Genomic DNA, 56,407 nt, shown 5'->3' on the forward strand with positions numbered 1-56,407 from the left:
CTCGGCGTGAAGGCCGATTACGTGAAGACGAGCTGGCCGAATCTCACCCAAGACTTCATCGCGAAGTGCGACATCGCGGTGGGCGGCGTGTCGACCACGCTCGAGCGCCAGAAGCGCGTGTTCTTCACGCAGCCGTACGTGGTTGACGGCAAGACGCCGATCGTGCGCTGCGCGGATGCCGACAAGTACCAGAGCGTCGCGCAGATCGACCGGCCCGACACGCGCGTAATCGTGAATCCGGGCGGCACCAACGAGCGCTTCGCGAAGCAGTTCTTCACGCACGCGAACCTGACCGTCTATCCGGACAACGTGACGATCTTCAAGCAGATCCTCGCGGGCAAGGCCGACGTGATGGTGACGGATGCGTCGGAGACGCTGCTGCAGCAAAAGCTGAATCCGGGCCTCTGCTCGGTGCATCCGGACAAGCCGTTCCAGTTTGGCGAGAAGGCGTACATGGTGCCGCGCGGCGACGTCGTGTTCCAGCAATACGTCGACCAGTGGCTGCATCTCGCGCTGTCCACCGGTGAATATCAGGCGCTGTCGGACAAGTGGCTGAAGTAAGCGCGCGTGCAACCGGCGGCCGATGACGGGCACCGCCCGCTGCGGCCGCCAAGTGCGGAAATCCCGCCTGCGTCGGCCGCCGGCATGCGTCGCCGTTACACCTTCGCGTCGCGCCGCCGCGCCCATGCGCGGCGCGCGACCCGCCAAATTGGCCGAATGGCCGACTTCCCCGCGTCCCGATCACGTTTCAAAATCTTTCTGACGAATGAATCGTCATGCGCGGTATCGATCGCGCCGTGCACGTTCTCGCGTGAAAATCGGCAATTCATCGCGCCCGATACGCGTGAAAAACGCATCGCGCGCATACCTTGAAAACACAGCGGAAAAGATGGGTAAATATGACCTTTTTCAGGACCCCGAAAACAGCAAAAAATCCCGGAAAGCCTTATCTGGCGGGCGTTACAACCTGAAACACTTTGTTACCGCCATGGGTCATTAATTCGCCCACAATGGGCCTCAACGGTTTCAACACGGATGCGGTCTCGTGTGCCAAGTGTGAGCGGACGCGAAGCGCTGCGAGCCAGTCGGTCACGTACCGAAGCCCTTCCGAGGGGCATCCCTGTTGGAGTCGTTTCCGGCCCCCGCCGGATCCGGTTTCATCTTTGGTCTCCTCGCGCTAACCCCGTAGCGTGTGGTTTTTAGCGGGCTAATAAGCCCGCTTTTTTTCGTCCATCGAAAACGTAGCGACCTGCACAGGGCGACCCGCAGGCCGCCCCGTTTTTCCCGCATTTTCCCGCATTTTCCCGCACCGCCCCGTTTCAAGCCGTCTTCTGCACGTCGAGCTTCAGCTCCTCGATCATCCGCTCGCGCATCACGAATTTCTGCACCTTGCCCGTCACCGTCATCGGCAGTTCGTCGACGAAGCGGATATAGCGCGGAATCTTGTAGTGCGCGATCTGGCCTTGGCAGAAGGCACGCACGTCGTCCTCGGTCATCTGCTCGTCCGCGCGCAGCACGATCCACGCGCACAGCTCCTCGCCGTACTTCGCATCGGGCACGCCGAATACCTGCGCGCTCTGGATCTTCGGATGTCGAAACAGGAATTCCTCGATCTCGCGCGGATAGACGTTCTCGCCGCCGCGAATCACCATGTCCTTCAGACGGCCGACGATGTTGCAGTAGCCGTCCGCATCGAGCGTCGCGAGGTCGCCCGTGTGCATCCAGCCGTCGACCAGCACCTCGCGCGTCTTCGCGTCGTCGTCCCAGTAGCCGAGCATCACCGAATAGCCCTTCGTGCACAGCTCGCCCGTCGATCCGATCGGCACGATGTTGCCAGCCGGATCGACGATCTTTACTTCGAGATGCGGCTGGATGCGGCCGACCGTCGTCGTGCGCTTCTCGAGCGGATCGTCGGTCGAGCTCTGGAACGACACCGGGCTCGTCTCCGTCATTCCGTACGCGATCGTGATCTCCGACAAATGCATCTGCGACACGACGCGCTTCATCGTCTCGATCGGGCACGGCGAGCCGGCCATGATCCCGGTGCGCAGCGTCGACAGATCGAATTTGGCGAACTCCGGATGGTCGAGCTCCGCGATGAACATCGTCGGTACGCCGTGCAGCGCGGTGCAGCGTTCCTCGGCCACCGCCGCGAGCGTCGCGACCGGGTCGAACGCCTCGCCGGGGAACACCATCGCGGCGCCCGTCGACACGCAGGCGAGCACGGCGAGCACCATCCCGAAGCAGTGATAGAGCGGCACCGGGATGCAGACCGAATCCTGTTCGGTGAAACGCATCGCCATCGCGATCGAGCGCGCGTTGTTGACGACGTTGCGGTGCGTGAGCGTCGCGCCCTTCGGGCTGCCGGTCGTGCCGCTCGTGAACTGGATGTTGATCGGATCGTTGGCCGACAGCGTTGCGCCGAGCGCGTCGAGCAGCGCGGGATCGACGGCCCGGCGGCCGCGCGCCATCACGTCCGCGAAGCGGAACATGCCGGCCGGCGCCACGTCGCCCATCGACACGATCGTGCGCAGGTTCGGCACGCGCGCCGCGTGCAGGTCGCCCGGCGTCGCGGTCGCGAGCTCCGGCGCGAGGGTCTGCAACATCTCGACGTACGCGGAGCGCTTGAAGCGCTCGGCCGCGATCACGGCCTTGCAGCCGACCTTGTTCAGCGCGTATTCGAGTTCCGACAGCCGGTAGGCCGGGTTGATGTTGACGAGCACCGCGCCGATCCGCGCCGTCGCGAACTGCGTGAGCAGCCATTCGCTGCGGTTCGGCGACCAGATGCCGACGCAGTCGCCCTTCACGATCCCGAGCGCGGCGAGCCCCGCGGCCAGCACGTCGACCTCGTTCGCGAACGCGCGCCAGGTCCAGCGCACCTGCTGCTCGCGGAACACGACGGCCGGACGGTCGGGAAAGCGGCCAGCCGTGTCGAGCAGAAACCGGCCGATCGTCGCGTCGGATAGCGGCACGTCGGTCGCGCCGCGCACGTACGACAAGCCGTTCTCGGGCGCGATCAGCGCCCCCTTGCCAAGGTCTGCTGCCATCGATGTCTCCGTCCGTTCTTGTCTGATCGGCCCGCGCGCGCCTGCTGCGCGCGCCTTCGCCGCAACGATCGCGACGGGGGGCCTCACCGCGGATGATGACGCGCTCCGCTGACGATACTCTGACATCGAATCGCGACGGGCGGTTGAAATAGCACGACCGGACGGAATGATCCGACCCGCAAAACTCCGACGAAATGCGGACGAAGCGCGGACGGAACGCGGGCGAAACCGCGGGCGAAAAAAAAGCAGCCCGAAGGCTGCTTTCTTTCGCGGGATACGCGGCGCGGCTCAGTGCCGGCTGCGAATCTTCGCCAGACGCTGGATCGCCTCGAGCTGCGCCATCGCGGTCGCGAGCTCGGATTGCGCTTTCGCGAGGTCGAGATCCGACTTCGCGTTCTGCAGCGTTTCCTCGGCACGCTTGCGCGCTTCCTCGGCTTTCGCCGCGTCGAGGTCCTTGCCGCGGATCGCGGTATCGGCGAGCACCGTCACGGCGCCCGGCTGCACTTCGAGAATGCCGCCCGCGACGAACACGAATTCGTCGTTGCCGCCCTCGACTTCGATGCGCACCGCACCCGGACGAATCCGGGTGATCAGCGGCGTGTGACCCGGCAGAATACCCAGCTCACCCGTTTCGCCCGGCAGCGCGACGAATTTCGCCTCGCCCGAGAAGATCTGCTCTTCCGCGCTGACGACGTCTACTTTGATGGTTGCCATATCGACTCCTGTCGATCGGAGCGGGCACTTGCGCGCCTGCGCCGATCCCATGCACGGCGGATTGAGCGTATTGCGGTCGGCGCGACCGGCCGGGATTATCAGTCCGACTGTTAATCCCGACTAGCACGCGCCGTGCGACTCACTCGAACCCTTACGAGATCTTCTTGGCCTTTTCGAAGGCTTCGTCGATCGTGCCGACCATGTAGAACGCCTGTTCCGGCAGGTGGTCGCACTCGCCGTCGACGATCATCTTGAAGCCGCGGATCGTTTCCTTCAGCGGCACGTACTTGCCCGGCGAGCCCGTGAACACTTCAGCGACGTGGAACGGCTGCGACAGGAAACGCTGGATCTTACGCGCACGCGCGACCGACAGCTTGTCTTCCGGCGACAGTTCGTCCATGCCCAGAATCGCGATGATGTCGCGCAGTTCCTTGTAGCGCTGCAGCGTCTGCTGAACGCGACGGGTGATCGAGTAGTGCTCTTCACCGATCACGTTCGGGTCGATCTGGCGCGACGTCGAGTCGAGCGGGTCGACCGCCGGGTAGATACCCAGCGAAGCGATGTCACGCGACAGAACGACGGTTGCATCCAGGTGGCCGAAGGTGGTCGCCGGCGACGGGTCGGTCAAGTCGTCCGCAGGGACGTACACGGCCTGAACCGACGTAATCGAGCCCTTCTTGGTCGACGTGATGCGCTCTTGCAGCTTGCCCATTTCTTCAGCCAGCGTCGGCTGATAGCCCACTGCCGACGGCATACGGCCGAGCAGTGCCGACACTTCGGTACCGGCCAGCGTGAAACGATAGATGTTGTCGACGAAGAACAGCACGTCGAGGCCTTCGTCACGGAAGTGCTCGGCCATCGTCAGGCCGGTCAGCGCGACGCGCAGACGGTTGCCCGGCGGCTCGTTCATCTGGCCGTACACCAGCGCGACCTTGTCGAGAACGTTCGAGTCCTTCATTTCGTGGTAGAAGTCGTTCCCTTCACGGGTACGCTCGCCCACGCCCGCGAACACGGAGTAACCGCCGTGTTCCTTCGCGATGTTGTTGATGAGCTCCATCATGTTGACGGTCTTGCCCACGCCAGCACCGCCGAACAGGCCAACCTTGCCGCCCTTCGCGAACGGGCAGATCAGGTCGATGACCTTGATACCCGTTTCGAGCAGTTCGGTCGACGGCGACAGTTCGTCGAACGCCGGTGCCTTCTGGTGGATCGAACGCGTCGTTTCGCTTTCGATCGGGCCGGCTTCGTCGATCGGACGGCCGAGCACGTCCATGATACGACCGAGGGTCGGCTTGCCGACCGGCACCGAGATCGGCTTCGCCGTGTTCTTCACGGTCAGGCCGCGGCGCAGGCCGTCGGATGCACCCAGACAAATGGTACGGACCACGCCGTCACCCAGCTGCTGCTGGACTTCGAGCGTCAGTTCCGAGCCATCGAGAATGAGCGCGTCGTAGATCTTCGGCATGCTGTCGCGCGGGAATTCCACGTCGATAACGGCGCCGATGCACTGTACGATCTTGCCTTCTACCAAAGCAGCAGTACTCATCGCTTTTCCTTTAAATACCTGATTCTTTACTCGCGCAAAGGCGCAGTTGTCGTCCCGGGCGCGCGCTTAAACAGCGGCTGCGCCGCCGACGATCTCCGACAGTTCTTTCGTGATCGCGGCCTGACGGCTCTTGTTGTATACGAGCTGCAGTTCGCTGATCACCGTCTTCGCGTTGTCGGACGCGGCCTTCATCGCGACCATGCGCGCCGATTGCTCGGACGCCATGTTTTCCGCGACCGCCTGGTACACCAGCGCCTCGACGTAACGCACGAGCAGTTCGTCGACGACTGCCTGCGCGTCCGGCTCGTAGATGTAATCCCACGACGTCGCCGGCGTACCGTCATCGGCTTCGAAGTGTTCCGACGACAGCGGCAGCAGCTGCTCGATCACGGCTTCCTGCTTCATCGTGTTGACGAAGCGCGTGTAAGCGATATAAACCGCCGACAGCTTGCCTTCCGAGTACAGATCGAGCTGCGTCTTCACGGCGCCGATCAGCTTGTCCAGGTGCGGGGTGTCGCCGAGGTGCACGACCTGCGACATCACCTTCGCGCCGAAGCGGTTCAGGAACCCGAGGCCCTTGCCGCCGATCGCGGTGGCTTCGACCTTCTGGCCCTTCTCTTCCAGCTCCTTGAACTTCTGCACCGTCGCACGCAGCACGTTGGTGTTCAGACCACCGCACAGACCCTTGTCCGTCGTGACGAGGATGATGCCGGCCGTCTGCGCGCCGTCGTTCGCCACCATGAACGGGTGGCGGTACTCCGGGTTCGCACGGCTCATGTGCGCGGCGATGGCACGGACCTTGTCCGCATACGGACGAGCGGCGCGCATGCGTTCCTGCGCGCGACGCATCTTCGATGCAGCCACCATCTCCATCGCCTTCGTGATCTTGCGCGTGTTCTGCACGCTCTTGATCTTGCCGCGAATTTCCTTCATTCCAGCCATAGCTTGCTCCTTTGCGCCCCGAGTTAGCGCTTTAGCGCTTTACTCGGGGCTCATGCATCGCTCACCGAAGCGGCGCGGGCGCATCAGCACCCGCGCGGCGTCGGTGTGTCACTCGCGGATCAATAGGCACCGGACTTCTTGAAGGCTTCGATCGCCGCGCGCAGCGCGCCTTCGTCGTCCTTCGAGAGATCCTTGGTGTCTTCGATACGCTTGATGAGGTCAGCGTGGCTGGTCTTCAGGTTGTCGCGCAGGCCCTTCTCGAACGGCAGCACTTGCTTGACGTCGAGATCGTCGAGGTAGCCGTTGTTCGCGGCGTACAGCGACACGGCCAGTTCCCAGACCTGCAGCGGCTGGTACTGCGGCTGCTTCAGCAGTTCCGTCACGCGGCGGCCGCGCTCGAGCTGCTTGCGGGTCGCTTCGTCGAGGTCCGATGCGAACTGCGCGAATGCAGCCAGTTCACGGTACTGCGCGAGGTCGGTACGGATACCGCCCGACAGCTTCTTCACGACCTTCGTCTGAGCGGCGCCGCCGACGCGCGACACCGACACGCCGGCGTTGATTGCCGGGCGGATGCCTGCGTTGAACAGGTCGGTTTCCAGGAAGATCTGGCCGTCGGTAATCGAGATCACGTTCGTCGGAACGAACGCGGTCACGTCGCCTGCCTGCGTTTCGATGACCGGCAGTGCCGTCAGCGAGCCGCTCTTGCCCTTCACTTCGCCGTTCGTGAACTTCTCGACGTACTCTTCCGACACGCGAGCCGCACGCTCGAGCAGACGCGAGTGCAGATAGAACACGTCGCCCGGGTACGCTTCACGGCCCGGCGGGCGGCGCAGCAGCAGCGAGATCTGACGGTATGCCCAGGCCTGCTTGGTCAAGTCGTCATAGATGATCAGCGCGTCCTGGCCGCGGTCGCGGAAGTATTCGCCCATCGTGCAGCCGGCGTACGGTGCCAGGTACTGCATCGCAGCCGAATCCGACGCCGAAGCGGCGACGACGATCGTGTATTCCAGCGCGCCCGTTTCCTCGAGCTTGCGCACCACGTTCATGATCGACGAAGCCTTCTGGCCGATCGCGACGTAGATACAGATCAGGTCCTTGCCCTTCTGGTTGATGATCGCGTCGAGCGCCACCGCGGTCTTGCCGCACTGACGGTCGCCGATGATCAGCTCACGCTGGCCACGGCCGATCGGCACCATCGCGTCGATCGACTTGATGCCCGTCTGCACCGGCTGCGACACCGACTTGCGCCAGATCACGCCCGGGGCGATCTTTTCGATCGCGTCGGTCAGCTTCGCGTTGACCGGGCCCTTGCCGTCGATCGGGTTGCCGAGCGCGTCGACCACGCGGCCGACGAGTTCCGGGCCGACCGGGACTTCGAGAATGCGGCCCGTCGTCTTGACGATGTCGCCTTCCGAGATGTGTTCGTATTCGCCGAGAATCACCGCGCCGACCGAGTCGCGCTCGAGGTTCAGCGCGAGACCGAACGTGTTGCCCGGAAACTCGAGCATTTCGCCCTGCATCACGTCCGACAGGCCGTGGATACGCACGATACCGTCGGTCACGGAGATCACGGTGCCCTGGTTGCGAACGTCTGCGCTCGCTTCAAGGCCCTGGATCCGGCTCTTGATCAGCTCGCTGATCTCAGAGGGATTGAGTTGCATTATTCGCTCCTGATAGTCAATTCTGTTGCGTGCCGGCGTGGCGCTCAGGCGGTCAAGGCAGCCTGCATCGATGCGAGGCGCGCGCGAACCGAGGTGTCGAGCACTTCGTCGCCGACCGTCACGCGCACGCCGCCGATCAGCGACGAATCGACTTCGACCGTCGGTTTCAGCTTGCGCTTGAACTTGCGTTCGAGGCCCGAGACGAGACTGTCGAGATCCGCGCCGTTCAGCGGGAACGCGCTCACGATCTCGGCGTCGGCTGCACCTTCACGTTCGTTCTTGAGCGCCTCGAACTGCTCGGCAATTTCCGGCAGCAGCGCGATGCGATGATTGTCGACCAGCATCTGCACGAAGTTCTTCGCTTCGGCGCCGGCCGCGAGCGGCGACTTCACCGCAGCAAGCAGCAGCTCGGCTACTTGCGTGCGCGTCACCTTCGGGCTCGACGCGACCGACAGCACTTCCGGCAGACGCGCAACCTGGGCCAGCTCTTGCACGAGCGTGGACCAGGCGGCGATGTCACCGCCCTCGGCCACGCGGAACAGCGCTTCTGCGTAAGGGCGGGCGATGGTTGCAAGTTCGGCCATGATCAGAGCTCGGCTTTCAGTTGATTCAGCAGTTGGGCGTGGGCCGTTTGATCGACTTCGCGCTTCAGGATCTGCTCGGCGCCCTTCACGGCCAGCGCGGCGACTTCGCCACGCAGCGCTTCGCGCGCCTTCACGATTTGCTGTTCTGCTTCCGCCTTCGCCTGGGCGACGATGCGGGCGGCTTCAGCCTGGGCGTTGGCCTTGATTTCCTCGGCGACCGCCTGCGCACGCTTCTCAGCGTCGGCGATGCGCTGCTGGCCGTCGTTGCGGGCCTGCGCGAGTTCCTGGTCCACGCGCTTGTGCGCTGCGTCGAGTTCCGCCTTGCCCTTCTCCGCGGCGGCGAGGCCGTCGGCGATCTTCTTCGAACGTTCGTCGAGGGCGTTGATCAACGGCGGCCACACGAATTTCATCGTGAACCACGCGAGGACCAGGAACACGACCATTTGCGCAAACAGAGTTGCGTTGAGATTCACGGTGTTTCCTTATCTGCTATTCCGGAAAAATGAAACGGTAAGGCGCTCATCGAGTTGCATTCGATCAGCGCCCCAAGTCTCCGTTCCGCCCTGCGCCGGCTCACGCCGGACGCATATTTCCGAGGAACCTTAGCCTGCGAGCTTCGACAGGAGCGGGTTCGCGAACGCGAACAGCATTGCGACACCCACGCCGATCAGGAATGCAGCGTCGATCAGACCGGCCAGCAGGAACATCTTCGTTTGCAGCGGGTTGATAAGTTCCGGCTGACGTGCGCAGGCTTCGATGTACTTGCCACCCATCAGCGCGATACCGATACAGGCGCCGATTGCACCCAGGCCGATGATGATGCCGATACCGATGGCGGTCAGACCCTGGATGTTGGCGATGTAAGCTTGCATGATCACTCCTTTGTGAAAAGACTTGGAACTGAGAATTAAAAAACTAAAACGAAGACTCTTTGTTGCACGCCGCGCTTAGTGCTTGTCGTGCGCCTGGCCGAGATACACCAGCGTCAGCATCATGAAAATGAATGCCTGCAACAGAACAATCAGGATGTGGAAGATTGCCCAGACGCTACCCGCGATCACGTGACCAACGAAGCCGAGGAACGTTGCGTCGCCACCGAAGCTCCACATGCTGCCGAGCAGGGCGATCAACAGGAACAACAGCTCACCCGCGTACATGTTGCCGAACAACCGCATACCGAGGGAGACGGTCTTTGCGAGATATTCGACGATGTTGAGCGCGAGGTTAGGGATCCACAGCAGCGGGTGGGCGCCGAACGGGGCCGACAGCAGCTCATGCACAAAGCCGCCCGCGCCCTTGATCTTGATGCTGTAGTAGATCATCAGGACGAACACGCCGAGCGCGATGCCGAGCGTGCCGTTCAGGTCGGCCGTCGGAACGATGCGATGGTGGGAAATCACGTCCGACAGACCGAGCAGGCCGATCACGCGGCCCGGCAGGTCGACCGGGAGGAAGTCGAGGGAGTTCATCAGCGCGACCCACACGAACACCGTGAGGGCGAGCGGCGCGATGAAGGTGCGATTGCCGTGGACGATGGCCTTCGATTGATCCTCGACCATTTCGACGAGCATCTCGATCGCGCACTGGAAGCGACCGGGCACGCCCGAGGTCGCCTTGCGGGCGGCCAGACGCAGCAGGACGATCGTCACGATGCCGCATACGATCGACCAGAACAGCGTGTCGAGATTCCAGACGTGGATATCGAAAATCGACGTCTGATGCGAGGTGGAGAAATTCTGCAAGTGGTGCGCAATGTACTCGGACGGATCCGGACCGCGCGTGCCTTCGCTAGCTGCCATATCGTTAATGCCACCCAAATTGTCGAAAATCGTTTTGCCCCGTTCCGCAACACGCTATTGCGGGAACGGGCCGGTGCGGTTCGTTGTCGAAACCGCACGCTGCTTGTTCCTTACCGCCAGGCCAGCGCGATCCAGTACGTCTTCAGCACGACGAGGTACGTGACGAGGAACGGCACCCAGTGCACGCCGGCCCAGCCGAACGCCACCGCGGTGAACATCCCGATCGTCAGAGCGAGTTTCAGGGCTTCGCCCATCACCCAGCTCATCACGGTGGCCGAGCCACCTGCCTTCAGTCGTGCCACGAATACCGCACTGGGTACCCAGCCGATCGCTCCGCCCAGAAACGCGGATTGCGCAGCGGCGCCCGGCGACTTCGAAAACAGCCACCACGCCAGCGTTGCAACCAGGGACAGGACCACTTGCGCGAATACCACCTTGTAGGGGGTCACGCGCGAGGGCTTGCTCACGTTCGGGCCGAACAGCCTTTCGGCCTCTGCCCGCGTCAGCGGAACGATGTTGTTGTCTTGCTGCTCGACATCCCAGTCATCGTCGGGTTCACGCCGCTCGCCGGCCGCCGAAGCGGTGCGTTGCGTGCGCTGATCATCGTGCCTGTCGTCCGGCGCCTGACCCGCCATCGCAATCTTCCGCTGAAATCCCTGAACCCGACCCCAAGCTTTCTGAAAGCTTTCAGGGGTGCCTAGCTAACAAATCCGGGCGATTGTAAGCGATAGTTGCAAGTGATTCAAGGCTTTAGACGCGACAAAAACCTGCATAAAACGACGCCTCATGATGTGAAAAAACATGCGATTCGGCGACGTACGATGACAGTTGTAAGGTCGGTTTTCAGCACCGGTAGTTCTTGCGCGAAAAAGTCAGGTGACGGGGGAAACGGCGGGAAACGATACCCGATACGGGCCAGGACGAAGCGGCGCGATTGCCGTCGGGAATTCGCTGCAACGCAGCCGGCGGAAACGATTCGCCCCGATGCTCGGGAACAAGCGAGACGCCGCGGCCCAACCATCGCGCCGCGCGCGAAATTCGACAGGATGTTCACGCAGCGATTCATCCGGTCAGTTGTCGCGCCGCCACAGATGTTCGACTGTGGATGGCGGCACTTATCAACAACCATCGATCAGCGTGAATGCCGTGCGCCCAACCCGTCGCTCGAACGGCTTCCCTGCGCCGCCGCGTTCAACCGTGCACGAGCAGCCACGCGCCGAGCGCCGCGCTCACCAGCGCGAACGGAATCGACACGAGGTGGAACGGCAGCCACATGCGCGGCTCCTTCGCGAGACGCACCGCGATCAGGTTCGCGAGCGAACCGATCGCGAACCCGAAGCCGCCGACCGATACGCCGAATGCAAGCGCGCGCCAGTCGTGCGTGAACTCCGACAGCAGGATCGCGGCCGGTACGTTGCTGATCACCTGTGACAGCACGGCGCCGGCCGCATAGACGCGCAGCGGCGAATCGAGCTGCGCGTGCGCGATCGCGTCGTGCACGACGGGCAGCGCGGCCGCGCTGCGCAACACGACGAACATCAGCACGAAGATCAGCAGCAGAAGCCAGTCGATCTTCAGGACTGCGTCGCGTTTGACGGCAAGCAGCACGACGGCGACGCCGACGAGGCCCGGCAGCGGATGATGCGCATCGGCGAGCAGCACGAACGCGGCGAACAGCACGGCCGCGATCAGCGCCTGCATGCGCTGGACGGGAAGCGCAACGGCGTCGCCGGACAGGTCGAGCGGCTTCGCGCGGAACATCAATGCGGTCAGCGCGAGCAGCAGCGCCATCAGCGCGAGGGCGAGCGGGCCGAGCGTGACCACGAAACGGCCGAACGACACGCCGCTCAATTGCCACAGGAAAAGATTCTGCGGATTGCCGAGCGGTGTCGCGACGGACCCCGCGTTGACGGCTAGCGCGACGACGATCACGAGCCGCCGGAACGGCAGCGGCGTCAGCGCGCGCAGCGATACCATCAACGGCACGACGACGAACAGCGCGACGTCGTTGGTGAGCCACATCGACAGCACCGCGGCGAAGCCGACGAGCAGCATCGCGAGCCCGCGTTCCGAATGCACGTGATGCACGATGCGATGCGCGAGCCACATCAGGCAGCCGGACAGCTCGAGCGCCTTGGTCAGCATCAGCAGGCCCGCGAGTGTCGCGACCGTCTGCCAGTCGACCCGATCCGCGAGCACCGAAAATGGTTGCGGACGCACCCATTGCAGCACGATCAGGCCAAGCGCAAGCACCGACAGTACCGGTTCCTGCGCAAGCCAGCCGAGCCACCGGCGCGGCGCCGGTGCACCCTTTTGCGTCATGGGTTGCCCGTTACTCTTCGGTCGCGACGTTGCCGCGCAGACGCGCGAGAATGCCCTCGAGCGCGTCGAGGTTGCCGAAGTCGATCAGCACCTGCCCTCGCCCGCGGCGGCCGAGCTTGATCTTCACCGTCGACGCGAGCAGGTCGGACAACTCCTCTTCGAGGCGACGCGTATCGCGGCCGCCATCGTCCTTCGCACGCGCCTTCACGGCCGGGGCTTCCTTCGTCGTGTGCGCGACGAGCTTCTCGGTCTCGCGCACCGACATGCGCTTGTTGACCACCTGATGCGCGAGCGTGATCTGCGTGGCCGCGTCGACGGCAAGCAGCGCGCGTGCGTGCCCCATGTCGAGATCGCCGGCCAGCAGCATCGTCTGCACCGGCGACGCGAGGTTCAGCAGGCGCAGCAGGTTCGATACCGCGCTGCGCGAACGGCCGACCGATTCGGCCGCCTGTTCGTGCGTGAAGCCGAACTCGTCGAGCAGACGCTGGATGCCGTGCGCTTCTTCAAGCGGATTCAGGTCCTCGCGCTGGATGTTCTCGATCAGCGCCATCGCCGCGGCAGCCTGATCGGATACGTCCTTCACGAGCACCGGCACTTCGTCGAGGCCGGCCAGGCGCGCCGCGCGGAAACGCCGCTCGCCCGCGATGATCTCGTATTTGTCTGATGAAATAGGCCGTACCAGGATCGGCTGCATGACGCCCTGGGCGCGAATGCTTGCCGCCAGCTCCTGCAGGCTGCCCTCGTCCATCCGCGTGCGCGGCTGGTACTTGCCGGCTTGCAGCTTGCCGAGCGCGAGCGTGTTCGGTGCCCCTTCGATCTTCACCGCTTCGGTGATATCGGCACTGCCGCCGAGCAGCGCTTCGAGGCCACGTCCCAAGCCCTTCTTCTTTGGTACCGCGTTCATGTCTTTCTTCCTCGCTTCGCTCATGTCCGGATCACGACACCTCGAACGCGCGCACGCGCTCGATCATCTCGGCACCGAATTGGAGATACGCCTGCGCACCGCGCGAGCTGCGGTCGAACACGACGCCCGGCAACCCGTAACTCGGCGCTTCCGCCAGGCGCACGTTGCGCGGAATCACCACGTCGAACACCTTGTCGCCGAAGTGCGCTTTCAGTTGATCGGAGACTTGCTGCTGCAGCGTGATGCGCGGATCGAACATCACGCGCAGCAAGCCGATGATCTTCAGGTCGCGGTTCATGTTCGCGTGAACCTGCTTGATCGTGTTGACGAGGTCCGACAACCCTTCCAGTGCGAAGTACTCACACTGCATCGGGATCACGACGCCATGCGCCGCGCACAGGCCGTTCAGCGTCAACAGCGACAGCGTCGGCGGGCAATCGATCAGGACGAAATCGTAGTCGTCGGCGACGCGCTCGAGCGCGGCCTTCAGGCGGCGCTCGCGGTTGTCGATGCTGATCAGTTCGATCTCGGCGCCGGACAGCTCGCGGTTCGCGGGGAGCACGTCATAGGTGACGCCTTCCGGACGCACGCGCGCGTCGGTCACCGACACGCCGTCGACCAGCACTTCGTACACGGTCGCTTCGCAGGCGGCCTTGTCGATCCCGCTGCCCATCGTCGCGTTGCCCTGCGGGTCGAGATCGATCAACAGGACGCGTTGCTCCTGCGCTGCAAGGCTTGCGGCGAGATTGACCGATGTCGTCGTCTTGCCGACGCCCCCCTTCTGGTTCGCAACGCAGAAGATCTTTGCCATCGTTGGTGTGTTCCCTTTACCTTCAAACAAACGGCGCGCTACCGCGCGCCTTCAATTCGCGTCGTCGACGGCCACTTCGAACAAATGCCGCTCCGCATCGAGCATCGGTACCGCCAGCCGGATCGTCTGCTTGACGCGGCTGCCTTCCGGCAACCGCGCAATCTCGTCGTCCGGGTGAACGCCCTTCATCGCCCAGATCGATCCGCCCGGCGCGACCAGATGACGAGCAAGTTTAACGAAGTCGGACAGATCCGCGAAAGCGCGGGATACGATGATGTCGAATTTTTCCGGCACTTCGCCCCCCGGCCGCAGCGATTCGACACGGCCGGTCACGACCGACAGGTTCGCGAGCTTCAGCTCCGCGCGCATCTGCGTCTGGAAGGCCGACTTCTTCTGCACGATATCGTTCAGCGTGACCTGCCAGCCCGGCTCGACGATCGCCAGCACGATACCGGGCAGCCCGCCACCCGAGCCGACGTCGAGCACACGCGCCGACGCACGGCCACGCAGATGCGGGACGATGGAAAGCGAGTCGAGGATATGCTGGATCAGCATCTGCTTCGGGTCGCGGATCGCGGTCAGGTTGTAGACCGCATTCCACTTGCCGAGCAGCGCGACATAGTCGAGTAGCTGGGTGCGCTGCGTATCCGTCAGCGCGAGGTCCAGTGCCGCCGTGCCTTCGACGAGCATCTGTTCCAGTACGTCCCGATTAACCGCCGGCGCGCGACGCGCCGTCATTGTTGCGTCGGGACGGTGCCGTCCCCCTGCTCCGCGGCCTCTGCGGCCATGCCGTTACGGCGGCCCAGGCCGCGACGCTTCAGGTGCACCATCAGCAGCGAGATTGCCGCCGGCGTGACGCCCGAGATACGCGACGCCTGCCCGATCGTTTCCGGCCGGAACTCGTTGAGCTTCTGGCTGACCTCGAACGACAAACCACGGACCTCGCGATAATCGATACCGTCCGGCAGGCGTGTGTTCTCGTTCGCGTCGTTGCGTTCGATCTCGGATGCCTGGCGCTCGATATAGCCCTGATACTTGATGCCGATCTCGACCTGTTCCTTGATCTGCTCGAGCAGCACCGAGTCGTCCGTCAGCGGCTCCGCGGGGCCACACTCTCCGCCCTTCAGCCCGCACACACCGTCGTAGCTGACACCCGGGCGACGCAGCAGCTCCGCGAGGCTGTATTCGTGGTCGATTGCCTTGCCGAGCAACGCCGTCGCCTCCTCCGCCGGCAGCGTCTTCGGCGTGACCCACGTCGACTTCAGGCGTTCGGTTTCACGTGAAACAGCGTCGCGTTTCCGGCTGAAAGCGTCCCAGCGGACGTCGTCGACCAGCCCCAGCTCGCGGCCAATCTCGGTCAGGCGCATGTCGGCATTGTCTTCACGCAGGCTCAGGCGGTATTCGGCCCGGCTCGTGAACATCCGGTACGGCTCGGCCACGCCGCGCGTGACGAGATCGTCGACCAGCACGCCCAGATAGGCCTGGTCGCGACGCGGGCACCACGCATCCTTCTCCTGCACGTAGCGGCCCGCATTGAGGCCGGCCAGCAAGCCCTGCGCAGCCGCTTCTTCGTAGCCGGTCGTACCGTTGATCTGGCCCGCAAAGAACAGCCCGTTGATCGCCTTCGTCTCGAGCGACGCCTTCAGCGCACGCGGGTCGAAGTAGTCGTATTCGATCGCGTAACCGGGGCGCAGGATATGCGCGTTTTCCAGGCCGCGCATCGAATGCACGAGCTCGAGCTGGACGTCGAACGGCAGGCTCGTCGAGATTCCGTTCGGATAGAACTCGTTGGTCGTCAGCCCCTCCGGCTCCAGGAAGATCTGGTGAGATTCCTTCGACGCGAAACGGTGGATCTTGTCTTCGATCGACGGGCAATAGCGCGGGCCCACGCCTTCGATCACGCCTGTGTACATGGGCGACCGGTCGAGACCGCCGCGAATGATGTCGTGCGTGCGCTCGTTCGTATGCGTGACCCAGCACGGCAGTTGCCGCGGATGCTGCTCCGCGCGGCCCAGGAACGAGAACACGGGGATCGGATCGAGGTCGCCCGGCTGCTCATCGAGCTTCGAGAAGTCGATCGTGCGGCCGTCGATACGCGGCGGCGTACCGGTCTTCAAGCGGCCCTGCGGCAGCTTCAGTTCCTTCAGGCGCGACGACAGCGACACGGCCGCCGGATCGCCCGCGCGACCGCCCGTGTAGTTGTTCAGCCCGACGTGGATCTTGCCGTCGAGGAACGTACCGGCCGTCAGCACGACCGCGCGCGCGCGGAAACGGATGCCGATCTGCGTGACGGCGCCGACCACGCGGTCGCCTTCGACCATCAGGTCGTCGACGGCCTGCTGGAACAGCCACAGGTTCGGCTGATTTTCGAGACGATGGCGGATCGCGGCCTTGTACAGGATGCGGTCGGCCTGCGCACGCGTCGCGCGCACGGCCGGGCCCTTCGACGAATTGAGGATCCGGAACTGAATACCGCTTTCGTCCGTCGCGGCGGCCATCGCGCCGCCCAGCGCGTCGACTTCCTTGACCAGATGGCCCTTGCCAATGCCGCCGATCGACGGATTGCAGCTCATCTGCCCGAGCGTTTCGATGTTGTGGGTCAGCAGCAGGGTCTTTGCGCCCATGCGGGCGGACGCCAGCGCGGCTTCCGTGCCGGCATGACCGCCACCGACGACGATGACGTCAAATTCTGTGGGAAAAAGCATGGTGGATTCCGTACGCAGAATTGCGCACGAACCTATCAGAGAAATGTATGGGCCGAATTATAGCGGGTTCGCTTTTCGCCCGAAGGCCGTCCGAATGGTAGGGCCTGTGCATTTCCGCGATTTTTTCGCTGTGGGCGGGCCAACTTGTCGTGGCGGACCTGCTTGGGCGGTGTGATGCGTGGTTCGACGCACATTGTCGTGCATGTGCACAACCCCGCTGGTTCGTCTGATCCGCGTCCGTGGCAAGGACACAGTATTTCTCTCGACTACGTCGGGCTTATCCCCCAATCCCGAGCGACCGATCCCGCCAACGTCACAAACAAAAACGGCGTGTTTCACGTGAAACACGCCGCCCGTTTCCCCCACCGCATCAGCGATCAAGCCGTCTTCTTCGTCAACCCGAGATACGTCTCGATCACCCGCGGATTCTGCGCAAGCTCGGCAGCCGCCCCTTCCAACGCGAACTCGCCCGTCTCCAGCACATAGCCGTAGTCGGAGATCTGCAACGCCGCCCGTGCGTTCTGCTCGATCAGTAGCGTCGCCACGCCGGTGCCGCGCAACGCGCTGATGATATGAAAGATCTCCTTCACGATCAGCGGCGCCAGCCCGAGGCTCGGTTCGTCGAGCATCAGCAGGTCGGGCTTGCCCATCAGCGCACGACCGACCGCCAACATCTGCCGCTCGCCGCCGGACAGCGTGCCGGCCGCCTGCCTGCGGCGCTCCTTCAGCCGCGGGAATAGCGCGAACACGTGGTCGAGCTGATCGAGGAAGTTCGCTTCCCCCGCCTGCTTGCGCCGGTACGCGCCGAGCACGAGGTTGTCCTCGACCGTCATCGTGCTGAACAGCTCACGCTTTTCCGGTACGAGGCACATCCCGCGCGCGACGCGCTGCTCGACCGGCAAGGCGCCAACATCGTTGCCGCGATATACGACCGCCCCCGACGCGTGCCCCGTTACCGGGAGTGCCCCCATGATCGCGTTCAGCAGCGTCGATTTGCCGGCACCGTTCGGGCCGATCACGCTGACGATCTGCCCCGCCCCGACCTTGATCGCCGCACCGTGCAGCGCTTCCACCTTCCCGTACCGCACCGCCAGCCCGCGCACCTCGAGAATCGGCATCGTCGTGTCCGTCATCACTCCACCCCGCCCAGATACGCTTCGAGCACGGCCGGGTCCTGCTGCACATCCTGCGGCAGCCCTTCCGCGATCCGCGTGCCGAACTCCATCACCACCAGCCGGTCGGTGAGGTTCATCACGAAATCCATGTCATGTTCCACGAGCAACACGCTCATGCCTTCTGCCTTCAGCCGCCGCAGCAGGTCGGCGAGTTGCTGCTTCTCCTGGTAACGCAGGCCCGCGGCCGGCTCGTCGAGCAGCAGCAGCGTCGGATCGCAGCACAGCGCCCGCGCGATTTCGAGAATCCGCTGCTGGCCGAGCGCGAGGCTGCCCGCTTCGTCGTACATGTGCTTCTCAAGCCCGACGCGGCGGATCTGGCGCGCCGCTTCGGCCAGCAACTGCGCTTCCTCATGCGCATTGAGCCGAGCAATGCTGCGCCACACGCCCGTATGACCCCGCAGATGGGCACCGATCGCGACATTCTCGAGCACCGTCATCGCCGGCAGCAGCTTCACATGCTGGAACGTGCGACCGATGCCGCGGCGGACGATCTGACGCGACGTCAGCCCGTCGATACGCTCGCCGCGGAACGTGATCGCGCCGCCGGTCGGCTTCAGCACGCCGGTCACGAGGTTGAACGTGGTCGACTTGCCCGCGCCGTTCGGGCCGATCAGCCCGATGATCTGCCCCGCTTTCACGTCGAAGCTGACGTCGTTGACGGCCACGAGCCCGCCGAACTGCTTGCGTGCGTTGTCGACCACGAGCAGCGGCTCGCCGGCCACCGGCTTGGCGCGCTGCGGCAGCGGGTCGGCCTGCGCCGGCACGTGCGCGCGCGGCCCGCGTGGGAACAGTCTCGCGACGAACGGCCATACGCCCTGGCGCGCGTACTGCAGCAGCAGCACCATCAGCACGCCGAACACGATGATCTCGAAGTTGCCTTCCGAGCCGAGCAGCTTCGGCAGCAGCGTCTGTAGATAATCCTGCAGCACGGTCAGGATCGCCGCGCCGAGCACCGCGCCCCACACGTGCGACACACCGCCGACCACGGCCATGAACAGGAATTCGATCCCGTGGTTCAGGCCGAACGGCGTCGGGTTCACCGCGCGCTGCAGGTGCGCATACAGGAAGCCGGACACGGCCGCGAGCACGGCCGCGTAGACGAAGATCACGACGCGCATCCACGCGGTATTCACGCCCATCGCCTCGGCCATCACGCCGCCGCCGCGCAGCGCGCGGATCGCGCGGCCGGGCCGGCTGTTGAGCAGGTTCTGCACCGACACGATCGCGGCCAGCACCACGGCCCAGATCAGGAAATACAGGCTGCGCCCGCTTTCGAGCACGATGCCGAACAGGTTCAGCGCTGGAATCCCGTTGATCCCGTCGTATTTGCCGAGCAGTTCGAGGTTGCCGAACAGGTAGAACAGCGCGAGCCCCCACGCGATCGTGCCGAGCGGCAGGAAGTGCCCGGACAGCCGCATCGTCACGGCACCGAGCACGAGCGCCACGAGCGCCGTCAGCACCACGCCGACGATCAGCGCGAGCCACGGCGACACGCCGTACCGCGTCGTCAGGAACGCGGTCGCATACGCGCCGATGCCCACGAACGCGGCCTGCCCGAAGCTCGTCATCCCGCCGACGCCCGTCAGCAGCACGAGCCCGATCGCGACGATCGCATACAGGCCGATGTAGTTCAGCAGCGTGATCCAGTACTCGGGCACCTGCAGCGCGCCGGGCAGTACCGGCAGCGCGAACAGCACCACGAGAAACAGCCAGAAGGCCTTGTTGCGTACCATCGTCTTCATCGCGTCACTCCTCTTCCTCTTCCGCATGCGGCGTCACGAAGCTGCGCCACAGCAGCACCGGAATGATCAGCGTGAACACGATCACCTCCTTGTACGCGCTCGCCCAGAACGACGAATACGATTCGAGCACGCCGACGAGCAGCGAGCCGGCGGCCGCGAGCGGATAGCTGACGAGCCCGCCGATGATCGCGCCGACGAAGCCCTTCAGGCCGATCAGGAAGCCCGAGTCGTAGTAGATCGTCGTCAGTGGGCCGACGAGGATCCCGGACAGCACGCCGAGCCCCGCCGCGAACGTGAATGCGAGCCGCCCGGCTTCGGTGGTGCCGATGCCGACGAGCCGCGCACCGAGCCGGTTCACCGACGTCGCGCGCAGCGCCTTGCCGGCGATCGTGCGGCCGAAGTACACGTAGAGCGCGCCGATCAGCACGAGCGCCGTGACGACGACCAGGATGCTCTGCACCGACACCGTCAGGCTGCCGATCGCGAGCGACGCGTCCGAGAACCCGTTGGTGCGCGAGCCTTCCGCGCCGAACATCACGAGGCCGAGGCCGACCATCGCGAAATGGACGGCCACCGACACGATCAGCAGCAGCAGCGTCGTGCCTTCGGCGATCGGCTGGTACACGAGCCGGTAGACGAACGGCCCCATCGGCACGACGATCGCGAGCGTCAGCGCGATCTGCGCGAGCATCGGCATCGGCTGCGCGGCAAAGCTGCGCGTGATCGCGAACACCGCAAGCGGCAGCAGCACGTAGCGGCTGCCGAGCGTCGCGAGCGTGCGGCCGAGCTGATGGCGGCGTTCGCGATGCCGGATCAGGCCGCCTGCCTCGAGCAGGAAGCATGCGATGCCCATCACGAACAGCAGCCAGCAGGTGGCGGGGAATTTCTGCGCCTGCAACGCGGCCAGCGTCAGCGCACCGTAGGCGACGAATTCGCCCTGGGGAATGAAGATCACCCGCGTGACGGAAAATACCAGCACGAGCGCCAGCGACAACAATGCATAAATGGCGCCGGTCGTGATGCCGTCTTGCGCGAGGATCGCCGCAATCGAGAGATCCATACGTTTCGTGTATCGAGAGAATGCTGCGGAGAAACGAAAGGCGGAAACGGCCGGAGCGCGCGCGACACGATCGGCACGTCGCGCGCCACGCGGCGGGCCCCGGGGTTCCACGCGGCACGGGTGCGGCCGTCATGCGCGCCACCCTGCCGACGGCATGCGCGGCGCCGTTCGTGCCGCGCATGCCGGTTTCACGTGATGCTCACTCGGCCTGCAGCTTCCACTTGCCGTCGACGATCTGCACCATCACGCGCGCACGCGTGTCGAAGCCATTGTGGTCGGTCGCCGTCATGTTGATCACGCCGTGCGAGACGGGCAGATCCTTCACGCTTTCGATCGATGCGCGCAGCGCTTCGCGGAACGCCTCGGTGCCCGGCTGGCCCTTCTTCAGCGCTTCCGGAATCGCCCGCTGGAGCAGCAGGCCCGCGTCCCATGCATGGCCGCCGAACGTCGACAGCGAACCCGCGCCGTACGCCTTCTCGTACGCGGCCTTGTAGCCGAGCGCCGGCTTCTTCACCGGATTCGAATCGGGCAGCTGGTCGGTCACGAGCACGGGGCCGGCCGGCAGGATCTCGCCTTCGCAATCCTTGCCGCACACGCGCAGGAAATCGTTGTTCGCGACGCCGTGCGTCTGGTACACCTTGCCCTTGTAGCCGCGCTCCTTCAGCGTCTTGGCCGGCAGCGCCGCCGGCGTGCCGGAGCCGGCGATCAGCACCGCATCCGGGTTCGCGCCCAGCAGCTTCAGCACCTGCCCCATCACCGACGCGTCGGTGCGGTTGTAGCGCTCGTTCGACACGAGCTTCAGCCCGTTCTTCGCGGCCGCCGCGTCGAACGTCTTGTACCAGCTGTCGCCGTACGCATCGGCGAAGCCGATGAAGCCGACCGTCTTCACGCCGTGCTTCGCCATGTAGCCGGCGATCGCGTCGGCCATCAGCTGGTCGTTCTGCGGCACCTTGAACATCCACGCGCGCTTCGCGTCCATCGGCGCGATGATCTGCGCGCTCGCCGCGAGCGAGATCGTCGGCGTCTTGCCCTGCGACACGGGGTCGAGCATCGCGAGCGAGTTCGGCGTGACCGACGAACCGATGATCGCGTCGACGTGATCCTCGTCGATCAGCTTGCGCACGTTCTGCACCGCGCGGCTCGTGTCGGACGCGTCGTCGAGCACGATGTACTGCACGCTCTTGCCCGCGATTTCCTTCGGCAGCAGCGCGATCGTGTTCTTTTCCGGAATCCCGAGCGACGCGGCCGGGCCGGTGGCCGACAGCGTCACGCCGATCTTGACCTGCGCCGACGCCGTGGCCGCCGCACACACGAGGCCCGCGGCAAGCAGGGCCTCCATCCATCGATTCATCTTCATTTACGTTGTCTCCAAACGCTGCTCGAAAAAACCACGGTTGCTCGGGCGGCTCCCGGTCCCCAAACAAGTTAATATCTTAATTATCTCGTCCATCCGCGCCCATGCTCGTTTTCCCGTGAAACGCCGCACCATGTGCCGCATGCCGATCGAAACGGCCGTTCGACCGTCACGATGCGCAGCAGCGGTGTCGTCAGGATGAAGAAGGCGAAGAAATGAGAAAGCGTGCGGAAGCTGGTTGCGCGCGCATCGATGGTCGGCACGCGCGGCGAGCGATGCAACATCGGGCAGCCGGCCGCTCATGCGAATGCGAATACGGATGCAGAGACGGATGCGAGTGCAACGACCCGCACGGGCGCCGGGACGCGCATACAGGCCGCGGAGCGGCTCGGAAATGCCGCGATGCCCCGTCGCGCACCCCGTGACGCACGAACGGCGCCCGCCGCCTCTGCTGCCCCGATCCACCGTGCTGCGCTGCTCATCCAACCGTACTCCCTCTTCTGCATTGTGCTTGTAGGAGAACTGCCGACCGATTTTCCCGACCGCACGGTCGGTGAAAGGCGAGTGTAACGGACGCCTTTCGCGCACGCCAACCGGGTAAGCCCGAAGCGCCTGTGCAGGATTACGCATCGTCGGCGAACGAATCGCGGGAAAGAAAAAACGGAGAGGCGCGAAGCGCGGAAAAGACGCGGTGCGAACGCAAACGCGGGAAGCGGCCGTCACGCCGGCCAATGCACCATCGATGGAATCCGTGCACGCAAATGAAAAAGCGCTGTTGGATTCCGTCCAACAGCGCTTTAGGGTCCGGGCACTTTGTGCCTCGATTGTCTCCTCGTTCTCCACCTGCAAATTCGTTTCGCGGTGCATCAGAACTAGGTTGAATCTTAAAGAGGCTTAAGCACCACGACAACTTAGCATTTACCCCTATGGTGCATCGCCGCACGAAAATGGGGCACCAGCGTGCCGCGCGGTGCAGGCCCCAGCCGCCGCGCCGCCCTTTCCGGGCGGGCCGGATGGTGCTGCGCATCAACGCGCGGCGACGCGCACGGCACGCTCACGACGTCGCCCTGAGCGGCTTGATCCGCGCGACCATCTCGCCGACGATGCCGCGCCGGAACGCGAGCACGCATGCGATGAAGATCAGTCCGGTGACGATCGTCGCCGATTCGCCGAGCGAATGGAACCACGCGACGCCCGTCGTCGACGCGAGCCATTCGCCGATGTCGCCGAGCCGGTCTTCCAGCGCGACGATCAGCGCGGCGCCCAGGAGCGGCCCGAACAGCGTGCCCATCCCGCCGACGAGCGTCATCAGCACGACGAGGCCCGACATCGTCCAGTACGCGTCCGACAGCGTCTCGAAGCCGAGCACCAGCACCTTCAGCGAACCGGCCAGCCCCGCGAGCGCGGCCGACAGGATGAACGCAAGCAGCTTGAAGCGGTCGGTGTCGTAGCCGAGCGAGATCGCACGCGCTTCGTTCTCCTTGATGGCGACGAGCACCTGGCCGAACGGCGAATGGACGACCCGCACGATAAACGCGCATGCGGCCACGACCACCGCCAGCACGACGTAGTACAGCGCGACGTCGTTCGACAGGTCGAGCAGCCCGAACAGACGGCCGCGCGGCACGCCCTGCAGGCCATCCTCGCCGTGCGTGAACGGCGCCTGCAGATAGATGAAGTAGACCATCTGCGCGAACGCGAGCGTGATCATCGCGAAGTAGATGCCCTGCCGGCGGATCGCGAACAGCCCGACGACGAGCCCGAGCAGCGTCGCGGCGACCGTGCCGACCAGCACGCCGAGTTCCGGCGTGAAACCGAGCGTCTGCATCGAATAGCCGGTCGCATAGCCGGCCGTCGCGAGAAACATCGCATGGCCGAACGACAGCAGCCCCGTATAGCCGATCAGCAGGTTGAACGCGGCCGCGAACAGCGCGAACGCGAGCACCTTCATCACGAACACCGGATACGCGCCGATGAACGGCGCGGCGAGCAGTGCGGCGAGCAGCACGCCGTAGAGCACTTTTCTCTGCATCATTTTTCCTTGCCGAAGAGGCCCGCCGGGCGGAACAGCAGCACGATCGCCATGATCACGAACACGACGGTGGCCGATGCTTCGGGATAGAACACGCGCGTGAAGCCCTCGATCACGCCGAGCAGCAGGCCCGTGACGATCGAGCCGAGGATCGAGCCCATCCCGCCGATCACGACCACCGCGAACACGGTGATGATCATCGGCTGGCCCATCAGCGGCGACACCTGGATCACCGGCGCGGCCAGCACGCCCGCGAACGCCGCGAGCGCGACGCCGAAGCCGTAGGTGAGCGTGATCATCATCGGCACGTTCACGCCGAACGCCTCGACGAGCTTCGGGTTCTCGGTGCCCGCGCGCAAGTACGCGCCGAGCCGCGTCTTCTCGATCACGAACCACGTCGCGAGGCACACCGCGAGCGACGCGACGACCACCCAGGCGCGATAGTTCGGCAGGAACATGAAGCCGAGATTGGTCGCGCCGGACAGCTGCGACGGCACGTCGTACGGCTGACCCGACGATCCGTAGATCGACCGGAACACGCCTTCGACGACCAGCGTGAGCCCGAACGTGAGCAGCAGCCCGTACAGGTGATCGAGCTTGTACAGCCAGCGCAGCATCGAGCGCTCGATCGCGATCCCGAACACGCCGACGATCAGCGGCGCCAGCACGAGCATCGCCCAGTACGGCAGCGCGAGATACGACAGGCCCATCCACGCGAGCATCGCGCCCAGCATGAACAGCGCGCCGTGCGCGAAGTTGATCACGTTGAGCAGCCCGAAGATCACCGCGAGCCCGAGGCTCAGGATCGCGTAGAACGAGCCGTTGACGAGCCCGAGCAGCAACTGGCTCAGCATCGCCGGCAACGGAATGCCAAAGATTTCCATCGACTTAGCCGTCAGAATGAGTTTCGTTGCGCACGCAACTTTCATGCAGCGCGCATGCCGGCGGCGCAGCGGGCACGTCGCTGCAGCCGCCACCGTGCGACGCGCCCGTGCGCGCCGCTACGCGATGCCTACTTCCACAACGCGCAGCGCGTCTCCTGCTTGGTGCCGAACGCCTGTTCGCCCGGAATCGTCGCGAGCACCTTGTAGTAGTCCCACGGCTCCTTCGATTCCGACGGCTTCTTCACTTCCATCAGGTACATGTCGTGGATCATGCTGCCGTCCTGGCGGATGTAGCCCTTCGCGTAGAAGTCGCTGATCTTGATCTTCTTCAGCTCGGCCATCACCTTGTCGGAATCGGTCGTGCCGGCGGCCTGCACGGCCTTCAGGTACGTCGTCACCGACGAGTAGTCGGCCGCCTGCAGGCTCGACGGCATCTTCTTCATCTTGCCGAAGTAGCGCTGCGCCCACTGGCGCGATGCCGCATCGCGGTTCCAGTACCAGCTGTCGGTCAGCACGAGGCCCTGCGTCGTTTCGAGGCCGAGGCTGTGCACGTCGTCGATGAACATCAGCAGCGCGGCGAGCCTCATCGTCTTCATGATGCCGAATTCCTTCGCGGCCTTGATCGAGTTGATCGTGTCGCCGCCCGCGTTCGCGAGGCCGAGGATCTGCGCCTTCGACGATTGCGCCTGCAGCAGGAACGACGAGAAATCCGACGCGGACAGCGGGTGGCGCACCGCGCCGAGCACCTGGCCGCCGTTCGCCTTCACGACGTCCGACGTGTTCTTCTCGAGCGCCTTGCCGAACGCGTAGTCGGCCGTCAGGAAGAACCACGTCTTGCCGCCCTGCTTCACCACCGCCGAGCCGGTGCCTTTCGCGAGCGCCATCGTGTCGTACGCGTAGTGGACCGTGTACGGCGTGCACTGCTCGTTGGTCAGCGTGTCGGCGCCCGCGCCGATGTTGATGTAGACCTTCTTCTTCTCGGCCGCGACCTGGTTCATCGACAGCGCGGTGGCCGAGTTCGTGCCGCCGACCAGCAGGTCGAGCCCGCCGCGGTCCATCCATTCGCGCGCCTTCGACGCGGCGATGTCGGCCTTGTTCTGGTGATCGGCATAGACGACCTCGATCGGCTTGCCGAGCACCTTGCCGCCGAAGTCCGCGACCGCCATGCGGATCGCCTCGAGACCGCCCTGCCCGTCGATATCCGCGTAAAGCCCCGACATGTCGGTGATGAAGCCGATCTTCACGGTATCCGCCGCGTGGGCGGCGCCGGCGGTGAACGCGGCGCTCGCGAGCGCGAGACAGGCCTGTGCGAGGGTCTTCATTTTCATTGACGTCTCCTGTTGTTCTGATGCGTTGTGGTTGTTCGAGGGCCGCCACGGCCAGCGGCAAGGGAAACGGGGGGCGTCACACACCGAGCAGGTCGTGCAGGGTCGGCATCTTGCTTTCCAGTTCGGCTGCGCGGAAATGCTCGACGATGCTGCCGTGCTCCATCACGTAGAAGCGGTCGGCGAGCGGCGCGGCGAAGCGGAAATTCTGTTCGACCATCACGATCGTGTAGCCGCGCGCCTTCAGCGCGACGATCATTCGCGCGAGCGCCTGCACGATCACCGGCGCGAGGCCTTCGGAAATCTCGTCGAGCAGCAGCAGGTTCGCGCCGGTGCGCAGGATCCGCGCGACCGCGAGCATCTGCTGCTCGCCGCCCGACAGCCGCGTGCCCTGGCTCTGCCGGCGCGACGCGAGGTTCGGGAACATCGCGTAGATCTCGTCGAGCGACATCGCATGCTCGCGCGGCCCGATCAGCGGCGGCAGCATCAGGTTCTCCTCGCACGACAGGCTCGAGAAGATCCCGCGCTCCTCCGGGCAGTAGCCGATGCCGTAATGCGCGATGCGATGCGTCGCGAGGCCGATCGTCTCGTGGCCGGCGACCTTGATCGACCCGCTGCGGCGGCCCGTGAGGCCCATGATCGCGCGCAGCGTCGTCGTACGGCCCGCGCCGTTGCGACCGAGCAGCGTGACGACCTCGCCGCGATGCACGGTCAGGTCGACGCCATGCAGGATGTGGGATTCCCCGTACCAGGCCTCCAGGCCCGTGATCTCCAGCGCAGGCGTACCGCTCTCGACGCCGCTCAATTCGCGTTCCTCCCGTTCGCTGTGCTTCATGCGTGCGCCCCCGCGAGCGCCGCGTCGGCGCTGCCCATGTACGCCTCGATGACGAGCGGATTCTTCGACACTTCCGCATACGAGCCTTCGGCCAGCACCTCGCCGCGTTGCAGGACGGTGATCGTGTCGGAGATCCCCGCGATCACGTTCATGTTGTGCTCGACCATCAGGATCGTGCGGCCGCTCGCGACCTTCTTGATCAGCGCGGTCACGCGGTCGACGTCCTCGTGGCCCATGCCCTGCGTGGGCTCGTCGAGCAGCATCAGCTCGGGCTCCATCGCGAGCGTCGTCGCGATCTCGAGCGCGCGCTTGCGGCCGTACGCGAGTTCGACGGTCGGCACGTGCGCGAAATCGGTGAGGCCGACCTGCGTGAGCAGATCCATCGCGCGATCGTCGAGCCGCTTCAGCGTGCGTTCGCTGCGCCAGAAATGGAATTCGGTGCCGAGCGCGCGCTGCAGGCCGATGCGCACGTTCTGCAACGCGGTCAGGTGCGGGAACACGGCCGAGATCTGGAACGAGCGGATGATGCCGCGCCGCGCGACCTGCGCGGGCCGCTCGTCGGTGATGTCGATGCCGTTGAAGACGATCTGGCCGGCCGTCGGCGTCAGGAATTTGGTGAGGAGGTTGAAACAGGTGGTCTTGCCCGCGCCGTTCGGCCCGATCAGTGCATGGATCGCACCGCGCCGCACACGCAGGTTGACGCCGTTCACGGCGGTGAAGCCCCTGAATTCCTTCGTCAGTCCGCGTGTTTCCAGAATCGTGTCGCCGAGAATCATGTTCCCTTCCGTACGAAGTCAGGCGAAGCACCGGGAAGCCTGGCGCAAGCGGCCGCGAACAGGTCAGCGGATCAGCCGGCTGCCCCCGGGCGCCGTGGTACGCCTCGAGGGTGGTCTCCCGCGCCGACGCGTATGCACATTGCGCAACATTGTCGCGCCGTTGGTGCAGTGCAATCATCGGGATTTGCACTTATAGGGATGGCCACCCTGTCGGATGCGACCGCGCGCGAATTTCACCGTGCTTTTTTGACACGTGCATCATCACCGGTTGAACTGCTGCAGGACATGCTACGCACGCGCCGAAAAAAGCCGCGCGACGACGCGCGGCTCGCACGGATCTTGCGCACCGGCAGCTTGTTTCGCATCGCGAATCAGCGGCGTTCGCGCAACCGCCCGCTCGTGCGCATGTCAGCGGGCCTTCATGCCGCCGTCACCGCGGCGTCGGTTCGCACCGACGTCGTTTCGCGCGCCGCACGGCGGTCGGCGCGAATCATGTCGCTCGCGCGCTCGGCGATCATCAGCGTCGGCGAATTGGTGTTGCCCGACGTGATGAACGGCATCACCGACGCATCGACGATCCGCAGCCCGGCGATGCCGCGCACGCGCAGCCGGCTGTCGACCACCGCCCGCTCGTCGTCGGCGCGCCCCATCCGGCACGTGCCGACCGGGTGGAAGATCGTCGTGCCGACGACGCCGGCCGCATCGACCAGTTCGGCCTCGGTCCGGTACTGCGTGCCCGGCAGGATTTCCTCGGGGCGATAGCGCGCGAGCGCCGGCGCGGACGCGATGCGGCGCGTGAGGCGCAACGCGTTCGCGGCGACGTGCCGATCGTGATCGGTCGACAGATAGTTCGGCGCGATCGCCGGCGCGCTGCGCGGATCGGCGCTCGTCACGTGCACGCTGCCGCGCGAGCTCGGCCGCAAGTGGCACACCGACGCCGTGAAGGCGTTGAATCCGTGCAGCGGCTCGCCGAAGCGTTCGAGCGACAGCGGCTGCACGTGGTACTGGAGATCGGGGCGTGTGAGCGCGGGATCGTCCGGATCCGATTTCGCGAACGCGCCCAGTTGCGACGGCGCCATCGACATCGGCCCGCGCTGCAGCAGCGCATATTCGGCGCCGATCATCAGCTTGCCCCACCAGCGCGCGGAGAGTGTATTGAGCGTACGCACGCCGTCGACGCGAAACGCCATCCGCAATTGCAGGTGATCCTGCAGGTTTTCGCCGACGCCCGGCAGATCGTGCACGACGTCGATGCCGAGCGCCTGCAGCCGCCGGCCGTCGCCGATACCCGACAGTTCGAGCAGTTGCGGCGAATTCACCGCGCCCGACGTCAGCAGCACTTCCGCGCTCGCCCGTGCGACGTAATCGGTGCCGCCGCCGTGGTATTCGACGCCGACCGCGCGCCGCCCGTCGAAAATCACGCGCTGCGCGTGCGCGCCGGTGATCACGGTCAGGTTCGGGCGCGCCATCGCGGGCCGCAGGAACGCCTTCGACGTATTCCAGCGCACGCCGCGCTTCTGGTTCACCTCGAAGTAGCCGACCCCGGCATTGTCGCCGCGGTTGAAATCGTCGGTGGCGGGAATGCCCGTCTGCTGCGCGGCCTGCGCGAACGATTCGAGGATTTCCCAGCGCAGCCGCTGCTTCTCGACGCGCCAGTAGCCGCCCGCGCCGTGCGCGTCGCTCGCGCCCGCATGGTGATCCTCGCTGCGCTTGAAGATCGGCAGCACGCTGTCCCACGACCAGCCGGCGTCGCCCGTTTCCTGCGCCCAGTTGTCGTAGTCCTCGCGCTGGCCGCGCATGTAGATCATCCCGTTGATCGACGAGCAGCCGCCGAGCACGCGGCCGCGCGGATACGACAGCGCACGGCCGTTGAGCGCCGCTTCGGGCTGGGTCTTGTACAGCCAGTCGGTGCGCGGGTTGCCGATGCAATACAGATAGCCGACCGGGATATGAATCCAGTGATAGTCGTCCTTGCCGCCCGCTTCGAGCAGCAGCACGCGGATGTCGGGATCCTCGGTCAGGCGGTTCGCGAGCACGCAGCCCGCGGTGCCCGCGCCGACGATCACGTAGTCGAATTCGCCCTTGAGCGTGCGTGGTGTACTCACGGTGTTGTCTCCTTCGTTCTTGTGTGCCGCGCGTGTGTTCCCGCGCGTCATTTTCAGCATAGCGCGTCGGGGCCGACGCGACCGATGAAGCGTACTCCCGCCGCCGTCCGCCGATCCAATGAGTTATGCTGAACTGCGTTATAAGCCGCGCTCATATCACGACGATGGATCTCACCCTGCTCCGCGCGTTCGCGACGGTCGCGCGCGAAGGCAACCTGACGCGCGCCGCCGCACAGCTGCATCTGACACAGCCGGCCGTCAGCCTGCAAATCAAGCATCTGCAGGAAACGCTGGGCGTCGTGCTGTTCACGCGTACGTCGCGCGGGCTCGCGCTCACCCGCGACGGCCAGACGCTGCTGCCGCATGCGGAACGCGCGCTCGCCGCGGCCGCCGACGTGCAGCGCGCCGCTGCCGCGCTGCGTCACGAGGTGCGCGGCCGGCTGCGGATCGGCACGATCCTCGATCCGGCGTTCCTGCGGCTCGGCGGCTTCCTGCGCGCGCTGGTCGAGACCCATCCGCAGATCGAGACCGCGCTGCGGCACGGGATGTCGGGCTGGGTGCTCGAACAGGTGCGCGCGCAGGCGCTCGACGTCGGCTACTACATCGGCCGGCCCGACGAGGACGCGCCGCGCGACAACGCGCTGTTCCACACCGTCACGCTCACGCATTTCCAGTACCGCGTGCTCGCGCCGGCTGGCTGGAAGGAGCGCGTGCAGCGCGCGCACGACTGGCGCGCGCTCGCCGCGCTGCCGTGGATCTGGACGCCGCCCGCGTCCGCGCACCACCGGCTGCTGTCGCGGCTGTTCGCGGCGGCCGGCGCGCAGCCGGTCAAGGTGGCCGAGGTCGACCAGGAGCAGTCGATGCTCGACCTCGTGAAATCGGGGATCGGGTTGACGCTCGCACGCGATTCGACCGCGCTGGCCGAGGCGCACGCGCATGCGCTGACGATCGTCGAACGCGTGACGGTGCCGACCGAACTGACGTTCGTGACGCTCGCCGAGCGGCGCGACGAACCGGCGATCGCGGCCGCGCTGCGGTTGATCGAAGCGCAGTGGGCGATATGAGCGACGCTCATCGTGCGTGACCAGGCTGGCGGGTGGAAAGATTGGCCGCCCTGCCCGATCGAACGAGCCTGTCAACTTTCGTTCCGGTCCAATTGATGCAGCTGAAAGACGTTTGTAATCTCGTTGATTCGCGTATCGAAAACGGGATATCCGAACATGACCGGTCCGCTCGCCGACCACGCCCGCTCGCAAGGCTTCGCGGTGTGCGATGCATTGCGACGCCATCGCCGCACGCTCGCTGAAAACCTGCCGCCCCATACCAGCGCTCGCACGCATCGACGCAACGGCTGGTTGATCGGCGACGATTCCTTCAGTGGCGATTTCGATCTCGATCCGCATCTTGCGGGCGAGCTTCTGCATGCGCTCGTTGCATCGGGCCAGTGTTCCGCGTCCGACTGGATGCACGACTTCGCAGGCCGCGGGCATACCGGCGATTCAGGAACGCTCGCCCGTCTTTACGAAGAAGGCCGCAACAACCTGGTGGGCCCGGGAAGCATCGTCGGCAATCTCAACACAGGGCTCGGCGCGGCCCATGCGGCGCATGCGCTGTCCCTGAAACGCAACATCGACGCGGGCACGCAGACGTTGATCCGCCGCGCGGCGCCAAGCGTGAAGATCAACCATTACGTCACGCTCTATGACGGCAACCCCACCGGCAACGGAAACCCGCGCCCGAAACTGCGGATACGCAACCTGCCGATCCAGAGCGTCCAGCCGGCGCTCGGCCCGCATGCGAAGCACAATCCGCGCACCCGGACCACCACTGCAGCGCTCAAGGCAGCGGATCTCGACAAGCTGACGCCCAGGATCTCGCCGCTCAGGCACCTGTACGCGGGCGGCCTGATCGGAAGCGGCGTACTGACGTTTGCGCCGAGTCTGGCACTCGACATCGCGGCCAATGTCAGTCGGGATACGCAGGGCGCGTTGAGATTCGACAGCCGAGGATTCATGCTCGCGTCTGCGCGGAGTCAAAGCGGGAATGCGGTCGGGTTTGGCGTTTCGACGGTTATGTCCATCGCCCTGGTCTCGGTGAACTTCAGCACCCTTCCGGTCATCCTGTTCTCCTTCGGAGCCGGATATTTCGTGCAAGTGGTTTGGAACGCATCCATCGGTCCTGACTTTGGAGAATCGCAGGCGCAACGCCTGCTGGACCACTGACATGATGTTCCCAGATATCGATCGCGCCCGCCCGTTGGTCTGCCACGCCCCGCTTTGCCTCGGCCCAGGCAGCTCCATGATCTTCGGCTTCTGCCTGTACTCCATCGCGAAAGCAAACGGCATCGCGTTCCAGATCATGAACTGGCCCATGCTTGCGATTCTTGTCGCAGGGATGGCTGCCGGATACCAGATCAAGTATCGCTCCACGCTGTCCGTACGTTTTCTGGCGGCGTTCACAGTCTATATCGTTGCCGTATTCGGTCTTCTGATGGGTACCGCTATGTTGAGCGTGTGGTCATTCATCGAAAAACCAGCATCCACCAAGCCGTACCTACTTTTCGTCTTCCTCTATCACGCGGCCGTGCTGGCCTCGCTCGCGTTTCCGTTTGCCCTCAAGCTCCGCGAACTCAAGCGTCATCCCGGTCGCCGTTTCAGAAATAACGAATACCTCGCTGATATCCGTTCGTTCACGATCGATCCCAATTGCGGCAAGACCGTTCCCACCAATAAGCTCGCACCGGCGACCATCGCCTTGACCGTCAACCTGCCGATTGCGCTGAATACCTACATCGGCGAAAGCAGCGGCGCGATTCTGATCGTGGCATCGCTGTACACGCTGACATTTTCTTACGTCACTGCCGTCTCCATCGGGCCGAGAGTGGCCTACCTGTACGAGTTATACCAGTACGAACGCCAAACCGGCCGACGCTTCATCAATCAGGAATACGAGAAAGTTCAAGCGCTCCGCCGCACCTTCCTGCTGTTCCGCCTGTCGGCGAAACTGGCATCGCTTCGGCGCGCGCGCTGATCCCTGCGAGCCCCGCATTGCGCCCCTACCCTCCGCAGCAGTCGGCTCGCCGCCCGCTCGTCACGCCACCTTCCCAGGCTTTTTGCTAGATTGTGCGTTCGCACACCGCGAGACCCCGATTGAAGGAGACCCGCATGGCCCGCAACATCGAGATCAAAGCCCACGCCCGCGAATTCGACCGGCTGCGCGAACAGGCGGCGAAGCTCGCGACCGAAGCGCCGCTCTTCTACCGTCAGCAGGATTTCTTCTACGACGTGCCGCGCGGCCGGCTGAAGCTGCGCCGCTTCGAGGACGGCACGCCGGCCGAGCTGATCTTCTACCAGCGCGACGACCGCGACGGCCCGAAAGCGTCGTACTACACGCGCAGCCCGGTGACGAACCCCGACGCGATGCATGCGCTGCTCGCCACCGCGCTGACCACGCGCGGGATCGTGACGAAGGAGCGGCACGTGTACCTCGCGGGCCGTACGCGCATTCACCTCGACCGCGTCGACGGCCTCGGCGATTTCATCGAGCTGGAGGTCGTGCTCGGCCCGGACGACGACGAAGCCGGCGGCGAGGCCGAGGCGCATGACGTGTTCGCGAAGCTCGGCGTCGCGCAGGAGGACCTCGTCGCGGTCGCTTACGTCGACCTGCTGAACGCCGACGCGCAATCCGAAGCGGCCTGATCCGGCCCCACGAGCGGCGGGGCCGCGCGCCCTGCCGTCAGCGTCGGCGCGCCGTCACGCGGCCCCCGGCGCCAGGTGCGCCAGCGGCAGCGCACCGTTGCGCTTGAAGGTCGTCAGCACGATGTTCGAGCGCACGCTGTCGACGCCCGGCACCCGCATCAGCTTCTTCATCACGAACTGCGACAGCGCGTTGAGATCGGGCGCGACGATCCGCAGCAGGTAGTCGGCATCGCCCACCACTGCGTGGCATTCGAGCACTTCGGGCAGCACGTCGATCTGCTGCTGGAACTGCTCGATGATCGAATCGCCGTGATGCTTGAGCTTCAGGCTCGTGAACGCGGTCACACCGAGCCCGAGCTTTTCGGGGCGCAGCATCACGCGGTAGCCTTCGATCACGCCGGCCGCCTCGAGCCGCTGCAGCCGTCGCCCGATCTGCGACGGCGACAGCGGCACCTCCTCGCCCAGCTGCTGATGCGTCGCGCGACCGAAGCGCTGCAGCACGTCCAGCAGCGCGAGATCGAAGTGATCGAGTTCCACCATGAGTGTTCTCCGCATTGATTCGTGATTTGATGCGCGATTATCGCATCATCATGCCAATCTTCGCAAACTATGCGCCCAATCCGCGCGCATCCCGCTCTACACTTGCATGGTTCCCAACCACAGCGTGCAGAGCCTGATCATGTCCACCGTCGTCACCGCGAAACTGCAAGAGCAGTTCGACGCGGGCCTCGAAACCCGTGCCGATTTCACCATCGACCAGCCACTGCAGCGCTACGGCCAGGTCGACCACGCGGTGTGGAAGCAGCTCTATGCGCGCCAGTCGGCGCTGCTGCGCGGCCGTGCGTGCGACGCGTTCGTCGGCGGGCTCGGCAAGATCGCGCTGCCGGCCGATCGTGTGCCGTCGTTTGCCGACGTGAACCGCCAGCTGAAGCCCGCGACCGGCTGGGAAATCGTCGCGGTGCCGGGCCTCGTGCCCGACCGCGTGTTCTTCGCGCACCTCGCGAACCGGCGCTTCCCGGTCACCTGGTGGATGCGCCGTCCCGACCAGCTCGACTACCTGCAGGAACCCGACTGCTTCCACGACCTGTTCGGCCACGTGCCGCTGCTGATCGAGCCGGTGTTCGCCGACTACATGCAGGCGTATGGCCGCGTCGCGCTCGCGGTCGCCGACGACGAAGCAGCGCTCGCGCGGCTCGCGCGGCTCTACTGGTATACGGTGGAATTCGGGCTGATTCGCGACCCGCGCGGGACGAACGGCCTGTCGATCTACGGCGCCGGCATCGTGTCGAGCAAGGGCGAAAGCCTGTACAGCCTCGAAAGCGCGGCGCCGAACCGGCTCGGGTTCGACCTCGAGCGCGTGATGCGCACGAAGTACCGGATCGACACGTTCCAGAAGACCTACTTCGTGATCGACGATTTCGCGCAGTTGTTCGCGCTCGCCGACGTCGACGGCCGCGCGCTGGCCGACCGGCTCGCGGCGCTGCCCGAATTCGCGGCCGGCGCGGTGCTTGAAACCGACCGCGTGCTGCATCGCGGCACGGGCGAAGGCTGGCCCGACGACGCCGACGCGTGACGCGCCGGGCGCCCGCGCGAACCGCCGCCCGCCCGTCGTCTTTCGCGCAACTATGAAACAATGAACGATGCCGGCTGCGCCGCGCGGCGCAGCCGCGCGCGGGCGCCGTTACCGAACGAGAGGTGCAAGATGATCCACAAGCTCACATCCGAAGAACGCAAGACGCGGCTCGAAGGCCTGCCGCTCTGGACGGCCGTGGCGGGCCGCGACGCAATCCAGCGCCGCCTGCGCTTCGCCGATTTCAACGAGGCATTCGGCTTCATGACGCGTGTCGCGATCAAGGCGCAGGAGATGAACCACCATCCGGAATGGTTCAACGTGTACAACCGCGTCGACGTCACGCTGTCAACCCACGACGCCGACGGCCTGACCGAACGCGACATCGAACTCGCGCGGTTCATCGACGGCGCCGCCGCGCACGCGCAACCGGGCGCCTGAGTCCCGCCTGCACCGCCGCGCATCGTTCGTTGCGCGGCGCGTCAACTTTTCATTTCGCTGAACGTTTTCTAGGATGTACTCAGCGAAAGCCTTCAGCTTTCCAAGCCATCCTTAAGGCGCACGTAAGTCTCGTACGCTTTCCGCGCCTTGGGGTCCAAACCTTCCAGTTGCAGCGCGCTTTCGCGCTGTACAATCAGCAGCGCATACGGCTTGGAAAGCGCGCTAGCCTCTTCGCAGAGTTTGAGTTCGTCGCCGCTCGACGGCGAGCGGGCGCGCCAGAAATTGATCGCGGCTTCGAGGTCGTGGATCGAAATATCGGACATGATTGGATTTAATCGTTCGCTGGCCGCCATGCTTGATGTCAGGCGATGCGGCGCCCCTGTGGAAACGGCTTCGTGCTGTCCGCGTGCCTGAACCGCCAACCCATTGTACTTGAGCGAACTTCATGCGACTCCTTCTGATCGAAGACGACCGCCCCATCGCACGCGGTATCCAGAGCAGCCTCGAGCAGGCTGGCTTCACCGTCGACATGGTGCATGACGGCATTTTTGCCGAACAGGCGCTGGCACAGAATCGCCACGAACTCGTGATCCTCGACCTCGGCCTGCCGGGCATCGACGGGATGACGCTGCTCACGCGCTTTCGCCAGACCAACCGCCACACGCCCGTGATCGTGCTGACCGCGCGCGACGAGCTGAACGACCGGATCCAGGGCCTGAACTCGGGCGCCGACGACTACATGCTCAAGCCGTTCGAGCCGGCCGAGCTCGAAGCGCGCATCCGCGCGGTGATGCGCCGCAGCGGCCCGCACAGCGACATGCCGCGCCCGGAAGTGTCGCTCGGCGGCGTCCGCCTGTCGGGTGTCGACCGCCGCATCTTCAACGACGACAAGCCGCTCGAACTGTCGCCGCGCGAATTCGCGGTGCTGGAAATGCTGCTGCTGCGTCACGGCCGCGTCGTCAGCAAGGCCCAGTTGCAGGATCACCTCACGCACTTCGGCGGCGATCTCGGCGACACCGCGATCGAAGTCTACGTGCATCGCGTACGCAAGAAACTCGAGCAGTGCCGGGTCGAAATCGTCACGGTGCGCGGCTTCGGCTACCTGCTGCAGGAAATCCGCCAGACCGCGAGCGTCTGAGCGACGCCGCGCGCCGGCCGGCCGCGTGCGGACGGCTCCGCATCGCCGCCCGGCGCACGACCGCGCCGCTCTCCGTGAGCGGCGCTTATCCATTTGCCCGTCGAAATGTCTTCTGATCCGGCTGTGACCACCAGCCTGCGCCGCTCGCTGCTCCGGCGCCTCGCCGCCCCGCTGTCGATGCTCGCGCTGATGAGCGGCCTGATCGCCTACTGGCTCGCGTGGCAATACACGCAGCACGTGATCGACCGCTCGCTCGCCGATCTCGCGACCGCCATCTCCAAACAGATCCAGATCGCCGGCCCGGACGCGCCGTTCACGGTGCCGCCGCTCGCGCAGGCGATGTTCTCCGATCCCGCCGAAGCGCTGATCTACCGGATCAGCGACGGCGAGCAGGAACTCGCCGGCGACCCGAAGCTGCCGCTGCAGGGCATCAACGTGCGCCGCATGCATCACGCGTACGTGTTCGAGGCCGAGTACGACAACCGCGCGGTGCGGGTCGCACAGGTGCGCGTCGACGACGTCGAGGGCGGCAAGCCGATGGTCGTCGAAGTCGCTCAGCCGGTACGGCACCGCTACCGGATCGCGGCCGAATTCCTCGTCGCGATCATGATGCCGTTGCTGCTGCTGCTGCTCGCGGGCTGGGGCATCGTATGGCGCGTCGTGAACCAGCAGCTGGGCCCGCTCACGCACCTCGCCGATTCGCTGAACCGGCAGACCCACACGTCGCTGGAGCCCGTGGACGAAACCGACGTGCCGCTGGAGATCCGGCCGCTGACGAGCGCGATGAACGCGCTGCTCGGCCGGCTGAAGACCGCGCTCGACGCGCAGCGCAAGTTCATCGCCGATGCCGCGCACCAGCTGCGCACGCCGCTCACCGCCGTGAAGCTGCATGCCGAGCAGGCGGCCGTCGCGCGCGACCCGCAGCAGACCTTCGCCGCGGTGCGCGAGCTGCGCGCGGCCGCCGACCGCGCGGTGCGGCTGTCCAACCAGCTGCTGTCGCTCGCGCGTGCCGAGCCGGGCGAACAGGCCGCCCGCTTCGTCGATGTCGATCTCGCGGCGATGGCGTTCGAGACAGGTGCCGAATGGGTGCCGCGCGCGCTCGCATCGCATGTCGACCTCGGTTTCCAGCGCAGCGACGACCCGGGCGACGACGAGAAGCTGAACGTGCGCGGCAACCCCGTTCTGTTGCGCGAGGTGATCGCGAACCTGCTCGACAACGCGCTGAAGTACGTGCCGCTCGCGCGGCCGGACGGCGCGCGGATCACCGTCAACGTCGCGCGCGGTACGCTCGACGACGGCCAGCCGGCCGCGGAGATCGTGGTCGAGGACAACGGCCCGGGCGTGCCCGCGAATCAGCAGGCCGACCTGTTCAAGCGCTTTTTCCGCGGCGACGCGCAAAGCGGCAACGGCGTTGAAACGGGCGCCGGGCTCGGGCTCGCGATCGTGCACGACATCATCGCGATGCACGGCGGCACCGTGTCGTACGAGGATGCATCGGAAGGCGGCTCGCGCTTCGTGGTGAGGGTGCCGCTCGCCGCGCGCACGGAAAAACCGGCCAGCGAAACGCCGGCCGCGGCGCCGACGCACTGAACGATCGATCACCGGTCGATTCGCGGCGGGCAACCACCGGCCCGTTGCTCGGGCCGCGCGCCGGTAGGGAACGGAAAGACGGACAGCGGACGACGGGCCGCCATGACGCGGCAACCGACGGCTGAAACGACGGCGGCAGCGCGCGATGCGCTGCCGCCTGCATCACTTTCTGTTCTTCTTGTCCTTCGACCCGGAGGCGGACTTGCCGTCCTTCTTGTCCTTCTTCTTTTTCTTCTTCCCGCCTTCGTCGGACGTCGCGAGCAACGTGCCGCGGCACGACTCGGCGCCGCAGTGGCACGCGTATTCGCGCTTGAGCTTCTTCGTCAGCTTCGCGTCGATCACGAGGCCATAGTCGTAGAACAGCTCCTCTTCCGGCCCGATGTCGCGCAGCGCGTGGATGTATACGCGGCCCTTGACTTCCTCGGCCTCGCAGTTCGGCGCGCACGAATGATTGATCCAGCGCGCGCTGTTGCCGTCGACCTTGCCATCGATCACGCCGCCTTCATCGAGTGCGAAGTAGAACGTATGATTCGGCTCGCTCGGGTCGTGCGGATGACGGCGCAGCGCTTCCTTCCACGAGATTCGCTCGCCCTTGTATTCCACTACGCGCTCGCCGGCCTTGATCGGCGCCACGGCAAACACGCCCTTGCCGTGTACTCCCGAGCGGCGCACCGCGATCCTGCGTGAACTCATCGAACCAATCCTTGTGAAGACGACTTGAATGGAAGCGACCGCGATCGCGGCCGGGCGCCGCGCCAAACGAAAACGCGGCACCGGTCGGTGCCGCGTCGGGGGAGGCGGCGAATCACCCGCATCCTACACGTTCACGATTGCTTCGTTCAACATCGCGCGCAATATTGCGCGATGTACTCAGCGCTGGCCGAACGAGACGTCGCCGAACAGCGCCTTGTGCTCGCGCGGCTGCGAGCGCCAGTACTGCGGCGGCGCCGTCACCTGCGCGCCGAGCTCGGCCGCCGCGTGCCACGGCCAGCGCGGGTCGTACAGCATCGCGCGCGCCATCGCGACGAAATCGGCATCGCCGGCCTCGATCAGCCGGTTCGCATGCGCGGGTTCGTTGATCAGGCCGACCGCGATCGTCGGCATGCCAACCGCCCGCTTCACCGCCTGCGCGAACGGCACCTGGTAGCCGGGCGACAGCGGAATCTTCTGCAGCGGCGACACGCCGCCGGACGACACGTCGATCCAGTCGCACCCGCGGCGCTTCAGTTCGTGCGCGAAGGCAATCGTATCGTCTAGCTCCCAGCCGCCTTCGACCCAGTCGGTCGCGGACACGCGCACGCCGACCGGCCGGTCTTCCGGAAACGCGGCGCGCACGATCTCGAAGATCTCCAGCGGAAACCGCATCCGGTTTTCGCGCGAGCCGCCGTATTCGTCGGTGCGCCGGTTCGCGAGCGGCGACAGGAACTGATGCAGCAGGTAGCCGTGCGCCGCGTGCACTTCGATCGCGTCGATGCCGAGCCGCGCGGCCCGTCTGGCCGACGCCGCGAACGCTTCGCGGATGCGGTTCAGGCCCGCCGCATCGAGCGCGAGCGGCGGCGTCTCGCCGTCCTTGTGCGGCACGGCCGACGGGCCATGCGGCAGCCAGCCGCCGTCGGCGACCGGCACGAGCTGACCACCCTCCCACGGCGCCGCGCTCGATGCCTTGCGCCCCGCGTGCGACAACTGCATCGCGACGCGGATCGGCGAATGCTTGCGGATCGCGGCCAGCACCGGCTTCAGCGCGGCTTCGGTCACGTCGTCCCACAGGCCGAGGTCGCCATGCGTGATGCGTCCGTCGGGTTCCACCGCGGTCGCTTCGATGCACAGCAGCCCCGCACCCGACAGCGCGAGATGGCCGAGATGAATCATGTGCCAGTCGGTCGCTTCGCCGCGTTCGGCCGAGTACTGGCACATCGGCGAAATCACGATCCGGTTCGGAAGGGTCACGCCGCGCAGCGTGAACGGAGAAAACAGCGCAGTCATGGAAGCCGCTCGCCAGGAAAGGGAAGAGCGGACGAGCGTAGCACGCAGGCTCGAAGCGTGCAGACGGCGTGCTCGGCAGTAAGCGGATGGTCAGGTACGGCCGGCCGGATGCCGACGGTGCGGAGAATGCGCGGTGTACGGCGATGCGCCGGCCCGCACCGGATGCAGGCCGGGCCAGCGCTTTGCCGCGAGCGGCGCCGCCCGCGGCGTCAGAGCCCGACGCTGTCGAGCCACTCGGCGAACATGCGGCGCGCGGCCGTCTCGAGCGCGGGGCCGTGCTGCGCGGTATCGGCGCGCAACCGGCGCGCGTCGACGCCGGGCGTCGCGGCGATTTCGCCGGCGTTCGCGATCAGCCACGGTTCGAAGCGATCGGTACGGATCTCGGGATGACATTGCAGCGCCAGCACGTGCTGCCCCCAGGCGAACGCCTGGTGGCGACAGGCCGGCGTGGACGCGAGATGGATCGCCCCGCCCGGCAGGTCGAACGTATCGCCATGCCAGTGCAGCATCGACGTCGTCGCGCCGTCGAGATGGCGCAGCGGCGATGCACGGCCGGCGTCGGTGAGCGTCAGCGGCGCCCAGCCGAGCTCGTGCTGCGCGGCCGGATAGACGCGCGCGCCGAGCGCCCGTGCGATGAACTGCGCGCCGAGGCAGATGCCGAGGATCGGCAGCCCCGCGTCGATGCGCTGGCGCACGAGCGCCAGGAGCGGCGCGATCGACGGGTACTGCGCATCGTCGTACACGCTGAGCGGCCCGCCGAGCACGACGAGCAGCGACGGCTCGAGCACGTCGAGCACCTCGACCCGCGACGATCCGACATCGACATAGCGCACCCGTCGACCGCGTTCGCCGAGCACCTGCTCGAAGCTCCCGAGATCCTCGAAATGCACGTGGCGGATCGCCACGACTTCAGCGTTCATCATCGGCCTCCCGGTCGATCGACGGACGTCAGCCGGCGAAAATCTTCCAGTTCTTCTTTTGCGTCGCCGCGTCGGCCTCTTCCTGCACCGAGCAGTCGAGACGCAGATCGCTGTCGGACATCGCGATGTCGAGCACCGCGCAGTGATGCACCGTCTTCTTCGACGGCTTGCCCGGCTGGAAGTGGCTGCACGTCAGGCACATGCGCTGCGGCGGCGTCGCGCCGGCCACCTGCAGTTCGCGCAGCGTCTTCAGCAGCGCGCGATACAGCGTGCCCTGCTCGTCCGCGCCGAGCTTGCCGACCGCCTTCGTCAGGAATTCAGGCCATTGCAACGCCTTCTTCGCGGCCGTACGGCCACGCGCCGACAGGCGCACGGCCAGTGCCCGGCCGTCGTCCAGCGCACGGCGCTTTTCGACGAGCCCCTTCGTCTCGAGCGTGCTGACCGCATCGCTCGTGGTGGCCGCGGTGAGCTGCGTCTCGCGCGCGATCTCGCCGAGCCGCATCGGGCCCTTGCGCTGCAGCAGCAGCACGAGAATCTCGCCCTGCGTCGGCGTGAGGCCGGCGCCTTCCGCCCAATCCCATGCCTCGCTCCGCATGGCCGTGCTCAACCGCAGCAGGCTATGGGTCACACGTCCCGCAGCCTGGTTCCCGTAAACGCCTTCGCTCATAGTCTTTTCGCTTTGCCGCCGCCCGGTTGGCCGAGCGGCCGTAGTGTGGAGATCGAATCTATCTCAAAACAGACGCGCTCTGTCGAGTGCGTCGACACGGCCGTCGCGAGGCACACGCGGCGGTCGCGTTCGCGGCGACCGGAGAGACACGCATCGTTCCGGCGTCCGCAAAGCCGACATTCTAAGCGAGAGCGGAAAATCGCACAGCTAAGTTATCCCCTGCGCGCTGTGGAAAATCGCTGAATAACCGTAATTTTTCGTTGTGCGCGCAATGCCGCGCGCCCGCGAGACGGGGCGCGCCGACATTGTCCTGTCCGGATCGGCCATCGGCCGCACGGTGATGATCCACCGGGTTATCCCGCGCGCAGAGCGTTGACTTTGCAGCGGAATATCCGGTTATCCACAGATTTTCAGGAGGCCTGCCGACGATTGCGAGCGGACCCGGCGCGGACTGCCGTTCAGCGAATCGCGGCGCGGTCGATCCTGCAATCTGCAAAACATATTTTCATTCGCGCCAACGTAAGCACTGCTGCCGGACCGTCTCGTTCAGCGATTTTTCCTGTTTGAAAACGGTTCTCAACCACGACGCGTCGTTCACGCGCGCCTTCGCGAGCGCGCCGATCTCGTCGAGCGCCGCGCGCGAACCGAGGGCCGCCGCATGCGGCGCGATCCGGTCGAGCGTGTCGAGGATGTCTTCCGCGATCGTGCGGCGCTCGCCCGTCTGAGGATTCACGCAGGTGCCCTCGAGCCCGAAGCGGCACGCTTCGAAACGGTTGAACGTGTAGACGAGGTAATCGTCCTCCGACAGCTTCAGCGGCCGGTCGGTCAGCAGGTAGCGTGCGAGCGTCTGGATGTAGCAGGCGATCGCCGCCGCGCGATCGACCGACAGCGGCGTGTCCATCACGCGCACCTCGATCGTGCCGTAGCCGGGCTTCGGCCGGATGTCCCAGTAGAAGTCCTTCATCGAGTTGACGACGCCCGTGTTCACCATCTTCGTGAAGTACTCCTCGAAGCTGTCCCAGGTCAGCACGAACGGCGCGCGGCCCGACAGCGGGAACGCGAACACCGAATTCAGGCGCGCCGAATGGAAGCCCGTGTCGACGTTCTGCACGAACGGCGACGACGCGGACAGCGCGATGAAGTGCGGAATGAAGCGCGACATCGAGTGCAGCAGGAACAGCGCGCTGTCGGGATCGGGGCAGCCGATGTGCACGTGCTGGCCGAACACGGTGAACTGCTTCGCGAGATAGCCGTACAGCTCGGAGATGTACTGAAAGCGCGGCGCATCGTAGATCTGCCGGTCGCTCCATTGCTGGAACGCATGCGTGCCGCCGCCGGCCAGCCCGACGTTGAGCTGGTCGGCCGCCTTCACGAGCACGTCGCGGATCGCATGCAGCTCGCTGACGGCCTGCTCGTGCGAATGGCAGATGCCGGTCGACAGCTCGATCATGCTTTCGGTGATTTCCGGCGTGATGTTGCCCGGGAAAGTTTCGGCCTGGATCAGGCGCATCAGGTCGGAGGCCGCTTTGGTCAGGTCGTAGTTGTGCGTGTTGACGACCTGGATCTCCAGTTCGACGCCGAACGTGAACGGCTCGGAATTGACGAAGGTTTCGAGTGCCATGGCAGGTTCCGGAATCAGTTGCTGTCGCTGCGTTCGCCGACGGCCGACAGGCAGCGGTAGACGACGAACGGGCTGACGAGCTGCAGGATCACGATCGAACACATCACGATCGCGCGTAGGTGCGGGTCGAAATTCGGATAGAGCTGGTAGGTATCGTCGACGAGCAGGTACGACAGCGCGGACATCGGCGTGAGCGCGATGCCGAGCGCGACGCCCTGCTTCATCCCGAGGCCGCTCGGCTTCGCGAACGCGACGACGCCGGCCAGCTTCGCGGCGAGCCGCGTGACGATCAGCACGATCGCGAGCAGCCCGCCGAGCGCGATGTCGCCCCACGTAAACGACGTGAGCGTCAGCACGAACAGCACCACCGTCAGCAGCCAGCCGGCCGTGCCGAAGTGCTCGGGCCACAGCTGCGGGCGCGCCTCGAGGTTCTTCACGATGATGCCGGCGAGCAGCAGCGTGAGCAGCGTCGACAGCTTCAGCGCCTGCGCGACGGCGATCGCGAGCATCACGAGCCCGAACAGCGCGACGAACGAATGCTCGTCGCGCATCGTCGCGGTCATGTGGCGGAACAGGTAATTGCACGAACGCGCGACCAGATACGCGACGATGAACGAACCGGCGATCAGGTAGACGGGCTGCAGGATCGTCGCGAAAACGTTGCCGTACGCTTCCTGGTGCAGCCAGCTCGTCACGAGCTTGGTCAGCACGATCGCGTACACGCTGTTGAGCGCGGTGAGCGTGATCAGGCGTTGCGACACCTGCCCTTCCGCGCGCAGTTCCGTCTTGAGCTGGATCACCATCGACGGCGATGTGGCAATCGCGATCGCCGACAGCACGAGCGCGACCATCCCCGATACGCCGAGCGCGAGCATCACGAACAGCACGAGCACGAACGTGAGCGTGGCTTCCGCGAGGCTCGACGCGACGAGCCACGGATTGCGCCGGATCCAGCGCAGGTCGAGGCGGCTGCCGAGCTCGAACAGCAGCAGGCCGAGCGCGACGTCCATCAGCAGCCGCGACGTTTCGTCGGTGCTGGTGTCGATCACGCCGAATCCGAACGAACCGGCGATCAGGCCGATCACGGCATAGCCGGTGATGCGCGGCAGGCGCCACGCGCGATAGCACAGCTCGCCGCACAGGCCGGCTGCGAACAGCGCGAGCCCGGCCCAGAACACGGCATCCGGCGCGAGCGGCCAGTTGGGCAGGAATGAGAACGCCGACTTCATCGTGGTGACTTCTCCTTTGGAAGCAACCGCCAGCGACGCGGGTCAAGCGACAGGAATGGATGCGCGCCGGCTGGGTATCGCCCCGAATGTGATTGTTGTGCTCGACGACGGCGGTACATGGGATCCGCCTGTTCCACCACAGGGCGGAACGTCGTTCAGGTTGCCGATCTGGATTGTCGGCCTGGTGTGTGAACGGACCGCGCAGTCCCGAAGATTCAGATTCGAAACCGTGCTGACCGTTCCATTGAAGCATGTCCGGCGCCTGGCCGAACGAACGCGAAGGAAACCGATTGTGCCACAGCTTTTTCGCTCCGGAACCGATTGAATCGACTCGCGGCGCTGTGCGGCACCGCAGGTCTTTGGTTTCAAAGGTTTACCTGTATATATACGTAGTAGAAGTTAACAAAGGACGCACAGTTCTGTGGATAACTCCGATTTACATCGGCGGATCAATGGGTTGGCGAAACCATAACCGGTTGCACAGGCTGTTCGCGCACAGGCATTTGAGTTGAGCAACTTTCGGGCCGCCGCACAGCTGTGCCGAGTTTCCCAGTTTACGTCCACTGTGATTGCACACGAAGTGCGTACGGATTTCGCGCGGTTATCCACAGCGTCGCGTGGATAACCTTGCGCGGAAAAATCGGGAAACTGTGAAGAAGGTGCGCGATCGGTCAGCCGGCCGAGCCCACGCGGCGGGCGCGCAGTGCGCGGATCAGGAAGCGGGCGGGATCGACCGCGTCGGCGAGTTCGCGCTCGAGCGGCCAGGGCTCGCCCTCGAGTTGCGAGGCGATCAGCTCGGCGCCGAGCGCCGCCCACACGAGGCCGCGCGAGCCGAAGCCGAATGCGCCGTAGAGCCCGGGCAGGCGCGGCAGGTCGCGCGCCTGCGCACCGGCCAGCGCGCGTGCGTTGGCGGTGGCCTGCGCTTCGTCGGCGAGCGGGCCGACGAGCGGCAGGCGGTCGCCGACGACCCAGCGGAACGCCACGCGGCCGCGCAGCGTGGCGGGATCCGGCACCTCGCCGATCAGGCCCGGCAGCAGGCGCCGCACGCGCTCGAGGTTTTCGGCATGGCCGGCCGCGCGCATCGCGGGATCGGTATCGTCGGGTTCGAACGTCGCGCCGATCAGCAGCGCGCCGTCGTCGAGCGGGACCGCGTAGCCGTCGCCGATCGCCGGGCACGGCAGCGGCGCCGTCGTGCCCGGCGGCAGCAGCGTGAGCTGGCCGCGCACCGGTTGCAGCGCGACATGCTGGAGCCCGGCAAGGCGTGCGGCGTCGCCCGCGTTCGCGAGCACGACGACGGGCGCGTCGGCCAGCGTGGCGCCCGTCTCGTCGAGCGCATGCCAGGTGTCGCCCCGCCGTTCGAGCCGCGCGACGCGGGTGGACGCGAGCAGGCGCACGCGCTCGCCGGCCGCCGCATATTGCGCGGCGCACAGCCCAGCCGGCCAGACGGCGCCGCCGTGTGGAAACAGCAGGCCGCCGTGCGCGACCGGCAGGTTCAGGTGTGCGCGCGCGGCGTCGGCGTCGAGCAGCGTCACGTAGTCGGACGGCGCGCCGAACGCCTCGAACGCGTCGCGCATCCGCGCGAAGTCGTCGGCCGATTCGGCGAGATGGATCATCCCGTGCGTGCTGCGTGCGAACGCATGGCCCGCGTGTTCGAGCGCGCGCCAGCGTGCGATCGCGTGCAGGAAGCCGCTGCGCGTGAGCCGGCTCGCGACGTTGTCGTCGCGCGTCATCAGCGGATGGAATACGCCGGCCGGATTACCCGATGCTTCGCTGGCGATTCGTTCGTGCCGTTCGATCAGCGTCACGTCCCAGCCGCGCGCGGCCAGGCGTTCGACCACCGCGCAGCCGGCGAGGCCCGCGCCGATCACGATCGCGCGGCGCGTCGCGACGGGCAGCGCGCGTGGCGGCTCGTGCCGGCGCGAGCGCCAGCGCGGCGCATAGTCGCCGACGAGCATCGCGTACTTGCCGGCGAGCCCGGGCATCTTGCGATACGTGAATCCCGTTTCGACGAGCGCTTTTTTCACCATGCCCGCGCTCGAGTAGGTCGCGAAGGTGGCCTCTTCCGCGGCGACGCGCGCGAGTGCGCGGAACACGTCGACCGACCAGAGATCCGCATTTTTCGCCGGCGCGAAGCCGTCCAGATAGAACGCATCGGCGCGCGCGACGAGTTTTGGCAGCAACGCGCACGCGTCGCCGAAACCGAGCGTCAATACGACCCGTCCCGCGTCGAACTCGAGCCGGTGCAGACCCGGCACGAGCATCGGCCACGCGTCGGCCAGCAGCGCGGCTTCCGCCGAGATGGTTGTGTTCGCAACGATATGGGAAAGCGCGCGGCGCAGGTCGTCGCGCGAAAACGGGTGCTTCTCGAACGAGACGAAGTGCAGCCGCTCGCAGCGCGCGGGATCGTCGCGCCACGCGGCCCAGGTCGCGAGGAAGTTGGCGCCCGCGCCGAACCCTGTCTCGACGATCGTGAAGGTGCGGCGGCCTTGCCAGCGCGCCGGCAGCCCGTTGCCGGCGATGAACACGTAGCGCGCCTGCGCGAGCGCGCCCGCGACGTTGTGATAGATGTCGCCGAACTCGGGCGAGACGAGCGTGCCGTCGTCGCGAACGGCGAACGTGGCGGGAACAAGTCGGTCGGGCATGCGAAACAAAAAACGTGGCAGCCAAGCCTGGCAAGGGATTGCGGGCGGCCGTCCGAGCGGCCGTTGGAAAGGGGCAACGGCGCGACGCTCGGGCGGACCGCGCTGCGCATCCCGTCCGGTTGGCGCAGGTCAAAAAACGGTCAATCGACGATTCATTCGGCGAAATACCGATGAAAATCTTTGAAACCCTTGTCGTTATTGGGTTTGCGCTGCGCTATCATAGCAACGCCGTACCGCGGGGTGGCCGCCGGCTAGCCGGAGGGCGCGTCGCGCGGGCCAGGATTCGGCGCTGTGTCGTCGGAGTCTGACTCTCGACGGCACGGTTCGCGCACGTATAATCGGCGCGTTCGCGCTGTTCGTGTCAACCTAACCTGATAAAGGAACCTTAATGAACAAACAGGAACTGATCGACGCCGTCGCCGCCCAAACGGGCGCCAGCAAGGCTCAAACCGGCGAAACGCTGGACACGCTGCTCGAAGTCATCAAGAAGGCCGTGTCGAAGGGTGATGCGGTTCAGCTGATCGGCTTCGGCAGCTTCGGTTCGGGCAAGCGCGCAGCACGTACGGGCCGCAACCCGAAGACGGGCGAAACCATCAAGATCCCGGCAGCCAAGACGGTCAAGTTCACGGCCGGCAAGGCGTTCAAGGACGCCGTCAACAAGCGTTAAACCCGCGCCTGTTCCAGAAAAACCCGCCTCTCGGCGGGTTTTTTGTTGGGCGCGCGCGGCATTTTCGCCACAGTTCGCGCCGCTCTTGCAAAAGTTAACGGTTACTTTTACAAGCCGTTACCAACGCGATCATGCGTGGACGATCTGCGTGTCGCCGTGATCGTCGTCGTGCGAATCGACGTCCCACGCCGGGAACGGATCGTCGAACGCGGCCCATCCCGCCGCGCCGAGCGCGAACTCCGCATCGGTGAGCAGGCACGCATCGAGTTTCGCACGCCATGCATCGGCGTCGAGCGCGATGCCGATCAGCACGAGTTCCTGCCGGCGATCGCCGACCGTGCGATCGTCGAGATCGCCGAGCCATTCGGTGCGGATTTCGGCGAGTAGCTCGTCGTCGTCCGGCCATTCCGCGCGCTCCTGCGCCGCCCACCACAAACCCGCCGGGCCATGCCGGCATACGCCGCCCGCCTGCGACAGCGAACCGGCGATGTCGTTGCGCGTCGCGAGCCAGAAGAAACCCTTGCTGCGCAGCACGCCCGGCCACTCCTGGTGCAGCAGCGCCCACAGCCGTGCCGGGTGAAACGGACGGCGCGCGCGGTAAACAAAATTGCCGATCCCGAATTCGTCGGCTTCGCCGTGCACGTGCGCATGATGGTCGTCATGGCAGTCGGGATCGTCGCAATGCGTGTGGTCGTGATCGAGCGACGCGAGCCAGCCCGGCGCATTCGCGGCTTCGTCGAAATCGAAGCGGCCGGTGTTCAGCACTTCGTCGAGCGGCACGTTGCCGAACGTCGATACGACCTGATGCGCGCGCGGATTCAGGCGCGCGAGGATGTGCTGCAGGCGCGCGAGATCTTCCGCGCCGACGAGGTCGGCCTTGTTGATCACCAGCACGTCGCAGAATTCGATCTGCTCGATCAGCAGTTCGACGAGCGTGCGGTCGTCGTCTTCCGACGCGGCGATGCCGCGCGTCGCGAGCGCGTCGTCGGAGCCGTAGTCGCGCAGGAAGTTGTACGCGTCGACCACGGTGACGAGCGTGTCGAGCCGCGCGATGGCCGATAGCGACGCGCCGTCGTCGTCGACGAACGTGAACGTTTCGGCGATCGGCATCGGCTCCGCGATGCCGGTCGATTCGATCATGATCGCGTCGAAGCGGCCTTCGGATGCGAGGTTGCGGATCTCGACGAGCAGATCGTCGCGCAGCGTGCAGCAGATGCAGCCGTTCGACATTTCGACGAGGCGCTCCTCGACGTGCGACAGCGCCTGCGCATCGCGTACGAGCGACGCGTCGATGTTGACCGCCGCGAGATCGTTGACGATCACCGCGACTTTCAGGCCCGCGCGGTTCGCGAGCACGTGGTTGAGCAGCGTGGTCTTGCCGGCGCCGAGGAAGCCGGACAGCACGGTGACGGGCAACGGCTGTTTCATTGCCGGATTCATGATGATTTGCACCAACGGAAAAGATGAAAAAGCGGCCGCGGCGCCCCGGCGGGGCGCGATCGGCCCGCGCACGGGCGAAACGGCGGCGTCAGCCCGCATTGTGCATCAAACGCGCGCGGCCGGCCCGGCGCCGGCCGGCCGGCCGGCATCAGCCGGCGACGCGGCGCGGAATCACTGAGCGGACTGAGTGGTCTGCGCGGCCTGAGTGGTCTGAGTCGTCTGCACGGGCGGCAGCAGCTTCCATTGCGCCAGGATGCCGGCGATCTGCCGCGCGTACTTGTCACGCAGCGACGGCGTTTCCGAATGATAGGCGCCGACCGCCTGCCACGTGTTGCCGTAGCGGTTCATCTTCTGTTTGAGATGCCACGCGGCGATGTACACGTTCTTGCACGGCTCCATCAGCGTGTCGCGGCCGATCCCGTAGCGCGACAGCGTCGGCAGGTGGATCGAATTGATCTGCATCAGGCCATAGTCGACCGAGCCGTTCGTGTTCTTGTTCAGCGCATCGGGCCGGTTGCGCGACTCCTGCCAGGCGATCGCGCGCAGGATCAGCGGATTGACCTGCTGATACCTGGCCGCTTCGTCGAAACAATCCGCGCGCGCGTTGCCGCTGGCGAACCATGTGCCAGCGGCGATCAACGCGATCGAAGCGAACCGTCTGTTCATCGTGCGAAAAACGAAAAGGAATGGCGCGAAGCTCGGGAAAACCCGTGCGTGTTATTAGTGCGACGAGAAACGTGCCGCCCGTATCATACCGGCAGACCGTCGAATTGCGACAGGCAGGAATACGGCAGCCCGGTTATACCGCATTTTCGTGTCGGCTCATCGCAAAAAAGCGTGAGGGCCGCCGCGCGAAGGGTTGCGCCGATCCTTACATATTGCATACGATTTACCGCACGCATGTCGTATGTGAGACAGTCTTCGGATCAATGTGATATTTCGGACATGAAAAACTGCTAATGTCGCCCTTTTCGGACTTGGATCTCAGCACTACCGCCGGAAGTGGCCTGAGCCGGCATCGACCCATTCATCCATGACAAGAAATCGCTTCGTTATGCGGCGTGTTGCCACGACCCTGCTCGTGGCCGGCATCATCGTCTCGCAGGCCGCCTACGCTCAGGTCACGCTCAACTTCGTGAATGCGGATATCGACCAGGTCGCGAAAGCGATCGGCGCCGCGACCGGCAAGACCATCATCGTCGACCCGCGTGTGAAGGGTCAGCTCAACCTCGTGGCCGAACGGCCGGTGCCGGAAGACCAGGCGCTGAAGACGCTGCAGTCCGCGCTGCGCATGCAGGGCTTCGCGCTCGTGCAGGATCACGGCGTGCTGAAGGTCGTGCCGGAAGCCGACGCGAAGCTGCAAGGCGTGCCGACCTACATCGGCAACGCGCCGCAGGCGCGCGGCGACCAGGTGATCACGCAGGTGTTCGAGCTTCGCAACGAATCGGCGAACAACCTGCTGCCCGTGCTGCGGCCGCTGATCTCGCCGAACAACACGGTGACGGCCTACCCGGCCAACAACACGATCGTCGTGACCGACTATGCGGACAACGTGCGCCGCATCGCGCAGATCATTGCGGGCGTCGACAGCGCCGCGGGCGCGCAGGTGCAGGTCGTGCCGCTGCGCAATGCAAACGCGATCGACCTCGCCGCGCAGCTGCAGAAAATGCTCGACCCGGGCGCGATCGGCAACAGCGACGCGACGCTGAAGGTGTCGGTCACGGCCGACCCGCGCACCAACGCGCTGCTGCTGCGCGCGTCGAGCGCGTCGCGCCTCGCGGCCGCGAAGCGCCTCGTGCAGCAGCTCGACGCACCGAGCGCGGTGCCCGGCAACATGCACGTCGTGCCGCTGCGCAACGCCGATGCGGTGAAGCTCGCGAAGACGCTGCGCGGGATGCTCGGCAAGGGCGGCAACGACAGCGGCTCGTCGGCGTCGTCCAACGATGCGAACAGCTTCAACCAGAACGGCGGCTCGTCGTCGAGCGGCAACTTCTCGACCGGCACGTCGGGCACGCCGCCGCTGCCGTCCGGCGGCCTCGGCGGTTCGTCGTCCTCGTCCGCGTATGGCGGCGGCTCGTCCGGCGGCGGCCTTGGCACCGGAGGCCTGCTCGGCGGCGACAAGGACAAGAGCGGCGACGACAACCAGCCGGGCGGGATGATCCAGGCCGACTCGGCCACCAATTCGCTGATCATCACCGCGTCCGATCCGGTTTACCGGAACCTGCGCTCGGTGATCGACCAGCTCGACGCGCGGCGCGCGCAGGTCTATATCGAAGCGCTGATCGTCGAGCTGAACTCGACGACGCAGGGCAACCTCGGCATCCAGTGGCAGGTCGCGAGCGGCCAGTTTCTCGGCGGCACGAACCTGAACCCCGGGCTGGGGCTGGGCAACAGCATCATCAACCTGACGGCGGGCGGCGTGACCAACGCCGCCGGCGGGATCACCGGCGGCGGGCTGGCCTCCAACCTCGGCTCGCTGAACCAGGGCCTCAACATCGGCTGGCTGCACAACATGTTCGGCGTGCAGGGGCTCGGCGCGCTGCTGCAGTATTTCGCGGGCGTCAGCGACGCGAACGTGCTGTCGACGCCTAACCTGATCACGCTCGACAACGAGGAAGCGAAGATCGTCGTCGGCCAGAACGTGCCGATCGCGACCGGCTCGTATTCGAACCTGACGAGCGGCACGACGAGCAACGCATTCAATACCTACGACCGTCGCGACGTCGGCCTGACGCTGCACGTGAAGCCGCAGATCACCGACGGCGGGATTCTCAAGCTGCAGCTCTACACGGAGGATTCGGCGGTCGTCAGCGGCACCACCAACGCACAGACCGGCCCGACCTTCACGAAACGCTCGATCCAGTCGACGATCCTGGCCGACAACGGCGAGATCATCGTGCTCGGCGGCCTGATGCAGGACAACTACCAGGTGTCGAACAGCAAGGTGCCGCTGCTCGGCGACATCCCGTGGATCGGCCAGTTGTTCCGCTCGGAATCGAAGCAGCGCGCGAAAACCAACCTGATGGTGTTCCTGCGCCCGGTGATCATTTCCGATCGCAGCACCGCGCAGGAAGTCACCGCGAACCGCTATGACTACATCCAGGGCGTGACGGGCGCGTACAAGTCGGACAACAACGTGATCCGCGACAAGGACGACCCGGTCGTCCCGCCAATGCCGCTGGGCCCGAGCCAGGGCGGCACGCCGGCCGGCAATCTGTTCGATCTCGACAAGATGCGCCGCCAGCAGTTGCAGCGCCAGGTCGCGCCCGTGCCGGCGCAGCCGTTGCCCGAAGCGACGCCCGCGCAGCCGCAGGGCGTGCCGCAGCAGGCGGTGCCGCAACAGCCGCTGACCACCGCGCCGGGAGCCTCGCAGTGAGCGACGTGCTCGCGTCCTCCGCCCACGACGGCGCGCCGGGCGAGCGCCAGCCGCCGTCGCCGCTGGCCGCGCGCCTGCTGCCGTACGGCTTCGCGAAGAGCGGCCAGGTGCTGATCGCGCATCAGCTCGACGACACGCTCGAGGTGTGGATCAGCGAACGCACGAGCGACGCCGCGCTCGCGGAGATCGCGCGCAACTTCGGCTCGATCGCCGTGCACCGCGTGCCGGCCGACGAGCTCGCGCAGGCGATCAACCAGGCGTACGCGCGCCAGGACGGCAGCGCCGCGCAGGTGGTCGGCGAGGTCGAAGGCGAAGTCGACCTGTCGCGGCTGATGCAGGACATCCCCGAAGTCGAGGATCTGCTCGAATCGGAAGACGACGCGCCGATCATCCGGATGATCAACGCGCTGCTCACGCAAGCGGCGCGCGAACAGGCATCCGACATTCACATCGAGCCGTTCGAGAATGCGTCGGTCGTGCGCTTTCGCGTCGACGGCACGCTGCGCGACGTCGTGCGCCCGAAGAAGGCGCTGCACGGCGCGCTGATCTCGCGGATCAAGATCATGGCGCAGCTCGACATCGCGGAGAAGCGCCTGCCGCAGGACGGCCGCATCACGCTGCGCGTCGGCGGCCGGCCGGTCGACGTGCGGGTGTCGACGCTACCGACCGGGCACGGCGAGCGCGCGGTGCTGCGTCTGCTGGAAAAGGACGCGCAGCGCCTGAACCTCGAAGCGCTCGGGATGGGCCGCGACACGCTCGTGCAGTTCGACAAGCTGATCGGCCGCCCGCACGGCATCGTGCTCGTCACCGGCCCGACCGGGTCGGGCAAGACGACCACGCTGTACGCGTCGATGTCGCGGCTCGAAACCGCGACGACCAACATCATGACCGTCGAGGACCCGATCGAATACGATCTCGCCGGCATCGGCCAGACGCAGGTGAACGAGCGGATCGGGATGACTTTTGCCCGTGCGCTGCGCTCGATCCTGCGACAGGACCCGGACGTGATCATGATCGGCGAAATCCGCGACCTCGAAACCGCGCAGATCGCGGTGCAGGCGTCGCTGACGGGCCACCTCGTGCTCGCGACGCTGCACACGAACGACGCGGCGTCCGCCGTCACGCGTCTGACCGACATGGGTGTCGAGCCGTACCTGCTCGCGTCGTCGCTGCTCGGCGTGCTCGCGCAGCGCCTCGTGCGCCAGCTCTGCCCGGTCTGCAAGGAAGAACGGCACGAGGAAGGCCGCACCGTGTGGCATCCGGTCGGCTGCGACAAGTGTGGGCATTCGGGGTATTCGGGCCGGCGCGGCGTCTACGAACTGCTGCTGGTCGACGAGTCGATCCGCGCGCTGATCCACCGCAACGCGGCCGATGCCGAGATCCTGGCCGCCGGCCGCGCGGAAGGCATGCGCACGCTGCGCGACGACGCGGAGCGGTGGCTCGCGGCCGGCGCGACGTCGCTCGAGGAAGTGCTGCGCGTGACGGGAGGCGCATAGCGCGATGCCGGCATTCCGTTTCGAAGCAATCGATGCGGCGGGACGCGCGCAGAAAGGCGTGATCGATGCCGACAGCGCGCGCGCCGCGCGCGGCCAGTTGCGCACGCAGGGGCTCACGCCGCTCGTCGTCGAGCCGGCCGCGAGCGCCACGCGCGGCGCGCGTTCGCAGCGGCTCGCGTTCGGCCGCAAGCTGTCGCAGCGCGAACAGGCGATCCTTACGCGCCAGCTCGCGAGCCTGCTGATCGCAGGGCTGCCGCTCGACGAGGCGCTCGGCGTGCTGACCGAGCAGGCCGAACGCGACTACATCCGCGAACTGATGGCTGCGATCCGCGCCGAAGTGCTCGGCGGCCATTCGCTCGCGAATGCGCTGGGCCAGCACCCGCGCGATTTTCCGGAGATCTACCGCGCGCTGGTCGCGGCCGGCGAGCATACCGGCAAGCTCGGCATCGTGCTGTCGCGCCTCGCCGATTACATCGAGCAGAGCAATGCGCTCAAGCAGAAGATCCTGCTGGCGTTCACGTATCCGGGCATCGTCACGCTGATCGCGTTCGGCATCGTCACGTTCCTGCTGAGCTACGTCGTGCCGCAGGTCGTCAACGTGTTCGCGAGCACGAAGCAGCAGTTGCCGATCCTCACGGTCGTGATGATGGCGCTGTCGGAATTCGTGCGGCACTGGTGGTGGGCGATCCTGATCGCGGTCGCGCTCGTCGTGTGGTTCGTGAAGGCGACGCTGTCGCGCGCCGGGCCCAGGCTCGCGTTCGATCGCTGGGTGCTGACCGCGCCGCTCGCGGGCAAGCTCGTGCGCGGCTACAACACGGTGCGCTTCGCGAGCACGCTCGGCATTCTGACCGCGGCCGGCGTGCCGATCCTGCGTGCGTTGCAGGCGGCCGGCGAGACGCTGTCGAACCGTGCGATGCGCGCGAACATCGACGACGCGATCGTGCGCGTGCGCGAAGGCTCCGCGCTGTCGCGCGCGCTGAACAACGTGAAGACGTTTCCGCCGGTGCTCGTGCACCTGATTCGTTCGGGTGAAGCGACGGGCGACGTGACGACGATGCTGGATCGCGCGGCCGAAGGCGAGGCGCGCGAGCTGGAGCGCCGCACGATGTTCCTGACGAGCCTGCTGGAGCCGCTGCTGATCCTCGCGATGGGCGGCATCGTGCTCGTGATCGTGCTGGCCGTGATGCTGCCGATCATCGAGCTGAACAACATGGTGCAGTGACGTGGCGGCCCGATTCCGCGTGCCGGGCCGCGGCCGTCAGCGCATGTAGATCGCGGGGGACGGCGTGTTCGCCGGGAGCTGGACTTCGGCGCGCGCGCCGTTGCGGTCGACGATGATCGAGCGGCTGCGCACTTCGGCGAGCTTCGCGCCGGGCGTGAGCTCCGCGCCGAGCGACACGGCGCGCGGCGGTTCGCCGCCGATGCCGACGATCGCGGCGCCGCCATGATCGAGCGCGAGAATGCCGAACAGGTGGATGTCCTGGACGGGATTCTTGTCGAGCTGGCCGCCGAAGAGCGCGGCGGCGTCCTCGGTGCGGATCGGCAGCCGCGCGGCGGCGGCGGGCAGCGGCGCTTCGCGGGCCGACAGCGTGACGACCCAGTAGGT

At 65.8% G+C, this 56,407-nt stretch carries 53 protein-coding genes (2 of these 53 only partly in view); 15 read left to right on the forward strand and 38 right to left on the reverse strand.

From position 1 onward, the window contains the following. Positions 1 to 561 carry the 3' portion of a transporter substrate-binding domain-containing protein gene (locus tag LGM42_RS26290; protein ID WP_226233730.1) on the forward strand. Its footprint begins 240 nt before the window's first position, so the window shows 561 of its 801 coding nt (coding positions 241-801); its start codon lies beyond the left edge, outside the window; the stop codon is at positions 559 to 561. Between the two features lie 6 nt (positions 562 to 567). Further along, on the forward strand, positions 568 to 873 hold the full coding sequence (locus LGM42_RS26295; protein ID WP_226233732.1) for a hypothetical protein: 306 nt from the start codon (positions 568 to 570) through the stop codon (positions 871 to 873). Positions 874 to 1,319: 446 nt separating this feature from the next. Here the strand turns inward: LGM42_RS26295 and LGM42_RS26300 are convergent, their stop codons facing one another. The 26 genes from LGM42_RS26300 to LGM42_RS26425 form a co-directional block, all read right to left on the reverse strand. Further along, positions 1,320 to 3,047 (reverse strand): AMP-binding protein, encoded by a 1,728-nt coding sequence (locus LGM42_RS26300; protein ID WP_226233734.1) that lies wholly within the window; start codon positions 3,045 to 3,047, stop codon positions 1,320 to 1,322. Positions 3,048 to 3,335: 288 nt separating this feature from the next. Continuing rightward, a complete protein-coding gene (locus tag LGM42_RS26305; RefSeq protein ID WP_006477288.1) occupies positions 3,336 to 3,761 on the reverse strand; it encodes a F0F1 ATP synthase subunit epsilon in 426 nt (141 codons plus the stop codon). Between the two features lie 151 nt (positions 3,762 to 3,912). Next, positions 3,913 to 5,307: a F0F1 ATP synthase subunit beta gene (gene atpD, locus LGM42_RS26310; RefSeq protein ID WP_011350527.1), complete on the reverse strand. Its 1,395-nt coding sequence runs from the start codon at positions 5,305 to 5,307 to the stop codon at positions 3,913 to 3,915. 66 nt (positions 5,308 to 5,373) lie between these two features. Continuing rightward, on the reverse strand, positions 5,374 to 6,249 hold the full coding sequence (gene atpG, locus LGM42_RS26315) for a F0F1 ATP synthase subunit gamma (protein ID WP_034209645.1): 876 nt from the start codon (positions 6,247 to 6,249) through the stop codon (positions 5,374 to 5,376). A 119-nt stretch (positions 6,250 to 6,368) separates the two neighbouring features. Then, positions 6,369 to 7,910 (reverse strand): F0F1 ATP synthase subunit alpha, encoded by a 1,542-nt coding sequence (atpA, locus tag LGM42_RS26320; RefSeq protein ID WP_059580508.1) that lies wholly within the window; start codon positions 7,908 to 7,910, stop codon positions 6,369 to 6,371. Between the two features lie 44 nt (positions 7,911 to 7,954). Then, complete coding sequence (locus LGM42_RS26325) at positions 7,955 to 8,494, reverse strand: F0F1 ATP synthase subunit delta (RefSeq protein ID WP_034188172.1); 540 nt, start codon at positions 8,492 to 8,494, stop codon at positions 7,955 to 7,957. Positions 8,495 to 8,496: 2 nt separating this feature from the next. Further along, positions 8,497 to 8,967 (reverse strand): F0F1 ATP synthase subunit B, encoded by a 471-nt coding sequence (locus tag LGM42_RS26330; protein WP_006477283.1) that lies wholly within the window; start codon positions 8,965 to 8,967, stop codon positions 8,497 to 8,499. Between the two features lie 129 nt (positions 8,968 to 9,096). Further along, positions 9,097 to 9,366, reverse strand: a complete 270-nt coding sequence (gene atpE, locus LGM42_RS26335; RefSeq protein WP_006482730.1) for a F0F1 ATP synthase subunit C — start codon at positions 9,364 to 9,366, stop codon at positions 9,097 to 9,099. Positions 9,367 to 9,441: 75 nt separating this feature from the next. Continuing rightward, complete coding sequence (gene atpB / locus LGM42_RS26340; RefSeq protein ID WP_012492242.1) at positions 9,442 to 10,293, reverse strand: F0F1 ATP synthase subunit A; 852 nt, start codon at positions 10,291 to 10,293, stop codon at positions 9,442 to 9,444. A 110-nt stretch (positions 10,294 to 10,403) separates the two neighbouring features. Then, the gene (locus LGM42_RS26345) at positions 10,404 to 10,928 is read right to left on the reverse strand and encodes an ATP synthase subunit I (RefSeq protein WP_059580504.1); all 525 of its coding nucleotides are present in this window, start codon (positions 10,926 to 10,928) and stop codon (positions 10,404 to 10,406) included. 556 nt (positions 10,929 to 11,484) lie between these two features. Continuing rightward, the gene (locus tag LGM42_RS26350) at positions 11,485 to 12,615 is read right to left on the reverse strand and encodes an SLC13 family permease (protein ID WP_099315916.1); all 1,131 of its coding nucleotides are present in this window, start codon (positions 12,613 to 12,615) and stop codon (positions 11,485 to 11,487) included. A 10-nt stretch (positions 12,616 to 12,625) separates the two neighbouring features. Then, positions 12,626 to 13,519, reverse strand: coding sequence for a ParB/RepB/Spo0J family partition protein (locus LGM42_RS26355; protein ID WP_006482728.1), 894 nt, complete (start codon positions 13,517 to 13,519; stop codon positions 12,626 to 12,628). Between the two features lie 31 nt (positions 13,520 to 13,550). Then, positions 13,551 to 14,330: a ParA family protein gene (locus tag LGM42_RS26360; RefSeq protein WP_059580499.1), complete on the reverse strand. Its 780-nt coding sequence runs from the start codon at positions 14,328 to 14,330 to the stop codon at positions 13,551 to 13,553. Positions 14,331 to 14,381: 51 nt separating this feature from the next. Further along, the gene (gene rsmG / locus LGM42_RS26365) at positions 14,382 to 15,068 is read right to left on the reverse strand and encodes a 16S rRNA (guanine(527)-N(7))-methyltransferase RsmG (RefSeq protein WP_226233735.1); all 687 of its coding nucleotides are present in this window, start codon (positions 15,066 to 15,068) and stop codon (positions 14,382 to 14,384) included. Then, on the reverse strand, positions 15,065 to 17,035 hold the full coding sequence (mnmG, locus tag LGM42_RS26370) for a tRNA uridine-5-carboxymethylaminomethyl(34) synthesis enzyme MnmG (RefSeq protein ID WP_060310242.1): 1,971 nt from the start codon (positions 17,033 to 17,035) through the stop codon (positions 15,065 to 15,067). Before mnmG ends, rsmG begins: the two co-directional genes overlap by 4 nt. A 377-nt stretch (positions 17,036 to 17,412) precedes the next feature. Then, positions 17,413 to 18,168, reverse strand: coding sequence for an ABC transporter ATP-binding protein (locus LGM42_RS26375; protein WP_059580489.1), 756 nt, complete (start codon positions 18,166 to 18,168; stop codon positions 17,413 to 17,415). Continuing rightward, a complete protein-coding gene (locus tag LGM42_RS26380; protein WP_099315912.1) occupies positions 18,168 to 19,952 on the reverse strand; it encodes an ABC transporter permease subunit in 1,785 nt (594 codons plus the stop codon). The genes LGM42_RS26375 and LGM42_RS26380 overlap by 1 nt, the downstream gene beginning before the upstream one ends. A gap of 4 nt (positions 19,953 to 19,956) precedes the next feature. Then, positions 19,957 to 21,012: a branched-chain amino acid ABC transporter permease gene (locus tag LGM42_RS26385; RefSeq protein WP_060966452.1), complete on the reverse strand. Its 1,056-nt coding sequence runs from the start codon at positions 21,010 to 21,012 to the stop codon at positions 19,957 to 19,959. A 199-nt stretch (positions 21,013 to 21,211) separates the two neighbouring features. After that, entirely contained in the window at positions 21,212 to 22,369 is a 1,158-nt protein-coding gene (locus LGM42_RS26390) for an ABC transporter substrate-binding protein (RefSeq protein ID WP_059580480.1), read from the reverse strand. Between the two features lie 80 nt (positions 22,370 to 22,449). Continuing rightward, a complete protein-coding gene (locus LGM42_RS26395) occupies positions 22,450 to 22,650 on the reverse strand; it encodes a hypothetical protein (protein ID WP_226233737.1) in 201 nt (66 codons plus the stop codon). Positions 22,651 to 23,420: 770 nt separating this feature from the next. After that, positions 23,421 to 24,398 carry a branched-chain amino acid ABC transporter permease gene (locus tag LGM42_RS26400; RefSeq protein ID WP_059580695.1) on the reverse strand — a complete coding sequence of 326 codons (978 nt, stop codon included), beginning with the start codon at positions 24,396 to 24,398 and terminating at the stop codon, positions 23,421 to 23,423. Then, positions 24,398 to 25,282, reverse strand: coding sequence for a branched-chain amino acid ABC transporter permease (locus LGM42_RS26405; protein WP_059580692.1), 885 nt, complete (start codon positions 25,280 to 25,282; stop codon positions 24,398 to 24,400). Before LGM42_RS26405 ends, LGM42_RS26400 begins: the two co-directional genes overlap by 1 nt. A gap of 128 nt (positions 25,283 to 25,410) precedes the next feature. Next, complete coding sequence (locus LGM42_RS26410; protein ID WP_226233739.1) at positions 25,411 to 26,610, reverse strand: ABC transporter substrate-binding protein; 1,200 nt, start codon at positions 26,608 to 26,610, stop codon at positions 25,411 to 25,413. 76 nt (positions 26,611 to 26,686) lie between these two features. Then, on the reverse strand, positions 26,687 to 27,442 hold the full coding sequence (locus tag LGM42_RS26415; RefSeq protein ID WP_059580474.1) for an ABC transporter ATP-binding protein: 756 nt from the start codon (positions 27,440 to 27,442) through the stop codon (positions 26,687 to 26,689). Beyond that, positions 27,439 to 28,218 (reverse strand): ABC transporter ATP-binding protein, encoded by a 780-nt coding sequence (locus LGM42_RS26420; RefSeq protein WP_006477266.1) that lies wholly within the window; start codon positions 28,216 to 28,218, stop codon positions 27,439 to 27,441. The genes LGM42_RS26415 and LGM42_RS26420 overlap by 4 nt, the downstream gene beginning before the upstream one ends. 419 nt (positions 28,219 to 28,637) lie before the next feature. Beyond that, positions 28,638 to 30,323 (reverse strand): GMC family oxidoreductase, encoded by a 1,686-nt coding sequence (locus LGM42_RS26425; protein ID WP_155644468.1) that lies wholly within the window; start codon positions 30,321 to 30,323, stop codon positions 28,638 to 28,640. Positions 30,324 to 30,487: 164 nt separating this feature from the next. Here LGM42_RS26425 and LGM42_RS26430 point away from each other — a divergent pair, with 164 nt between their 5' ends. From LGM42_RS26430 to LGM42_RS26445, 4 genes are all read left to right on the forward strand, one after another. Next, positions 30,488 to 31,387 carry a LysR family transcriptional regulator gene (locus LGM42_RS26430; protein ID WP_059580472.1) on the forward strand — a complete coding sequence of 300 codons (900 nt, stop codon included), beginning with the start codon at positions 30,488 to 30,490 and terminating at the stop codon, positions 31,385 to 31,387. A 156-nt stretch (positions 31,388 to 31,543) separates the two neighbouring features. Further along, positions 31,544 to 32,545, forward strand: a complete 1,002-nt coding sequence (locus LGM42_RS26435) for a hypothetical protein (protein WP_226233741.1) — start codon at positions 31,544 to 31,546, stop codon at positions 32,543 to 32,545. Between the two features lies 1 nt (position 32,546). Continuing rightward, entirely contained in the window at positions 32,547 to 33,353 is an 807-nt protein-coding gene (locus LGM42_RS26440; protein WP_060310245.1) for a hypothetical protein, read from the forward strand. Between the two features lie 134 nt (positions 33,354 to 33,487). Further along, positions 33,488 to 34,021 (forward strand): class IV adenylate cyclase, encoded by a 534-nt coding sequence (locus tag LGM42_RS26445; protein WP_059580462.1) that lies wholly within the window; start codon positions 33,488 to 33,490, stop codon positions 34,019 to 34,021. A gap of 54 nt (positions 34,022 to 34,075) precedes the next feature. Here LGM42_RS26445 and LGM42_RS26450 read toward each other — a convergent pair whose 3' ends face one another. Then, positions 34,076 to 34,561 (reverse strand): Lrp/AsnC family transcriptional regulator, encoded by a 486-nt coding sequence (locus LGM42_RS26450; RefSeq protein ID WP_060310246.1) that lies wholly within the window; start codon positions 34,559 to 34,561, stop codon positions 34,076 to 34,078. A 106-nt stretch (positions 34,562 to 34,667) separates the two neighbouring features. On the opposite strand from LGM42_RS26450, the gene phhA reads away from it, so the two are divergent. Together phhA and LGM42_RS26460 are read left to right on the forward strand one after the other, a co-directional pair. Then, positions 34,668 to 35,594 (forward strand): phenylalanine 4-monooxygenase, encoded by a 927-nt coding sequence (phhA, locus tag LGM42_RS26455; protein WP_124658494.1) that lies wholly within the window; start codon positions 34,668 to 34,670, stop codon positions 35,592 to 35,594. A 60-nt stretch (positions 35,595 to 35,654) separates the two neighbouring features. Next, positions 35,655 to 36,032 (forward strand): 4a-hydroxytetrahydrobiopterin dehydratase, encoded by a 378-nt coding sequence (locus tag LGM42_RS26460; RefSeq protein WP_256939962.1) that lies wholly within the window; start codon positions 35,655 to 35,657, stop codon positions 36,030 to 36,032. Between the two features lie 92 nt (positions 36,033 to 36,124). Here LGM42_RS26460 and LGM42_RS26465 read toward each other — a convergent pair whose 3' ends face one another. After that, on the reverse strand, positions 36,125 to 36,355 hold the full coding sequence (locus tag LGM42_RS26465) for a DUF3717 domain-containing protein (protein WP_006401493.1): 231 nt from the start codon (positions 36,353 to 36,355) through the stop codon (positions 36,125 to 36,127). 122 nt (positions 36,356 to 36,477) lie between these two features. On the opposite strand from LGM42_RS26465, the gene LGM42_RS26470 reads away from it, so the two are divergent. After that, positions 36,478 to 37,170 (forward strand): response regulator transcription factor, encoded by a 693-nt coding sequence (locus LGM42_RS26470; protein ID WP_006401494.1) that lies wholly within the window; start codon positions 36,478 to 36,480, stop codon positions 37,168 to 37,170. A 105-nt stretch (positions 37,171 to 37,275) separates the two neighbouring features. Beyond that, the gene (locus tag LGM42_RS26475; protein ID WP_059580457.1) at positions 37,276 to 38,760 is read left to right on the forward strand and encodes a sensor histidine kinase; all 1,485 of its coding nucleotides are present in this window, start codon (positions 37,276 to 37,278) and stop codon (positions 38,758 to 38,760) included. Between the two features lie 162 nt (positions 38,761 to 38,922). Here the strand turns inward: LGM42_RS26475 and LGM42_RS26480 are convergent, their stop codons facing one another. The 6 genes from LGM42_RS26480 to LGM42_RS26505 all read right to left on the reverse strand — a co-directional run bounded on the left by LGM42_RS26480 (position 38,923) and on the right by LGM42_RS26505 (position 45,180). Further along, positions 38,923 to 39,453 carry an SET domain-containing protein gene (locus tag LGM42_RS26480; protein WP_059580454.1) on the reverse strand — a complete coding sequence of 177 codons (531 nt, stop codon included), beginning with the start codon at positions 39,451 to 39,453 and terminating at the stop codon, positions 38,923 to 38,925. Positions 39,454 to 39,630: 177 nt separating this feature from the next. Then, entirely contained in the window at positions 39,631 to 40,743 is a 1,113-nt protein-coding gene (locus tag LGM42_RS26485; protein WP_126358982.1) for an NADH:flavin oxidoreductase/NADH oxidase, read from the reverse strand. 209 nt (positions 40,744 to 40,952) lie between these two features. Continuing rightward, a complete protein-coding gene (locus LGM42_RS26490) occupies positions 40,953 to 41,663 on the reverse strand; it encodes a glutamine amidotransferase (RefSeq protein ID WP_059638594.1) in 711 nt (236 codons plus the stop codon). Positions 41,664 to 41,691: 28 nt separating this feature from the next. After that, entirely contained in the window at positions 41,692 to 42,330 is a 639-nt protein-coding gene (locus LGM42_RS26495) for a MarR family winged helix-turn-helix transcriptional regulator (protein WP_060310248.1), read from the reverse strand. 505 nt (positions 42,331 to 42,835) lie between these two features. Continuing rightward, positions 42,836 to 43,951 carry a YbdK family carboxylate-amine ligase gene (locus LGM42_RS26500; RefSeq protein ID WP_059580447.1) on the reverse strand — a complete coding sequence of 372 codons (1,116 nt, stop codon included), beginning with the start codon at positions 43,949 to 43,951 and terminating at the stop codon, positions 42,836 to 42,838. Between the two features lie 14 nt (positions 43,952 to 43,965). Continuing rightward, positions 43,966 to 45,180: a cation:proton antiporter gene (locus LGM42_RS26505; RefSeq protein ID WP_060008864.1), complete on the reverse strand. Its 1,215-nt coding sequence runs from the start codon at positions 45,178 to 45,180 to the stop codon at positions 43,966 to 43,968. A gap of 1 nt (position 45,181) precedes the next feature. Here LGM42_RS26505 and LGM42_RS26510 point away from each other — a divergent pair, with 1 nt between their 5' ends. Next, positions 45,182 to 45,505 (forward strand): hypothetical protein, encoded by a 324-nt coding sequence (locus LGM42_RS26510; RefSeq protein WP_226233743.1) that lies wholly within the window; start codon positions 45,182 to 45,184, stop codon positions 45,503 to 45,505. A gap of 346 nt (positions 45,506 to 45,851) precedes the next feature. Here LGM42_RS26510 and mnmC read toward each other — a convergent pair whose 3' ends face one another. Further along, on the reverse strand, positions 45,852 to 47,822 hold the full coding sequence (gene mnmC / locus LGM42_RS26515) for a bifunctional tRNA (5-methylaminomethyl-2-thiouridine)(34)-methyltransferase MnmD/FAD-dependent 5-carboxymethylaminomethyl-2-thiouridine(34) oxidoreductase MnmC (RefSeq protein ID WP_089464413.1): 1,971 nt from the start codon (positions 47,820 to 47,822) through the stop codon (positions 45,852 to 45,854). Positions 47,823 to 48,210: 388 nt separating this feature from the next. On the opposite strand from mnmC, the gene LGM42_RS26520 reads away from it, so the two are divergent. Beyond that, positions 48,211 to 48,489 carry an HU family DNA-binding protein gene (locus tag LGM42_RS26520; protein WP_006401505.1) on the forward strand — a complete coding sequence of 93 codons (279 nt, stop codon included), beginning with the start codon at positions 48,211 to 48,213 and terminating at the stop codon, positions 48,487 to 48,489. A 129-nt stretch (positions 48,490 to 48,618) separates the two neighbouring features. Here the strand turns inward: LGM42_RS26520 and LGM42_RS26525 are convergent, their stop codons facing one another. Both LGM42_RS26525 and LGM42_RS26530 read right to left on the reverse strand, forming a co-directional pair. Beyond that, positions 48,619 to 49,929, reverse strand: a complete 1,311-nt coding sequence (locus LGM42_RS26525) for a GTP-binding protein (RefSeq protein ID WP_319001465.1) — start codon at positions 49,927 to 49,929, stop codon at positions 48,619 to 48,621. Between the two features lie 171 nt (positions 49,930 to 50,100). After that, entirely contained in the window at positions 50,101 to 50,595 is a 495-nt protein-coding gene (locus tag LGM42_RS26530) for a lytic transglycosylase domain-containing protein (RefSeq protein WP_226233746.1), read from the reverse strand. A 367-nt stretch (positions 50,596 to 50,962) separates the two neighbouring features. Here LGM42_RS26530 and gspD point away from each other — a divergent pair, with 367 nt between their 5' ends. From gspD to gspF, 3 genes are read left to right on the forward strand one after another with little or no spacing between them, the layout of a single operon-like run. Beyond that, positions 50,963 to 53,305 (forward strand): type II secretion system secretin GspD, encoded by a 2,343-nt coding sequence (gene gspD / locus LGM42_RS26535; protein WP_226233747.1) that lies wholly within the window; start codon positions 50,963 to 50,965, stop codon positions 53,303 to 53,305. Positions 53,306 to 53,310: 5 nt separating this feature from the next. Continuing rightward, entirely contained in the window at positions 53,311 to 54,801 is a 1,491-nt protein-coding gene (gene gspE / locus LGM42_RS26540) for a type II secretion system ATPase GspE (protein ID WP_316252109.1), read from the forward strand. Positions 54,802 to 54,805: 4 nt separating this feature from the next. After that, entirely contained in the window at positions 54,806 to 56,023 is a 1,218-nt protein-coding gene (gspF, locus tag LGM42_RS26545) for a type II secretion system inner membrane protein GspF (RefSeq protein ID WP_059638548.1), read from the forward strand. A 36-nt stretch (positions 56,024 to 56,059) separates the two neighbouring features. Here gspF and LGM42_RS26550 read toward each other — a convergent pair whose 3' ends face one another. After that, positions 56,060 to 56,407: the 3' portion of a hypothetical protein gene (locus LGM42_RS26550; RefSeq protein ID WP_059638550.1), read on the reverse strand. Its footprint extends 63 nt past the window's final position; 348 of the gene's 411 nt are visible here — the last part of the coding sequence; its start codon lies off the right edge, out of view; its stop codon occupies positions 56,060 to 56,062.

The sequence above is a fragment of the Burkholderia sp. AU39826 genome, from assembly GCF_020419965.1.
Lineage (GTDB): Bacteria > Pseudomonadota > Gammaproteobacteria > Burkholderiales > Burkholderiaceae > Burkholderia > Burkholderia semiarida.

What these genes read in the sequence shown, in the direction of transcription:
- LGM42_RS26400 (WP_059580695.1), bottom strand. Translation starts at nt 24,398, where the DNA reads ATGCAGAGAAAAGTGCTCTACGGCGTGCTGCTCGCCGCACTGCTCGCC.
- LGM42_RS26465 (WP_006401493.1), bottom strand. Translation starts at nt 36,355, where the DNA reads ATGTCCGATATTTCGATCCACGACCTCGAAGCCGCGATCAATTTCTGG.
- LGM42_RS26485 (WP_126358982.1), bottom strand. Translation starts at nt 40,743, where the DNA reads ATGACTGCGCTGTTTTCTCCGTTCACGCTGCGCGGCGTGACCCTTCCG.
- LGM42_RS26450 (WP_060310246.1), bottom strand. Translation starts at nt 34,561, where the DNA reads ATGGTGGAACTCGATCACTTCGATCTCGCGCTGCTGGACGTGCTGCAG.
- mnmG (WP_060310242.1), bottom strand. Translation starts at nt 17,035, where the DNA reads ATGCTTTTTCCCACAGAATTTGACGTCATCGTCGTCGGTGGCGGTCAT.
- LGM42_RS26345 (WP_059580504.1), bottom strand. Translation starts at nt 10,928, where the DNA reads ATGGCGGGTCAGGCGCCGGACGACAGGCACGATGATCAGCGCACGCAA.
- LGM42_RS26380 (WP_099315912.1), bottom strand. Translation starts at nt 19,952, where the DNA reads ATGAAGACGATGGTACGCAACAAGGCCTTCTGGCTGTTTCTCGTGGTG.
- LGM42_RS26360 (WP_059580499.1), bottom strand. Translation starts at nt 14,330, where the DNA reads ATGGCAAAGATCTTCTGCGTTGCGAACCAGAAGGGGGGCGTCGGCAAG.
- LGM42_RS26405 (WP_059580692.1), bottom strand. Translation starts at nt 25,282, where the DNA reads ATGGAAATCTTTGGCATTCCGTTGCCGGCGATGCTGAGCCAGTTGCTG.
- atpB (WP_012492242.1), bottom strand. Translation starts at nt 10,293, where the DNA reads ATGGCAGCTAGCGAAGGCACGCGCGGTCCGGATCCGTCCGAGTACATT.
- gspD (WP_226233747.1), top strand. Translation starts at nt 50,963, where the DNA reads ATGACAAGAAATCGCTTCGTTATGCGGCGTGTTGCCACGACCCTGCTC.
- LGM42_RS26525 (WP_319001465.1), bottom strand. Translation starts at nt 49,929, where the DNA reads ATGAATCCGGCAATGAAACAGCCGTTGCCCGTCACCGTGCTGTCCGGC.
- LGM42_RS26495 (WP_060310248.1), bottom strand. Translation starts at nt 42,330, where the DNA reads ATGAGCGAAGGCGTTTACGGGAACCAGGCTGCGGGACGTGTGACCCAT.
- LGM42_RS26460 (WP_256939962.1), top strand. Translation starts at nt 35,655, where the DNA reads ATGAACGATGCCGGCTGCGCCGCGCGGCGCAGCCGCGCGCGGGCGCCG.
- atpE (WP_006482730.1), bottom strand. Translation starts at nt 9,366, where the DNA reads ATGCAAGCTTACATCGCCAACATCCAGGGTCTGACCGCCATCGGTATC.
- LGM42_RS26390 (WP_059580480.1), bottom strand. Translation starts at nt 22,369, where the DNA reads ATGAAGATGAATCGATGGATGGAGGCCCTGCTTGCCGCGGGCCTCGTG.
- LGM42_RS26520 (WP_006401505.1), top strand. Translation starts at nt 48,211, where the DNA reads ATGAACAAACAGGAACTGATCGACGCCGTCGCCGCCCAAACGGGCGCC.
- gspF (WP_059638548.1), top strand. Translation starts at nt 54,806, where the DNA reads ATGCCGGCATTCCGTTTCGAAGCAATCGATGCGGCGGGACGCGCGCAG.
- LGM42_RS26300 (WP_226233734.1), bottom strand. Translation starts at nt 3,047, where the DNA reads ATGGCAGCAGACCTTGGCAAGGGGGCGCTGATCGCGCCCGAGAACGGC.
- LGM42_RS26470 (WP_006401494.1), top strand. Translation starts at nt 36,478, where the DNA reads ATGCGACTCCTTCTGATCGAAGACGACCGCCCCATCGCACGCGGTATC.
- phhA (WP_124658494.1), top strand. Translation starts at nt 34,668, where the DNA reads ATGGTTCCCAACCACAGCGTGCAGAGCCTGATCATGTCCACCGTCGTC.
- LGM42_RS26395 (WP_226233737.1), bottom strand. Translation starts at nt 22,650, where the DNA reads ATGTTGCATCGCTCGCCGCGCGTGCCGACCATCGATGCGCGCGCAACC.
- LGM42_RS26475 (WP_059580457.1), top strand. Translation starts at nt 37,276, where the DNA reads ATGTCTTCTGATCCGGCTGTGACCACCAGCCTGCGCCGCTCGCTGCTC.
- LGM42_RS26490 (WP_059638594.1), bottom strand. Translation starts at nt 41,663, where the DNA reads ATGAACGCTGAAGTCGTGGCGATCCGCCACGTGCATTTCGAGGATCTC.
- atpD (WP_011350527.1), bottom strand. Translation starts at nt 5,307, where the DNA reads ATGAGTACTGCTGCTTTGGTAGAAGGCAAGATCGTACAGTGCATCGGC.
- LGM42_RS26445 (WP_059580462.1), top strand. Translation starts at nt 33,488, where the DNA reads ATGGCCCGCAACATCGAGATCAAAGCCCACGCCCGCGAATTCGACCGG.
- LGM42_RS26530 (WP_226233746.1), bottom strand. Translation starts at nt 50,595, where the DNA reads ATGAACAGACGGTTCGCTTCGATCGCGTTGATCGCCGCTGGCACATGG.
- mnmC (WP_089464413.1), bottom strand. Translation starts at nt 47,822, where the DNA reads ATGCCCGACCGACTTGTTCCCGCCACGTTCGCCGTTCGCGACGACGGC.
- LGM42_RS26410 (WP_226233739.1), bottom strand. Translation starts at nt 26,610, where the DNA reads ATGAAAATGAAGACCCTCGCACAGGCCTGTCTCGCGCTCGCGAGCGCC.
- LGM42_RS26430 (WP_059580472.1), top strand. Translation starts at nt 30,488, where the DNA reads ATGGATCTCACCCTGCTCCGCGCGTTCGCGACGGTCGCGCGCGAAGGC.
- LGM42_RS26505 (WP_060008864.1), bottom strand. Translation starts at nt 45,180, where the DNA reads ATGAAGTCGGCGTTCTCATTCCTGCCCAACTGGCCGCTCGCGCCGGAT.
- LGM42_RS26480 (WP_059580454.1), bottom strand. Translation starts at nt 39,453, where the DNA reads ATGAGTTCACGCAGGATCGCGGTGCGCCGCTCGGGAGTACACGGCAAG.
- LGM42_RS26440 (WP_060310245.1), top strand. Translation starts at nt 32,547, where the DNA reads ATGATGTTCCCAGATATCGATCGCGCCCGCCCGTTGGTCTGCCACGCC.
- LGM42_RS26355 (WP_006482728.1), bottom strand. Translation starts at nt 13,519, where the DNA reads ATGAACGCGGTACCAAAGAAGAAGGGCTTGGGACGTGGCCTCGAAGCG.
- LGM42_RS26435 (WP_226233741.1), top strand. Translation starts at nt 31,544, where the DNA reads ATGACCGGTCCGCTCGCCGACCACGCCCGCTCGCAAGGCTTCGCGGTG.
- LGM42_RS26415 (WP_059580474.1), bottom strand. Translation starts at nt 27,442, where the DNA reads ATGAAGCACAGCGAACGGGAGGAACGCGAATTGAGCGGCGTCGAGAGC.
- atpG (WP_034209645.1), bottom strand. Translation starts at nt 6,249, where the DNA reads ATGGCTGGAATGAAGGAAATTCGCGGCAAGATCAAGAGCGTGCAGAAC.
- LGM42_RS26305 (WP_006477288.1), bottom strand. Translation starts at nt 3,761, where the DNA reads ATGGCAACCATCAAAGTAGACGTCGTCAGCGCGGAAGAGCAGATCTTC.
- LGM42_RS26325 (WP_034188172.1), bottom strand. Translation starts at nt 8,494, where the DNA reads ATGGCCGAACTTGCAACCATCGCCCGCCCTTACGCAGAAGCGCTGTTC.
- atpA (WP_059580508.1), bottom strand. Translation starts at nt 7,910, where the DNA reads ATGCAACTCAATCCCTCTGAGATCAGCGAGCTGATCAAGAGCCGGATC.
- LGM42_RS26350 (WP_099315916.1), bottom strand. Translation starts at nt 12,615, where the DNA reads ATGACGCAAAAGGGTGCACCGGCGCCGCGCCGGTGGCTCGGCTGGCTT.
- LGM42_RS26420 (WP_006477266.1), bottom strand. Translation starts at nt 28,218, where the DNA reads ATGATTCTCGGCGACACGATTCTGGAAACACGCGGACTGACGAAGGAA.
- LGM42_RS26375 (WP_059580489.1), bottom strand. Translation starts at nt 18,168, where the DNA reads ATGACGGACACGACGATGCCGATTCTCGAGGTGCGCGGGCTGGCGGTG.
- rsmG (WP_226233735.1), bottom strand. Translation starts at nt 15,068, where the DNA reads ATGACGGCGCGTCGCGCGCCGGCGGTTAATCGGGACGTACTGGAACAG.
- LGM42_RS26500 (WP_059580447.1), bottom strand. Translation starts at nt 43,951, where the DNA reads ATGGCACTCGAAACCTTCGTCAATTCCGAGCCGTTCACGTTCGGCGTC.
- LGM42_RS26385 (WP_060966452.1), bottom strand. Translation starts at nt 21,012, where the DNA reads ATGGATCTCTCGATTGCGGCGATCCTCGCGCAAGACGGCATCACGACC.